39 protein-coding genes are annotated in these 48,729 nt (G+C 69.3%); 13 read left to right on the top strand and 26 right to left on the bottom strand.

The genetic code is table 11. The annotated features are described in order from the left end of the window. Nucleotides 1-94 precede the first annotated feature (94 nt). Nucleotides 95-844: a 3-deoxy-manno-octulosonate cytidylyltransferase gene (locus Q8S40_RS00360; protein WP_305668845.1), complete on the top strand. Its 750-nt coding sequence runs from the start codon at nt 95-97 to the stop codon at nt 842-844. 89 nt (nt 845-933) lie between these two features. Here the strand turns inward: Q8S40_RS00360 and htpG are convergent, their stop codons facing one another. The 3 genes from htpG to Q8S40_RS00345 all read right to left on the bottom strand — a co-directional run bounded on the left by htpG (nt 934) and on the right by Q8S40_RS00345 (nt 3,755). Then, entirely contained in the window at nt 934-2,766 is a 1,833-nt protein-coding gene (htpG, locus tag Q8S40_RS00355) for a molecular chaperone HtpG (RefSeq protein ID WP_305668844.1), read from the bottom strand. Between the two features lie 72 nt (nt 2,767-2,838). Then, nucleotides 2,839-3,192 (bottom strand): hypothetical protein, encoded by a 354-nt coding sequence (locus Q8S40_RS00350; RefSeq protein ID WP_305668843.1) that lies wholly within the window; start codon nt 3,190-3,192, stop codon nt 2,839-2,841. Beyond that, nucleotides 3,189-3,755, bottom strand: coding sequence for a histidine phosphatase family protein (locus Q8S40_RS00345; protein ID WP_305668842.1), 567 nt, complete (start codon nt 3,753-3,755; stop codon nt 3,189-3,191). Before Q8S40_RS00345 ends, Q8S40_RS00350 begins: the two co-directional genes overlap by 4 nt. A 132-nt stretch (nt 3,756-3,887) precedes the next feature. On the opposite strand from Q8S40_RS00345, the gene Q8S40_RS00340 reads away from it, so the two are divergent. Then, nucleotides 3,888-4,778 (top strand): TauD/TfdA family dioxygenase, encoded by an 891-nt coding sequence (locus tag Q8S40_RS00340; RefSeq protein WP_305668841.1) that lies wholly within the window; start codon nt 3,888-3,890, stop codon nt 4,776-4,778. 51 nt (nt 4,779-4,829) lie between these two features. Next, nucleotides 4,830-6,023 (top strand): LLM class flavin-dependent oxidoreductase, encoded by a 1,194-nt coding sequence (locus tag Q8S40_RS00335; protein WP_305668840.1) that lies wholly within the window; start codon nt 4,830-4,832, stop codon nt 6,021-6,023. Here the strand turns inward: Q8S40_RS00335 and Q8S40_RS00330 are convergent. From Q8S40_RS00330 to Q8S40_RS00310, 5 genes are all read right to left on the bottom strand, one after another. Next, nucleotides 6,020-7,225: a pyridoxal phosphate-dependent aminotransferase gene (locus Q8S40_RS00330; RefSeq protein WP_305668839.1), complete on the bottom strand. Its 1,206-nt coding sequence runs from the start codon at nt 7,223-7,225 to the stop codon at nt 6,020-6,022. The two genes, Q8S40_RS00335 and Q8S40_RS00330, sit on opposite strands and share 4 nt — an antisense overlap. Nucleotides 7,226-7,235: 10 nt before the next feature. Further along, nucleotides 7,236-8,222 (bottom strand): tripartite tricarboxylate transporter substrate binding protein, encoded by a 987-nt coding sequence (locus tag Q8S40_RS00325; RefSeq protein ID WP_305668838.1) that lies wholly within the window; start codon nt 8,220-8,222, stop codon nt 7,236-7,238. 13 nt (nt 8,223-8,235) lie between these two features. Beyond that, nucleotides 8,236-9,216, bottom strand: a complete 981-nt coding sequence (locus Q8S40_RS00320) for a tripartite tricarboxylate transporter substrate binding protein (protein ID WP_305668837.1) — start codon at nt 9,214-9,216, stop codon at nt 8,236-8,238. A 113-nt stretch (nt 9,217-9,329) separates the two neighbouring features. After that, nucleotides 9,330-11,432 carry a hydantoinase/oxoprolinase family protein gene (locus tag Q8S40_RS00315; protein WP_305668836.1) on the bottom strand — a complete coding sequence of 701 codons (2,103 nt, stop codon included), beginning with the start codon at nt 11,430-11,432 and terminating at the stop codon, nt 9,330-9,332. Continuing rightward, nucleotides 11,429-13,072 carry a hydantoinase B/oxoprolinase family protein gene (locus Q8S40_RS00310; protein WP_305668835.1) on the bottom strand — a complete coding sequence of 548 codons (1,644 nt, stop codon included), beginning with the start codon at nt 13,070-13,072 and terminating at the stop codon, nt 11,429-11,431. The genes Q8S40_RS00315 and Q8S40_RS00310 overlap by 4 nt, the downstream gene beginning before the upstream one ends. A 94-nt stretch (nt 13,073-13,166) precedes the next feature. Here Q8S40_RS00310 and Q8S40_RS00305 point away from each other — a divergent pair, with 94 nt between their 5' ends. The 4 genes from Q8S40_RS00305 to Q8S40_RS00290 all read left to right on the top strand — a co-directional run bounded on the left by Q8S40_RS00305 (nt 13,167) and on the right by Q8S40_RS00290 (nt 19,125). Next, complete coding sequence (locus Q8S40_RS00305; protein WP_304810204.1) at nt 13,167-14,069, top strand: LysR substrate-binding domain-containing protein; 903 nt, start codon at nt 13,167-13,169, stop codon at nt 14,067-14,069. Between the two features lie 80 nt (nt 14,070-14,149). Beyond that, the gene (locus Q8S40_RS00300) at nt 14,150-15,316 is read left to right on the top strand and encodes an efflux RND transporter periplasmic adaptor subunit (protein WP_305668834.1); all 1,167 of its coding nucleotides are present in this window, start codon (nt 14,150-14,152) and stop codon (nt 15,314-15,316) included. Between the two features lie 9 nt (nt 15,317-15,325). After that, a complete protein-coding gene (locus Q8S40_RS00295) occupies nt 15,326-18,475 on the top strand; it encodes an efflux RND transporter permease subunit (protein WP_305668833.1) in 3,150 nt (1,049 codons plus the stop codon). Between the two features lie 5 nt (nt 18,476-18,480). Continuing rightward, nucleotides 18,481-19,125 (top strand): TetR/AcrR family transcriptional regulator, encoded by a 645-nt coding sequence (locus Q8S40_RS00290; protein WP_305668832.1) that lies wholly within the window; start codon nt 18,481-18,483, stop codon nt 19,123-19,125. Nucleotides 19,126-19,137: 12 nt separating this feature from the next. On the opposite strand, the gene Q8S40_RS00285 is transcribed toward Q8S40_RS00290, so the two are convergent. From Q8S40_RS00285 to Q8S40_RS00275, 3 genes are all read right to left on the bottom strand, one after another. Then, nucleotides 19,138-20,535, bottom strand: a complete 1,398-nt coding sequence (locus tag Q8S40_RS00285; protein ID WP_305668831.1) for a M20 family metallopeptidase — start codon at nt 20,533-20,535, stop codon at nt 19,138-19,140. After that, a complete protein-coding gene (locus Q8S40_RS00280; RefSeq protein ID WP_305668830.1) occupies nt 20,532-22,271 on the bottom strand; it encodes a M28 family metallopeptidase in 1,740 nt (579 codons plus the stop codon). The genes Q8S40_RS00285 and Q8S40_RS00280 overlap by 4 nt, the downstream gene beginning before the upstream one ends. A gap of 83 nt (nt 22,272-22,354) precedes the next feature. Beyond that, nucleotides 22,355-23,329 carry a ketopantoate reductase family protein gene (locus Q8S40_RS00275; RefSeq protein WP_305668829.1) on the bottom strand — a complete coding sequence of 325 codons (975 nt, stop codon included), beginning with the start codon at nt 23,327-23,329 and terminating at the stop codon, nt 22,355-22,357. Nucleotides 23,330-23,437: 108 nt separating this feature from the next. Between Q8S40_RS00275 and Q8S40_RS00270 the strand changes: the two genes are divergently transcribed. After that, on the top strand, nt 23,438-25,678 hold the full coding sequence (locus tag Q8S40_RS00270) for a PAS domain-containing protein (protein ID WP_305668828.1): 2,241 nt from the start codon (nt 23,438-23,440) through the stop codon (nt 25,676-25,678). A gap of 37 nt (nt 25,679-25,715) precedes the next feature. Here the strand turns inward: Q8S40_RS00270 and Q8S40_RS00265 are convergent, their stop codons facing one another. From Q8S40_RS00265 to Q8S40_RS00230, 8 genes are all read right to left on the bottom strand, one after another. Further along, on the bottom strand, nt 25,716-27,371 hold the full coding sequence (locus Q8S40_RS00265; RefSeq protein WP_305668827.1) for a thiamine pyrophosphate-binding protein: 1,656 nt from the start codon (nt 27,369-27,371) through the stop codon (nt 25,716-25,718). A gap of 73 nt (nt 27,372-27,444) precedes the next feature. Then, entirely contained in the window at nt 27,445-28,485 is a 1,041-nt protein-coding gene (locus Q8S40_RS00260) for a D-isomer specific 2-hydroxyacid dehydrogenase family protein (RefSeq protein ID WP_305668826.1), read from the bottom strand. Further along, entirely contained in the window at nt 28,482-30,560 is a 2,079-nt protein-coding gene (locus Q8S40_RS00255) for an acetate--CoA ligase family protein (protein ID WP_305668825.1), read from the bottom strand. Before Q8S40_RS00255 ends, Q8S40_RS00260 begins: the two co-directional genes overlap by 4 nt. An 11-nt stretch (nt 30,561-30,571) precedes the next feature. Beyond that, nucleotides 30,572-31,633 (bottom strand): acyl-CoA dehydrogenase family protein, encoded by a 1,062-nt coding sequence (locus Q8S40_RS00250; protein ID WP_305668824.1) that lies wholly within the window; start codon nt 31,631-31,633, stop codon nt 30,572-30,574. A 4-nt stretch (nt 31,634-31,637) separates the two neighbouring features. Beyond that, entirely contained in the window at nt 31,638-32,810 is a 1,173-nt protein-coding gene (locus tag Q8S40_RS00245; protein ID WP_305668823.1) for an acyl-CoA dehydrogenase family protein, read from the bottom strand. Between the two features lies 1 nt (nt 32,811). After that, on the bottom strand, nt 32,812-33,582 hold the full coding sequence (locus Q8S40_RS00240) for an enoyl-CoA hydratase/isomerase family protein (RefSeq protein ID WP_305668822.1): 771 nt from the start codon (nt 33,580-33,582) through the stop codon (nt 32,812-32,814). A gap of 73 nt (nt 33,583-33,655) precedes the next feature. Then, the gene (locus tag Q8S40_RS00235; protein WP_305668821.1) at nt 33,656-34,318 is read right to left on the bottom strand and encodes a TetR/AcrR family transcriptional regulator; all 663 of its coding nucleotides are present in this window, start codon (nt 34,316-34,318) and stop codon (nt 33,656-33,658) included. A 34-nt stretch (nt 34,319-34,352) separates the two neighbouring features. Beyond that, a complete protein-coding gene (locus tag Q8S40_RS00230; protein WP_305668820.1) occupies nt 34,353-35,366 on the bottom strand; it encodes a tripartite tricarboxylate transporter substrate binding protein in 1,014 nt (337 codons plus the stop codon). Nucleotides 35,367-35,594: 228 nt separating this feature from the next. Here Q8S40_RS00230 and Q8S40_RS00225 point away from each other — a divergent pair, with 228 nt between their 5' ends. Further along, a complete protein-coding gene (locus tag Q8S40_RS00225) occupies nt 35,595-37,202 on the top strand; it encodes an ABC transporter substrate-binding protein (RefSeq protein WP_305668819.1) in 1,608 nt (535 codons plus the stop codon). A 91-nt stretch (nt 37,203-37,293) separates the two neighbouring features. Further along, nucleotides 37,294-38,568 carry an FAD-binding oxidoreductase gene (locus tag Q8S40_RS00220; RefSeq protein ID WP_305668818.1) on the top strand — a complete coding sequence of 425 codons (1,275 nt, stop codon included), beginning with the start codon at nt 37,294-37,296 and terminating at the stop codon, nt 38,566-38,568. A 4-nt stretch (nt 38,569-38,572) separates the two neighbouring features. Here the strand turns inward: Q8S40_RS00220 and Q8S40_RS00215 are convergent, their stop codons facing one another. From Q8S40_RS00215 to Q8S40_RS00205, 3 genes are read right to left on the bottom strand one after another with little or no spacing between them, the layout of a single operon-like run. Next, nucleotides 38,573-39,541 (bottom strand): tripartite tricarboxylate transporter substrate binding protein, encoded by a 969-nt coding sequence (locus Q8S40_RS00215; protein ID WP_305668817.1) that lies wholly within the window; start codon nt 39,539-39,541, stop codon nt 38,573-38,575. A gap of 35 nt (nt 39,542-39,576) precedes the next feature. Beyond that, nucleotides 39,577-40,548, bottom strand: a complete 972-nt coding sequence (locus tag Q8S40_RS00210; RefSeq protein ID WP_305668816.1) for a tripartite tricarboxylate transporter substrate binding protein — start codon at nt 40,546-40,548, stop codon at nt 39,577-39,579. A gap of 34 nt (nt 40,549-40,582) precedes the next feature. Further along, nucleotides 40,583-41,461 carry a TauD/TfdA family dioxygenase gene (locus tag Q8S40_RS00205; RefSeq protein ID WP_305668815.1) on the bottom strand — a complete coding sequence of 293 codons (879 nt, stop codon included), beginning with the start codon at nt 41,459-41,461 and terminating at the stop codon, nt 40,583-40,585. A 115-nt stretch (nt 41,462-41,576) separates the two neighbouring features. On the opposite strand from Q8S40_RS00205, the gene Q8S40_RS00200 reads away from it, so the two are divergent. Further along, nucleotides 41,577-42,344: an IclR family transcriptional regulator gene (locus Q8S40_RS00200; RefSeq protein ID WP_305668814.1), complete on the top strand. Its 768-nt coding sequence runs from the start codon at nt 41,577-41,579 to the stop codon at nt 42,342-42,344. A gap of 66 nt (nt 42,345-42,410) precedes the next feature. Then, entirely contained in the window at nt 42,411-43,253 is an 843-nt protein-coding gene (locus Q8S40_RS00195; protein WP_305668813.1) for a serine hydrolase, read from the top strand. Between the two features lie 18 nt (nt 43,254-43,271). Here Q8S40_RS00195 and Q8S40_RS00190 read toward each other — a convergent pair whose 3' ends face one another. Genes Q8S40_RS00190 through Q8S40_RS00175 form a run of 4 tightly spaced genes read right to left on the bottom strand, consistent with a single transcriptional unit; the run spans nt 43,272 to nt 47,753 of the window. Next, nucleotides 43,272-44,861, bottom strand: a complete 1,590-nt coding sequence (locus Q8S40_RS00190) for an ABC transporter substrate-binding protein (RefSeq protein WP_305668812.1) — start codon at nt 44,859-44,861, stop codon at nt 43,272-43,274. A gap of 32 nt (nt 44,862-44,893) precedes the next feature. After that, nucleotides 44,894-46,003, bottom strand: a complete 1,110-nt coding sequence (locus Q8S40_RS00185) for an Ldh family oxidoreductase (protein WP_305668811.1) — start codon at nt 46,001-46,003, stop codon at nt 44,894-44,896. After that, nucleotides 46,003-46,851, bottom strand: a complete 849-nt coding sequence (locus Q8S40_RS00180; RefSeq protein WP_305668810.1) for a fumarylacetoacetate hydrolase family protein — start codon at nt 46,849-46,851, stop codon at nt 46,003-46,005. The genes Q8S40_RS00185 and Q8S40_RS00180 overlap by 1 nt, the downstream gene beginning before the upstream one ends. After that, the gene (locus tag Q8S40_RS00175) at nt 46,848-47,753 is read right to left on the bottom strand and encodes a TauD/TfdA family dioxygenase (protein ID WP_305668809.1); all 906 of its coding nucleotides are present in this window, start codon (nt 47,751-47,753) and stop codon (nt 46,848-46,850) included. The genes Q8S40_RS00180 and Q8S40_RS00175 overlap by 4 nt, the downstream gene beginning before the upstream one ends. 153 nt (nt 47,754-47,906) lie before the next feature. Between Q8S40_RS00175 and Q8S40_RS00170 the strand changes: the two genes are divergently transcribed. Beyond that, a partial coding sequence (locus Q8S40_RS00170) for an IclR family transcriptional regulator (protein WP_305668808.1) occupies nt 47,907-48,729 on the top strand: 823 nt, incomplete at its 3' end.

Raw genomic sequence — 48,729 nt, 5'->3', positions numbered from 1 at the left:
CCTCCGACGGCCCCAACATGGTGCCGCTTTCGCAGTTCGAGGCGCTGGTCGGCCGGCTCATGCAGATCGACGCGCTGGTCAAGGGTTTCCGCGCTTGAACCCGATCATCGTCATCCCGGCGCGCATGGCGGCCACCCGCCTTCCGGGCAAGCCGATGGCCGACATCCTCGGCGAGCCGATGATCGTCCATGTCTGGCGCCGGGCGATCGAGGCCGAGATCGGCCCCGTGCTGGTCGCGACCGACAGCCCGGAGGTGGCGGCGGCGATCCGTGCCGCAGGCGGACGGGTGCAGATGACGCGCGACGACCACCCCTCCGGCACCGACCGGATCGCGGAGGCGCTGGCGACGGCCGACCCGGCGGGCCTGCATGACGTGGTGGTGAATGTGCAGGGCGATCTTCCCACCATCGCGCCCGCCGCCATCCGCGCGGCCCTCGGCCCGCTGGCCGACCAGGCGGTGGATGCCGCGACGCTGGTGGCGCTGATCCGCCGGGCGGAGGAACGCACGGCGTCTTCCGTGGTGAAGATGGTGGGCACCGAGGTCGCGCCCGGCCGCTTCCGCTGCCTGTACTTCACCCGCGCCACCGCGCCGACCGGGGACGGGCCGCTCTGGCACCATATCGGCCTCTATGCGTGGCGCCGGGGACCGATGCAGCGCATGGTGGCGCTGCCGCCCTCGCCGCTGGAACTGCGGGAGAAGCTGGAGCAATTGCGCGCGCTGGAAGCCGGCATGCGGATCGACGCGGTGGTGGTCGATGACGTGCCGCTCGGCGTCGACACGCCCGAGGATCTGCAACGCGCGCGAGACATCCTGGCGGGCGCGGCCGGATCAGCGCCAGCCTGACCACGCATAACGGAAACCCTCTCCCCCGAAGGGAGGAGAGGGTTGGGTGAAGGGCCGCCGCGGGTGGTTCCGGCGCCGCCGCGCCAGCCTCAGCCGCCGATCGCCAGCGCCTCCGCCACCCGCCGCGCGAAGGCCACCGGGTCCCGCGGCGTGTCGCCATCCTGCACCCGGGCCAGGTCCAGCAGGAGGCCGGCGCTGTCCGCCAGATCCGTCTCCGTCGCGGCCTTTTCCGCCAGGCGGCGGATCAGCGCGTGGCGGGGATTCACCTCCAGCACCGGCAATCCACCCGGGAAGCCGCGGCCGGCGCGGCGCATCAGGCGCTGCATCTGGAGGTCCGGCCCCATCGCACCGGCGGCCAGCACCACGGCTGAATCCACCAGCCGGTCCGTGCCGCGCACATCGGCCACATGGTCCTTCAGCGCGTCCTTCAGCAGCGGCAGCAGGCGCGCGAGGTCCGCGGCCTCGCCGTCCTGCGCGCCGCCCTCCACCGCGGACAGGTCAATGCTGCCCTGGGTGATGCTGCGGATCGGCTTGTCCTCGAAGGTCGCGAGCCGCTCCGGCCAGAAGGCGTCGATCTGGTCGGTCAGCAGCAGCACCTCCACGCCTTTGGCCCGGAAGCCCTCGAGCTGCGGGGATTTGGCCAGCGCCTCGGCATTGTCGCCGAGCAGCACATAGATGGCGTCCTGCCCCGGCTTCATCCGCGCCACATAGTCGGGCAGGGAGGTCCAGCCCTCTACGGCGGAGGACCGGAAACGCAGCAGGGGCGCCAGGTCCTTGCGGTGCTCGGCATCCTCCCAGACGCCTTCCTTCAGCACCGGGCCGAAATTCTCCCAGAAGCCGGCGTAGGATTCCGCATCCTTGGCCTTGGTCTTCAGCTCCGACAGCACCCGGCTGGTCACCGCGCGGCGGATGCGGGCGAGCACCGGGGTGGCCTGCAGCATCTCGCGGGAGACGTTGAGCGGCAGGTCCTCGGTATCCACCACGCCCTGCACGAAGCGCAGCCAGGGCGGCAGCAGCGCCGCCTCATCCGTGATGAACATGCGGCGGACATGCAGCCGCACGCGGCTTTCGCGCTCGCCTTCCACCGCCTGGAAGGGCTTCATGCCGGGGATGAACAGCAGCGCGGTGAAATCCAGAGCGCCTTCGGCCCGCCAGTGCAGGGTGGACCAGGGCTGGTCGAAGATATTGCCGAGGTGGCGGTAGAATTCGGTGGTCTGTTCCTCCGTCACCTCGGATTTGGATTTGCGCCACAGCGCGGTGCCTTCATTGGCCGGCTCATCCACACCGTCCTTCACAACGGTGATGGGGATGGTGATGTGGTCGGCCCATTTGCGGATGATGGTCTGCAGCCGGATCGGCTCGAGGAACTCCTCCGCATCCGGCTTCATGTGCAGCACGATGTCGGTGCCGGCTTCCTCCCGCGTCGCAGGTGCCAGGGTGTAGTCGCCCGCCCCGGCGCTGGCCCAGAGCCAGGCTTCCTCCCCCCCGGCGCGGCGGGAGGTGACTTCCACCCGCTCCGCAACCATGAAAGCCGAATAGAAGCCGACGCCGAATTGCCCGATCAGGCTCGGCTTGTCGGCCGCCGGCGCATCGGCCAGCGATTTGGCGAAGGCCAGCGTGCCGGAGCGCGCGATGGTGCCGAGATGCTGCACCAGGTCGGCCTTCGACATGCCGATGCCGGAATCGGAGATGGTCAGCGTGCGCGCCGCCTTGTCCGGCACGATCCGCAGCTTCGCACCCTCGGGCGCCATCAGCGCGGGGTCGGTCAGCGCCTCGAACCGCCGGCGATCCGTGGCGTCGGCGGCATTGGCCACCAGCTCGCGCAGGAAGATCTCGCGGTCGGAGTAAAGCGCGTGGACGACCAGATCCAGCAGGCGGCCGACCTCGGCGCCGAATTCATGCCGCTCCACGGTATCGCTCATCGGGGCAGGTCCTCAGTTGGTTTGCGCGGCGCGCGATATGCGAGGTGGCGCGGCGCTTTTCAACTGCGGGCTCTACAGGTTCCGCGCCCAGGCGAGGAAGACCAGGAAGCCCGCCACGCCAAGCACCGCATGGCCGGCCAGCAGCAGGGTGGCGCCCGGCCGGCGGCGCCGCGCGATGCGGCCGGCGGACCAGCCGGCGGCGAGTGATACCGTGAGCATGACAAGCGGCACCAGCCCCGGCGGGCCGCCTTCGCCGCGCGGGCTTGTGGCCAACAGCAGCGCAACCGTGGCGGTGGCACCCAGCGCCAGGACCAGATGCGCCGTCACCAGCCAGGGCCGGCGGGCACGTTGCAGGAACAACAGCCCCGCCGCCACGCCGGCCGCCAGCGTCAGCACCAGCAGCAGGATCGCCGGTGCGATGGTCATGGCCGGATGCGCCCCACCACCAGCAGCGCCCCGCCATCCCGGCGCAGCACCACGCCCTCGCCGGAGGCCGGGAAGATGCCGGTCAGGGCGGTGATGTTCACCTGGTGCGTCGCCACGAACATGGCGCCCGGCCCGTCCCAGCCCAGCAGCACGCGCCGCGCCGCCGCCGTCCGGGCCTCCGCGTCCTGGCGCGCGCCGAAGAACGAATCGAAGGCGGGTTCCGGCTGCACCTGGCCCGGGAAGGCCAGCTCCGCGGTTTCCAGCGCCCGGCACCAGGCGGAGGCATGCACGGCACCGACCGCAATGCCGCGCTCGCGGAAGGCGGCGCCGATCCGCCTCGCCTGGGCGCGGCCCTCATCGCTCAGATTGCGCTGGGTGCTGCAATCACCGAGCCGCATCCCCGGCGGATCACCGCCCCCCGGCGCGATGGCATGGCGGAACAGGGCCATGCCACCCCCGGCCAGGGCCTGCCAGGCGGATTCGGACTCCGGCGCAGGCTGGGCGCGTGCCGGCCCGGCGACCAGAAGCGCCAGGACGGCGCGGCGGGGGAGGGAGGATCGCATCGTTCCAGAAATCGTGCCGCCGGCGCGGATGTAAAGCCGTGAGTTGACGCACCTCTGCGCGGCTGTTCCCATCGGGCGGTGCCGCGGCCCCGGGCTACCGAACCGGGCCACGGAACTGGGAAGGAAACAACCATGAACCATGTCAGCCCCGCCAATCCAACGGGCGCCAAGGGCCCGCGCTACAAGCACAGCGCGGAGGCGGGCGCGCCCTATCGTGCCATCACGGTGGAGAAGCTGACGCCGGTGATCGGCGCCGAGATCGGCGGCGTCGATATCGGCAACCCGACCGAGGCGCAGATGCAGGAGATTCACCGGGCGCTGGCCGAGAACCTGGCGATCTTCTTCCGCGACCAGACCCTGACGGCTGAGCAGCATCTGTCCTTCGGCCGGCAATTCGGCGAGTTGCACATCCACCCCGCCGCGCCCACCGAGGGCCACCCGGCGCTGATGATCATCAAGGCCGATCGTGACAGCCCGCGCGCCAATGGCGAATTCTGGCATTCCGACGTGTCCTGCGACGAGGAACCGCCGATGGGCAGTATCCTCTACATCAAGCAGCAGCCGGCAGTGGGCGGCGATACGCTGTTCGCCAACATGTACGCGGCCTATGACGCGCTGTCGGACCGCATGAAGGCCTACCTCGAAGGCCTGACCGCCCTGCATGACGGGGAGGAGGTGTATCGCGGCACCTATGCCAATCTCGGCGTGCAGGACAAACCCGAATATCCGCGCGCGGTGCATCCGGTGATCCGCACCCATCCCGTCACGGGCCGCAAGGCGCTGTTCGTCAACAAGGGCTTCACCCGACGCATCCTGGACATCCCGGCGGATGAGAGCACCGGCATCCTGGCCTATCTGTTCGAGCACAGCGCCAACCCGCTGTTCCAGTGCCGCTTCCGCTGGCGCGCCAATTCCGTCGCCTTCTGGGATAATCGCTGCGCCCAGCACCGCGCCATGTGGGATTACTGGCCGGCGACGCGCTACGGCAACCGCGTGACCATCCAGGGCGACCGGCCGGTTTGACCTGCTGAGCGGTTCGGGTTGAAGCTTCTCCCGGTTGCGGGAGAAGCACAGATGGCGAAGCGTGGCATGCAGTTCGGGATCTTCCTGGCGCCCTTCCACCGGCTGGGCGACAATCCCACGCTGGCCATCTCCCGCGACATCGAGATGATCGAGCTGCTCGACCGGCTCGGCTATGACGAGGCCTGGATCGGCGAACATCACTCCGCGGGGTGGGAGACCATCGCCTCGCCGGAACTGATCATCGCCGCGGCGGCGGAGCGGACCAAGACCATCCGCCTCGGTTCCGGCGTCACCAGCCTGCCCTACCACCACCCCTTCCTGGTGGCGCAGCGTTTCGTGCAGCTGGACCACATGACGCGCGGGCGGGTGATGCTGGGCTGCGGGCCGGGCGCGCTGGTCTCGGACGCCTATATGCTCGGCATCGAGCCTTCCACGCAGCGTCGCCGCATGGATGAGTCGCTGGAGGCCATCATGGCGCTGCTGGCCTGCGACGGGCCGGTGACGCGCAAGACCGACTGGTTCGAGATGCATGAGGCGCGGCTGCATCTGAAGCCCTATTCCGACCCGCATTTCCCCATCGCGGTGGCCAGCACGCTGACGCCTGCGGGGCCGGCGGTGGCAGGCAAGCATGGCGTTGGTATTCTCTCGCTCGGCGCCGGAATGCCGGGCGGGCCTTCAGCGCTGCCCGGCCAGTGGAAGATCGCGGAGGAATCGGCCGCCGCGCATGGCAAGACCATCAGCCGCCGCGACTGGCGTATGGTGATGAATGTGCATGTGGCGGAGACCGACGAGCAGGCGCTGGCCGATGTGCGGGTCGGCGAACGGCTGGAGACGGTGACCTATTTCGAGGACGCGCTGGGCCGCCCGCCCGGCCGGTCGCAGGACCCGCTGACCGATGGCGTGCAGGCCGGCACCACCCTGGTCGGATCGCCGGAGACGGTGGCGCGCGGCATCGAGAACCTTGTCGAGAAAAGCGAGGGCGGCTTCTGTGGCTTCCTGTTCCGCGCGCATGACTGGGCCAATCGCGAACAGACCTGGCGCAGCTACGAGCTGTTCGCCCGCTGGGTGATGCCGCGCTTCCAGCAATCGCTGGAGACGGTGCGCGGATCGCATGAATGGGCGGTGGCCAACCGCAAGACCATCTTCAGCCCGAACGTTGAGGCACTGCGCAAGGCCTTCACCGATGCGGGCAAGGCGGTGCCGGAGGCCTTCGCGGCAAGGGCCTCCGGCGCGCGCGACGTTTAGCTGAGCCCTTCGCAGAAGCGGTGGATGCGCAGGCACGCATCCTCCAGCAGCGCATCGGCTGCTGCGAAGCTGATGCGGAAATGGCCGGGGAACATGAAGGCGGTGCCGTTCACCGTCGCAACACCCTGTTCCGTCAGCAGCGCGAAGACGAAGTCCCAGTCATTGGTGATCTTCGTGCCCGCCGCCGTGGTCATCCCGAGACAGGCCGTCATGTCCGGGAAGGCGTAGAAGGCACCCTCCGGCATGTGGCAGCGCAGATGCGGCGTGGCGTTGAGGGATGCGACCACGCGGTTGCGCCGCGCCTCGTACACCTGGCGCATCGCCTCCGTCGCATCCTGCGGGCCTTCCAGCGCGGCGACGGCCGCGGCCTGCGCGATGGAGCAGGTGTTGGAGGTGGATTGCCCCTGCAGCTTGTCCATCGCCTTGATCAGGTGCCGCGGCGCGCCGCCGAAGCCGATGCGCCAGCCGGTCATGGCGTAGGATTTGGAACAGCCATTCATCGTCAGCGTGCGGTCGCGCAGGCGGGGTTCCACCTGCGCGAAGGTGGCGAAGCGGCGGCCGTCGAAAACCAGTTTCTCGTAGATGTCGTCGGTCAGGATGTGCACCTGCGGATGCCGCAGCAGCACGTCGCACAGCGCACGCAGTTCGTCGGCGCTGTAGGTCGCCCCGGTCGGGTTGGAGGGCGTGTTGACGATCAGCCACTTCGTCTTCGGCGTGATGGCCGCTTCCAACTGCTCCGGCGTCAGCTTGAAGCCCTGGTTCGGGCCGCAGGGCAGCAGCACCGGCGTGCCATCGGCGAGCCCCACGATATCCGGATAGGACACCCAGCACGGGGTCGGGATGATGACCTCGTCGCCCGCATTGATCGTGGCGATCAGCGCGTCATAGATCACCTGCTTGCCGCCGGTGCCCACCAGGATCTCATCCGGCGCGTAGTCCAGCCCGTTGTCGCGCTTGAACTTTTGGGCGACCGCACGGCGCAGGGCCAAGGTGCCAGAGATATCGGTGTAGCGCGTCTGGTTGTTCCGGATGGCGGCGATGGCCGCGTCCTTGATGTGCTCCGGCGTGTCGAAATCCGGCTCGCCGGAGGAAATCGCCAGCACGTCCTTCCCCTCCGCCTTCAGCGCCTGGGCGCGCTGGCGCATGGCCGTGGTCTGGGAGGGGGAGATGCGGTTCAGACGATCCGCGATGACGTCACTCATGAATGCTTCCTCAGCGCGCCAGGTTCAGCCGGGCGCGCGATACGATGTCCTTGAACTTCGCGAATTCGCCGGCGATGAAGGCGCCGGTGGAATCCGGCGTGCTGTCGCTGACGGCGTCGATGCCGGCGGTGGCGAGGCGGGATTTCACATCCTCCATCGCCAGAACCTGGTTCGCCGCGGCGTTCAGCCGGGTGACGATGGCAGGCGCCATGCCCTTCGGGCCGAGCATCACGTTCCAGGTGCTGGCCGCAAAATCCGCCAGCCCGGCTTCCTGCATCGTCGGCACATCCGGGAACAGCGGATGCCGCGCCGGCGTGCCCATGCCGATGATGCGGAACATCCCGTCCCGCGCCGCGGCGGCCAGCGAGCCGAGCGGTTCCCAGCCATACTGCACCTCACCCTTGGTCAGCGCCTCCACGAGGGGCGCGCCGCCGCGATAGGGGATGTGTTCCGCGCGCAGGCCGCCGGCCGAGAGATTCATCAGCTCCCCTGCCAGATGCCCGACGCTGCCGGAGCCGGAACTGCCCCAGCTTCCCGCGCCGGGATTGGCACGCAGCCAGGCGATCAGCGCCTGCGGGTCGCGATGCGGCGAATTCGTCGGCACGGCGAGCGCGATCGGCGCACGGCCGAGAATTGCGATCGGCGTGAAATCGGCGACCGGATCATAGGGCGTGGTATCCGGCTGCAAGGCCGGCACCGTGCCGTGGGTGGAGGGTGTGCCGAGCAGGATGGCGTGGCCATCCGCCGGCGCACGGCGCACCAGGTCGCTGCCGATGGTGCCACCGGCGCCCGCGCGGTTTTCCACCACCACCCGCCCGTTCGCACCCAGCAGCGGTCCCATGCGGTCCGCCACCAGCCGCGCCAGCAGATCGGCCGATCCGCCGGGCGGGAAGGGGATGGTGAAGCTGACCACGCGGTCCGGCCAGGAACCTTGCGCGTGCAGGGTTGCAAAGGGCGCCGCGGTGAAGGCGGCCAAGGCAAGACGACGGGTCAGCATGGCGTTCACTCCCTCAGATGGTGATGTTCTGGCTGCGGATGATCTCGCCCCATTTTGCGAGTTCTTCCGTCCAGTAGGCGTCGAGTTCCGCGGCGCTGCTGCCGATGGTCTCCACCGCCATGGCGTTCAGCCTTTCCTTGGTCGCCGGATCGCGCAGCGCCTTCTGCAAGGATGCCGTCAGCCGCGCCACGATCGGCTGTGGCGTGCCGGCCGGCAGCAGCATGATGACATCGGTCGAGGAGGCGAAGCCGGGCACGCCGGATTCCGCCAGAGTTGGCAGGTCCGGCGCGAAGGTCGAACGCTCCGCCGTGCCGACGCCGAGCACCTTGAGCTGGTTGTTGGCACGGAACGGCAGGCAGGTGATGAGATCGACGAAGGACATCGCCACTTCGCCCGCCAGCAGGCCCTGCACGGAAGGACCGCCGCCGCGATAGGGCACATGCAGCAGCCGCGTGCCGGATTTCGCCTGGAACAGCTCCGTCGCCAGATGGCTGCTGGCGCCGATGCCGGCGGAGGAATAGGCAACGTCGCCTGGCCTGGACTTCGCATAGGCGATGAACTCGGCCAGCGTATTTGCCGGCACGGAGGGATGCAGGCACAGGCCCTGCGCGCTGCGCGCCACCAGGCTGATGCCGGTGAAGGCGGCGCGATTGTCGTAGGGCAGGTTCCGCATCAGATGCGGCGCGATCGCATAAGTGCTGTTGGTGCCGAGCAGGAATGTATATCCATCCGGCCGCGCGCGCGCGACGATGCCGTGGCCCACGGTGCCGGATGCGCCGCCGCGATTCTCCACCACCACGGGCTGGCCGAGATCGGCGGACATCGCCGCTGCGATGACGCGCCCCATCACATCGGTAGAGCCGCCGGCGGCCCAGGGAATCACCAGGGTGATCGGACGGCTGGGGTAGACGTCCTGCGCCCAGGCGGGACCGCTTCCAGGGGTCAACGCGGGCAGTGCCAGGCCTGCGGCCAGCAGGGAACGACGTGTCGCCATGGTCCATCTCCTTGTCGCCGTCGCGGCGCGACGGTGGGTGTTTGCCGTGATGCTTGCGCATCTCCCTGTTCATCGCGCTTCTTGGTGGCGCGATGTCGTGAAGTATGGGGCCGTCAGGGAAGTTCGACGACCAGATTCCGGAAGCTGTCCACCGAGACTTTCGCCTCCGGCCCGATAACGCAAGTGGACTCGCGTTCTTCCACCAGCGCCGGGCCCATGAAGCTTGCGCCGGGCGCAAGGGCGTAGCGATCATAGACCTGGCAGGGACGCCAGCCGATGCCCTCGAACAGCACCTCCCGCACGCCACGCGCGGCGCGGGCGGCATCAGTGAAGCTTTCGGTTGCCGTATTGGCAACTTCGGCCAATTGGATGTCGCGGCCCGGGGCGAGGCAGGCGACGCGCCAGGACAGCGCCTCGATCGGCAGGTCGGTCAGCGCACGGCCGAAGCGTTCGCGGTAGCTGGCGAAGAAGCTCTCGCGAATTGCCGGCAGATCGGCCGCGGACAGCTTCATCGAAGGCAGCTTCACGGGAATTTCGAAGCCCTGGCCGACGTGGCGCATATCGGCGGCGGGCAGGGCAGTGATCTGGTCCGGGTCCGCACCGGTCTCCAGCAGCAGCGCGCGGCCTTCCTCCTCCATCTGCGCGAGCAGGCCATTCACATGGTCCCAATCCAGCCGCTCCAGCCGCCCGACATGGCTGCGCACCAGATCGGTGGCCGGCGGTGCGACGAGGAAGCCGAGCGCCGAGGCGACGCCGGCACCGAGCGGCACCAGCATGCGCTTCATCTTCAACAGCCGCGCGAGGTCATAGGAATGCACCGGTCCCGCGCCACCAAAGGCAATCAGCGTATACCGTCGCGGATCACGTCCCTTCTCCGCCAGATGCATGCGTGTCGCAGCTGCCATCGTCTCATCGACGATGCGCCGGATGCCCAGCGCCGCCATGTCGCGCTCCACGCCCAGCTTCTTCGCGATGCCGGTCTCGATGGCGCGCTGCACGGCGTTGGGGTCGAGCGCCATCTCGCCGCCGAGAAAGTATTTTGGATCCAACCGGCCGAGCACGAGATCGCCATCGGTCACCGTGGGTTCCGTGCCGCCGCGCCCGTAGCAGATCGGCCCCGGCTTCGCGCCCGCGCTGCGCGGCCCGACCTTCATCAGGCCCGATGCTTCATCGACGCGGGAGATGGAGCCGCCGCCCGCGCCGATCTCGATCATGTCCACGACCGAGACCTTCAGCGGCAGGCCGGAGCCCTTCTGGAAACGCCGCACGCGCCCCGCTTCGAAGTCGAACTTCCGGTCCGGTGCGGCATTCTCCACCAGGCACATCTTGGCGGTGGTGCCGCCCATGTCGAAGGAGACGACATGCATCTCGCCAGTCAGCCGCGCCAGGAAGGATGCCGCCATGGCGCCCGCCGCCGGGCCGGATTCGATCAGGCGGATGGGGAATTCCTTGGCATCCCGCACCGCCGCGATGCCGCCACCCGAAAGCATCACATGCAGCCGTCCGACGAAGCCGAGCGCCGCGAGATCCGCTTCCAGCTTGTCCAGGTAGCGGCGCATCAGCGGCTGCACATAGGCATTGGCGCAGGCCGTGCTGGTACGCTCGAATTCCCGAATTTCCGGCGCGACGCGAGACGACAGCGACAGCGGCAGGTCGGGATACATCTCCGCCACGATGGCCCCGGCGCGCACCTCATGCCGGTCGGCGTGGTAGGCATGCAGGAAGGCGATGGCGAGCGCCTCGATCTTCTCCACCTCCACCAGGCGCTTCACCGCGTCGCGCACCGCCTGTTCGTCCAGCGGCAGCAGCGTGGCGCCATGTACGTCGATGCGTTCCGGGATTTCCAGGCGGCGATGCCGCGGCACCAGCGTCGGCGGTGCTTCCAGATACAAATCGTACAAATCGTAGCGAGTCTCGCGCCCGATCTCGATCACGTCGCGGAAGCCGGCCGTGGTCAGCAGGCCGACGGTTGCGCCGGTACGCTCGATGATGGTGTTGGTCACCAGCGTGGTGCCGTGGACGATGCTGTGCAGGTCGGCGGGCTTGAGGCCGGTTTCCTCCAGCAGCCGCAGCGTGCCGGCGATGATCGCCTCGCTCGGATCATCCGGGGTGGTCAGGCGCTTGCCGGTGGCGACCAGCTTGCGGGCCGGATCATGCAGCACGAAATCGGTGAAGGTGCCGCCGACGTCGACGCCAATGCGCGCGGTCCCGCTCATGCCTTCACCCCATAGTCACGCATCGCTGCCTCTTCGGTGATGTAGCCGTCGCGGATATCCGCGCGCACGGCTTCGGGGTCGCGCTGCTTCGGGTCGCCGAAGCCGCCGCCGCCGGGGTACAGCAGGGTCACGCGGCGCCCGGTCTCCACGCTGGTTCGGGATTTCGGATGCGGCTTCGTGCCGTCATCGATGGCGATCACCGCGGGCGCGCCGGGACCACCGCCGAGCAGCCCCTGCGCCGGATGGTCGCGACGATCCGACAGCAGGGAAAGCCGCACGGCGGCCGGTGTGCGAACCTCGATCTCCGCTTCCTGGCCCAACCCGCCGCGGAACCGCCCGGCGCCGCCGGAATCGGCGCGAAGCTGCTTCCGCCAGACCAGCAAGGGCGCGACGCTTTCATAGGCCTCGATGGAACCGGCGCCGACATTGGTCGGAAACGCCGTGGTGGGCAACCCGTCGCGATGCGGGCTGGCGCCCATGCCGCCACTGGCGAACAGCACCTGGGAGAAGCGGTCGCCATTCTGGTCCAGCCCGCTGAACAGCGCGCGCATGGTCGGCGCGCCGCCGCATTCGGCCAGCACCTTGTCCGGCAGCACATCCGCCAGCGCCTTGTAGATCACGCCGGCCAGCAGATGCCCGGTGAGCTGCCTGGCGCTGCAGGGCGCGGGGAAGCGCGGGTTGAGGATGGACCCCTCCGGCGCCGCGACGGTGATGGCCTGGTAGCTGCCCTCATTCCGCGGCGTGAAGGGATCCAGCGCGCATTTCACCGGATAGACCGAATAGGCATGCGTGTAGTTCAGCACGCAATTGATGCCGCGATCGATCTGCGGCGAGGTGCCGGCGAAATCGATATGCATGGTCTCGCCCGAGACCGTCACGGCGCAGGCGATATGCGTCACCTGCTCGTCGAAGCCATCCGCCTCCAGCGTCGCGCGATAGACCCCGTCCGGCACCTGCGCGATGGCGCGGCGCATCGCCTGGTCGGCGCGAATCTGCAAGGCTTCCGACAGGCCCTGGAGATTTTCGAGGCCGGTATCGTCAAGGAATTCCGCGAGGCGCCGCACCGCTACCTCATTCGCCACCACCTGCGCTTCCAGGTCGCCCATCACCGGGCCGGGGATGCGGACATTGGCGGAGAGCAGCTCCACGAGATCCTCATTCCGCTGCCCAGCGCGGAACAGGCGGGCGGGTGGGATGCGGATGCCTTCCTCGAACAGCTCCCGGCAATCCGCCGACCACAGCGCGCCGCCGACATCCGGCGAATGCGCGATGGACCCCGCGAAGCCCACGATCTTGCCCTTGTGGAAAATCGGTGAGACCGCCGTGAAATCCGGCAGGTGGCCCGTCGCCAGGAACGGATCATTGGTGATGACGCAATCGCCCGGCTGCCAGGTCTCGATCGGGAAGCGTTGCAGAAAATGCTTCGTCGTCTTCGGCAGGATGCAGGAGAAGGAGGCGATGCCGCCCGTATTCTCCGAGATGGAATCGCCCTTCGCATCCATCAGCACGGTCGCAAAATCGTTCGACTCGCGGACGATGGTGGAGAAGGCGGTCCGCAGCAGCCCCGTCGCCGCTTCATCGGCGATGGAGATCAGGCGGCTCCAGTAGACCTCCAGGGTGATCGGATCGAAGGACTCCAAGGGGCAAGCCTTTCCCGTTCATGTGATTGCAACGCTAGGCGCAGCGAAACAACCCGTCCAATATCAAACGCATCTGTATTGAGAGGTTTAGGATATGGAGCTGCGCCATCTGCGCTACTTCGTCGCGGTGGCGGAGGAGCTGCACTTCACCCGTGCCGCCCGCCGCCTCGGCATGGCGCAGCCGCCGTTGAGCCAGCAGATCCAGCAATTGGAGGCGGAGCTGGCAACGCCGCTGTTCGAACGCGGCACCCGCCGTGTGGCGCTGACCGAGGCCGGCCGCATGTTGCTGCCGGAAGCCCGCGCCACGCTGGAACAGGCCGGCCGCGCCGCGACCGTGGCGCGCCGCGCCGGGCGGGGGGAGATCGGGGAGCTGCGGATCGGCCTGTTCGCCTCCGCGCCGTTGCTGCCGGTGTTCACCGCGGCCGTGCTCAGCTTCCGCCGCCGCCTGCCGGATGTGCATTTGGCCCTGCAGGAAAGCCCGACCCTGCAACAGGTGGATGCGCTGCGCCGCGGCGCACTCGATGCCGGCTTCCTGCGCTGCCCCTCCGCCGCCGATATCCCGGCCGATGTCGCGGCGGTGGAACTGCTGCGCGAACGCCTGGTGGCGATGATGCGGGAGGATCACCCGCTGGCGCGCCACCCCGGCCCGCTGCCGATCGCGGCGCTGGCCGGGGAGAAGCTGATCTTCTTCTCCCGCGCCGTCGGCACCACGCTGCACGCCCAGTTCGGTGCGCTGTGCCGCAGCGCGGGCTTCACCCCGGACATCACCCAGACGGCGCGGGAGAATGCGACGCTGATCGGCCTGGTCGCCGCAGGGCTCGGCATCGCGGTGATGCCGGCGTCGCTCGCGCAGATCCGGGTGGCGGAGGTGACGCACCGGGAACTGGCCGAGCCTGGCGCCACCACCAGCATCTGGCTCGCCACCCCGCGCGCGGCGCCCACGGCCCTGGCGCGGGCCTTCCTGGATTGCGCCGGGGCAGCGATGCCAATGCCGTGATTTGTGCGATGCAGCATTGACTTCCATTGGAAACCGACCAGTATCCATTCAACGAAAACTCTCCGGTTTCCAGAGGTCCCATGCCCCATCCCTTCGGCCGGCGCCTGGCCGCGCTCGGCCTTGTTCTGTTGCTGGCCGCCTGCGAGGAGCAGCCGCGCGGCGCCGCGGCGCAGCCCGCGCCACCCCCCACCGCCGTCACCGTGGTGACGCTGCAGCGGCAGGAGATCCCGGTCACCACCCTGCTGCCCGGCCGTACCGCCGCCTTCCAGGAGGCCGAGGTGCGGCCCCAGGTCGGCGGCCTGGTGCGGGAGCGTCTGTTCACCGAGGGCCAGGCCGTCACCGCCGGCCAGCCCCTGTTCCAGATCGACCCCGCCACCTATGAGGCGGCGCTGTCGCGCGCCGAGGCGGCGCTTGCCCGGGCCGAGGCGACGCAGCGGGCGGCATCAGGTACCGCCAACCGCTACCGCACCCTGGTCCGCACCCAGGCGGTCAGCCAGCAGAACCTGGAGAATGCCGAGGCTGCGCTGCGTGAGGCGCAGGCCGATGTGCTCTCCGCCCGCGCCTCGCTGGAGACGGCGCGGATCGACCTCGGCCATACCCGCGTCACCTCCCCCATCGCGGGCCGCAGCGGGCGGTCCAGCGTGACGGTGGGCGCGTTGGTCACGGCGAACCAGACGGCCTCTCTGGTGACCGTGACGCAGCTCGACCCCATCAATGTGGACGTTACCCAGCCCAGCGCCGCGCTGCTGCAACAGCGCCGGGATGTGGAAAGCGGTGCGCTGCGCCGGGCCTCGGCGGAGATCGCGCCGGCACGGCTGATCCTGGAGGATGGCTCCCGCTACCCGCATCCGGGCCAGATCCAGTTCTCCGAGGTCATCGTCGATCAGGGCACCGGCTCCGTCACCCTGCGGGCGGTGTTCCCCAACCCGGACCAGATGCTGCTGCCCGGGATGTTCGTGCGGGCGGAGGTGGAGGAAGGCGTCACCGACCGGGCGCTGATGGTGCCGCAGCAGGCCGTGCTGCGCACCCCGCGCGGTGAGCCGATGGCCTATGTGGTGAATGCCGAGGGCGTGGTCGAACAGCGCATCCTGCAGGCCGGGCGTGCCATCGGCACGGACTGGATGGTGACCGGCGGCGTGCAGGCCGGCGACCGCGTGGTGGTGGAGGGCGTGCAGCGCATCCGCCCCGGCGCCCGCGTGAACGCAACCGAGCGCGGCGCCGCGCCCGCCACGCAGCCCCGCAGCTAGGCCCCCGACATGGCACGTTTTTTCATCGACCGCCCGGTCTTCGCCTGGGTGCTCGCCATCGGCATCATGCTGGCCGGCCTTCTGGCGCTGCGCACCCTGCCGGTGGCGCAGTATCCGGCGATCGCGCCGCCCGCCATTTCCGTCACCGTCAGCTATCCCGGTGCTTCCGCCGAGACGGTGCAAAGCACGGTGGTGCAGGTGATCGAGCAGCAGCTCAGCGGCATTGACGGGCTGCTGTACTTCTCCTCCAACACCACCAAGGATGGTGCGGCGACCATCCAGCTCACCTTCGCGCAGGGCACCAACCCGGACACGGCGCAGGTGCAGGTGCAGAACAAGGTGCAGCTGGCCGTGCCGCGACTGCCGCAGGCGGTGCAGCAGCAGGGCATCCGCGTTGCCAAAGCCAGCAACAGCTTCCTGCTGGTGGTCGGTTTCGTTGCCACCAATGGTGACATGAACAATGCCGACATCGCGGATTTCCTGGTCAGCTCGGTGCAGGACCCGATCAGCCGCACGCCGGGCGTTGGCAACTACCAGGTTTTTGGCTCGCAGTTCGCCATGCGGATCTGGCTGGATCCGGCGAAGCTGGTGAATTACGGCATGACGCCCGGCGATGTGCGAACCGCGATCCAGGCGCAGAATGTGCAGGTCTCCTCCGGCGAGATGGGCGCGCAGCCCTCCGTGCCCGGCCAGCAGCTGAACGCCACCATCATCGGCCCGTCCTATCTGCAGACGCCCGAGCAGTTCGGCGCCATCCTGCTGCGCGTGCAGACGGATGGCGCGCAGGTGCGGCTGCGCGATGTGGCGCGGGTCGAGGTCGGCGCGGACAACTACGCCTTCACCAGCCGCTACAACGGCCAGCCGGCCGCCGGCATCGGCATCCAGCTGGCCAGCGGCGCCAATGCGCTGGATACCGCCACCGCGGTCCGCGCCACCATCGAATCGCTGCGGCCGAACTTCCCGCCCGGGCTGCAGGCCGTCTATCCGCTGGACACCACGCCCTTTGTCCGCCTGTCCATCACCAGCGTGATGCACACGCTGATCGAGGCGGTGGTGCTGGTCTTCCTGGTGATGTTCCTGTTCCTGCAGAACCTGCGGGCGACGCTGATCCCGACGCTTGCGATCCCGGTCGTGCTGCTGGGTACCTTCGCCGTGCTGTCGGCAGCGGGCTTCACCATCAACACGCTGACCATGTTCGGCCTGGTGCTGGCCATCGGCCTGCTGGTCGATGACGCCATCGTGGTGGTGGAGAATGTGGAACGCGTGATGGCGGAGGAACATCTCTCGCCCATCGAGGCCACGCGCAAATCCATGGACCAGATCACCGGCGCGCTGATCGGCATCGGCCTGGTGCTGTCCGCGGTGTTCCTGCCAATGGCCTTCTTTCCCGGCTCCACCGGCGTGATCTACCGGCAGTTTTCGCTCACCATCGCAACCGCCATGGCGTTCTCCGTGCTGGTCGCGATCTTCTTCACGCCGGTGCTCTGCGCCACCATGCTGAAGCCGCACAAGCCAGGACAGGGCAAGCGCGGCATCTTCGGCTGGTTCAACCGGGGCGTGGACCGCACCACCGCGGCCTATGAGCGTGGCGTGCGCGGCAGTATGCGGCGGCCCTGGCGGATGATGGCGGTCTATGCGGCGCTGCTGGCCGGACTCGGCTTCGCCTTCCTGCGCCTGCCCGGCGGCTTCCTGCCGAACGAGGACCAGGGCACCGCCTTCGTGCAGGTCATCGCACCGCCCGGCGCCACCTCGGACCGCACGCAGCGCGCGTTGGACGAGCTGAACCGCTATCTGCTGGAGGATGAGAAGGATGTGGTCCAATCCTTCTTCGGCATCAACGGCTTCAGCTTCAGCGGCCGCGGCCAGAATGCCGGCCTCGGCTTCATCAGCCTGCGGCCCTGGGATGAGCGGCCGGGCGGGCAGAACAGCGTGCAGGCACTGACCGGGCGCATCATGCAGCGCTTCGCCGGCTACCAGGATGCCATCGTCGTTGCCTTCGCGCCGCCCGCCATCACGGAACTCGGCAATGCCACCGGCTTCACCTTCCAGCTTCTGGACCGTGCCGGTGCCGGGCATGAGGCGCTGATGGCGGCGCGCAACCAGCTGCTGGGCATGGCGGCGCAAAGCCCGGTGCTGGCCGGCGTGCGACCCAACGGCCTGAATGACGAGGCGCAGTTCCGCCTGGTGGTGGATTGGGAAAGGGCGAGCGCGCTTGGGCTTTCGGTGTCCGACATCAACACCACGCTGTCCACCGCCTGGGGCTCGACCTATGTGAACGACTTCCTGGATCGCGGCCGCATCAAGCGCGTCTACATGCAGGGCGAGGCCGAATCCCGCATGCTGCCGGGCGACCTGGACCGCTGGTTCGTCCGTAATGCCAGTGGCCAGATGGTGCCCTTCTCCGCCTTCGGCCGCACAGAATGGGTCTATGGCTCACCGCGGCTGGAACGCTTCAACGGCATCGCATCGCGTGAGATCCAGGGCACGCCGGCGCCCGGCCGCACCAGCGGCGAGGCGATGGCGGAGATGGAGCGGCTGGCGGCGCAACTGCCGCCCGGCTTCGGCCATGCCTGGAGCGGCATTTCCTATGAGGAACGCGGCTCCTCCGGCCAGGCGCCGGCGCTTTATGCCATTTCGCTGCTGGTGGTCTTCCTGTGTCTCGCGGCACTCTATGAAAGCTGGTCGATCCCGACCGCGGTGATGCTGGTGGTGCCGCTTGGCGTATTGGGCGCGGTGCTGGCCAGCCTGGGGCGCGGCATGTCGAACGATGTGTATTTCCAGGTCGGCCTGCTGACCACCATCGGCCTGTCCGCTAAGAACGCCATCCTGATCGTCGAATTCGCCAAGGAGGGCTTCGATCGCGGGCTCACCCTGGTGGAAGCGGCGGCGGAGGCGGCGCGGCTGCGGCTGCGGCCGATCATCATGACCTCGCTCGCCTTCACCCTCGGCGTCGTGCCGCTGGCGATCGCGACCGGCGCGGGGTCCGGCGCGCAGAACGCGATCGGCACTGGCGTCATCGGTGGCGTGGTGACGGGCACGGTGCTCGCCGTGCTGTTCGTGCCGCTGTTCTTCCTGCTGGTGCTGCGCCTGTTCCGTACGAAGCCGAAGGGACAGGCGGAAGCCGTCACGGCCACGCCGCTGCCGGCGCCGGCGGAGTAGGGGTGATGCCGCAGGACCAGGCCCCGGCCGAACGGCGCAAGCCCGGGCGTGACCCGATGCCGGAGGCGCAGCGGGCGCGGCTGCTCTGCGAGGCCGCCGCGCAGGTCTTCCTGCGCGATGGCTATGCCGCGGCGCGGATGGATGACGTGGCGCGGGGTGCGGGCATGTCCAAGCGCACGCTCTACCAGCTCTACCCCTCCAAGGCCGCGCTGTTCGAGGCGACGATCGCGGAGGCGGTGGCGCCGCTGCATTTGGATACGGAGCTGGAGCGGGACCCCGATCTGCGGCGGGCGCTGAACGGCATCCTGCTGGCGGCCGCGCAGCAGCTTCTGTCGCCCACGCAGAGCGCGATCTTTCGCCTGGTGATCGCGGAGGGGCAGCGCTCACCCGAACTTGCCGAAGCCTTCCACCGGGTGAAGCTCAGCCGCGGTCCGAGCGCCCTGCAACGGCGCCTGGCCGCGGAGATCGCGGCCGGGCGGCTGAAGCTGGCCGACCCGGAGGCGGCCGCCCATATGCTGTTCGGCATGGTCTGCGGCGCCCGGCACATGATGATGATGCTCGGCGTCTGCGAGGCACCCGATGCCGCGACATTGTCGGCCATGGCGCAGGACGCGGTGGAGGTCTTCCTGGCCGGTGCGCTGCGGGCGTGACGAGGGGCGCCTTCAGGCGCCCTTCGGCCATTCCTGCTCGCCGAGATCCCAGAACAGTCCGGCGGCAATCCCCAGCCCCTCGCGCATGATCGGCAGCAGCGCATGTTCGTTCGGCGCGTGCTGGGAACAGCCGCTGTAGGAGTGCGGGATGTACAGCGTGGGCAGGCCGAGCGTGACGGCGAAGGTGTCGTTGGGCAGCGACCCGCCGGCATTCGGCACGATCATCGGCGCCTTGCCGGTGCTGCGCTGGATCGAGGCGGCGACCATGCGCGGCCAGGGCCCGTCCGGGTCCATCCGCGTCGCCGCCCATTCGGCGCCCGCCTTCACCGGCTCCACCGTCACATCCTCGAAGCCGGCTGCGGCCAGATGCCGGCGCAGTGCCGGGATGAAGGTGGAAGGCTTGCGGTCCACCGTGTAGCGGATCTGGCAGCGCGCCACCGCCTCCGGCGGCACGGCGTTGACCGGCGCGGCCGGGTGGCCGCAGGTGAAGGCGAGGATTTCGAAGGTGTTCCAGCCGAACACCTTCTCCGCCGCGGTCAGCCCGCGCTCGCCCCACCAGTGGTTGATCTCCGGCCCATCCGCCCCGCCATCCACTTCGCAATGCGCCAGCGCGGCGCGCACGCTGTTGGGGATTCGCTCCGGCAGGATGTCGCGTGCCAGCACGTGGCCGTCGCGGTCGATGATGGCGGCGATGGCGTGTGCCAGCCGCACGCCGGGGTTGGCCAGCAGCCCGCCCCAATTGCCTGAGTGGTGGCCACCTTCGCGGTACTTCACCCGCAGATCCAGGCTGAGCGCGCCGCGCGTGCCGAGCACCAGCGCCGGCACATCCGGCACCAGCCGCGGCCCGTCGGAGGCGATGAGCACATCCGCCTTCAGCTCTTCCCGGTGTGCGCGGCAGAATTCGTCAATGCCGGGGGAGCCGACTTCCTCGCTGGTCTCCAGCAGGATGATGACATTGAAGCCGAGGCGCCCGCGGATTTTCAGCACCGCTTCCAGCGCCGCCAGGTTGCAGCAATGCTGGCCCTTGTTGTCGACGATGCCGCGGCCGTAGAGCCTTTCGCCGCGCTGTGTCAGCACCCAGGGCGAAAGCCCCTCATGCCATTCGGCATCCAGGCCCAGCACCGTGTCGCCGTGGCCGTAGGTCAGCAGGGTCGGGAGCTTTTCATCCTCGATCCGGCGGCCGATCAGGAAGGGGCCGCCCTTGCCGGTGGGGTTCGGGTGGATGCTGCAGGCGAAGCCGATGCGCGCCAGGTCCGGCGCCATCTCCTCCTCCAGGTAGCGCCACAGATGCGGGCCGGCATCCGGGTCCTGGCTCGCCGTGGGGCAGGCGACGCGGCGGGCCAGCAGCGCCAGCAAGCTGCCATTATCCAGCAGACCGGTGGCGGCGGCGATCGCGGCTTCGCGGGTCATGCCGCGACGGCCTGCTGCACGCGGCGCGTGGCGGCACGCAGCGCCGCGACGAAGCGATTCAGGCCGCGCATCAACTCGACCTGCGCGGGCTTCTGCAATGCCGCCTCAAGCCGCGGCAATTCGCCTGCCACGGCGAGGCCGGGCAGCGGTGGAACGGTATAGGCCGGGTCATGTGCGAAGCGTGCCTCCCGCGTGTAGTTGATGGGCACCAGGATGCGCGACAGCTCATGCACCGCCGCATTGCGCGCCGGAAGCGGTGCCGCGTGCAGCCTGCCCAGCGCGTCGCGCAGCCCCGCCACCGCGGCCCTGGCCGGCGAGAGATCCGCGGCCCCGCCGGAGGCCTTCTCATAGCCCGCGATCGTGGCATCGAATTCGTCGCAGGTCGCGATCCAGTCGAAGGGCAGCGCCTCCGCATTGGCGATCCGCAGCACGCCGAGAAGATAGATCTTCATATCCGTCATCAGCACGCCTTGGTCGGCGATCTCGAGCGTGTCGTTCTCGGTGTGCCAGGCGATGTTCGCGCCGCAGCCGGAGACGTCATAGTAGCCTTTCTCCTTCCGCAGCGCGTCGGGCATGGTGCTGGACAGCATGAAGAAGCTCGGCAGGCCGATATTGTTGAAGGAATAATCGCCGGCCTGTGGCGGCCGCATGGTCCTGATCTCGGCATCCGGCACCACGTCGCGGATGGCGCCGGTGGCCAGCGTTGCGCTTTCGCTGAAGGCGCGCGTCTGGTGGTAGGATGTGGCCCAGCGGCAGCCGGGGCTGTCGCAGTTGATCTGCGCCAGGCAGTTCTCGTCCAGCTCCTGCGCGAAGGCATCGGTGAACCAGGTGGACCCGGCATAGCGGCCGGTGGAATGGCCTGGCCACCAGGCGATCCTGACGCTGCGCTTCAGCGCATCCCGCTGCGCCCACAGCACGCGGGCGATCTCCAGCATCGTCGCATCGCCGGTGGCATTGTCGCCGACGCCGACTTCCCAGGAATCGTAATGCCCGTGCAGCAGCACGAATTTCTCCGGCTCCTCCGTGCCGGGGATGGTGACCACCGGGATCTTCTGCGGAAACCAGCCTTCCAGAAGCTCCGTCATGATGGTGGCCTCGCCGCCCGCCTCGGCCAGCGCCATCAGCTTCATGCCATCCGGGTTGTTCACCGCCACCACCGGAATCTTCGGCTTGCGCGGCAGGTCATGCAGGTCGGGGCTGCCCCAGATGGTGGTGCAGGTGCCCCAGTGGATGTCGATGCCGGGGTTCACCGCGATCAGACCGAGGCCGCCCCATTCCTCGATCAAGCTGGTCAGCGCCGGGTTGCCGAAGCCCTGCATGATGACGATCCTGCCGCCGACCAGGCGCTTCACCTCCTCCACCGAGGTGACGGAGCCGCCGAACAGCGTCGCGATGTCGCGGGTGTAGGATCGCAGCGCCTTCGGATTGGCGGTCAGCTTCACCAGCGGCGCGGTGCGCCCGCCGGGCACCGGCAGGGCGGAGGAGGGCGGCTTGGCGCGGTAGCGCACGCCACCGGCCGTCACCGCGGCATCCAGCGGCACGGACAGGCAGATCTCCGGCTCATGCACCTGCACCGGGATGCCGTGGCGGCGCAGCTTCGCCACGATGACATCCGCCGCCTTGTTCACATCCTCCGGCCGCCAGCGATGCATGCCGGCGAAGGTGGTCACCAGGTCCCAGGGCGCGTCGAGGGAGACGGCATCCAGGAACCGTTGTTCTTCGGCGGTGATCGGCATGGGCGGCATTTCCTCTCGGCGGCGCGCGGGATGGCAGCACCGGCCGTCACGCCGCGCAAGCCACCCATGCTGGAGCCCCGGCGTCACAGCCCCAGCGAGCGGGCCTTCACCCGGATCAGCGCTGCCAGCATCTCCAGCGTCGGCATCCGTGTGCCGGTCAGCGCAGCGAGTTGCAGCGGCACATTGTACAGCGCGTCGATCTCCATGGGCCGGCTGGCCTGGAGATCCTGCAACACGCTGGGGCGGTGGCCGAGCTGCATGTTGGTGGCGACGATCCGCTCCACATCGATCTCGGCCCGGCAGCCCAGTGCCGCGATCAGCTCCGCCACCTCCGCCATCACGCGGCGCGATACCTCGATCAGCGCCGGTTCCTCATGTGTCGATCGCACGGGGGTTTCCGTCAGCACGCAAAGCGGCCCGGCGCTGAGGTTGAAGGCCAGCTTCTCCCAGATCCGGTCGCGGATGCGCGTCTCCGCCAGCACCGGCAGGCCGGCCCGTTCCAGCGCCTGCTGCAACAGGACCACGCCGGATGAGAGGGTGCCATCCGGCGCGCCCAGAATGGTGGGTCGGCTGCGCGGATCGGTCAGCCGCACCACGCCGGGCTGCGGCACCGAACTCGCCGGCCAGGCGATGCCGCCGACCAGCCGGCGCGGGCCGATGGCGGACCACAGCACATCGCCAGGATCGAGCGTCGGCAGGCGGCGCCCGTCCCAGGCGCCGCCATGGCCGTGGAAATACCACCAGGGCACGCCGTTGGTCAGGAAGGTGACCGGCGTATCCGGCGCCAGCAGCGGGCCGATCAGCCCGGCGACACTGGGCAGGGACGGCGCCTTCACCGTGACGAAGACGCCATCCTGCACCCCCAGATCGGCCGGGTCTTCACTGGCGCGGACCGGCACCGTGAAGGTCTCGTCGCGCGTTTCCACCGTAAGCCCCTGGGCGCGGATGGCGGCGAGATGGGCGCCGCGGGCGACGATGGATACCTCGATGCCGGCGCGCGCCATGTAGGCCGCGATGAAACCGCCGATCGCGCCGGCGCCGAAGATACAGATGCGCATGTCACGTACCCTTCTGGATGGAATGCGCCCGGGCGAGGGGTTGAAACTCAGACGGTCGCAAACAATCAAAAGATTGACACAGACAACGGTCGGCGTGAAATACCGCCCATGGCGCCCAGCCGGATCAGAGACGTCTCGCTATCCGCAGAGCTGGAAGCCTTCGCTCATGCGCGCCTCGCCTCCGGCCAGTTTGGCAGCGCAAGCGATCTGGTCAGTGCCGCGCTGCGCCCCGCACCGCCCGCAGCCGGAGCCTCCGAAGCCGTGCCGCACCAGGATCTGCTGCGTGACATGGCGGAGGAGTCCCCCGCCATGCTCTGGGTCGCCGACCGGCACGGACGCGCCGTCCTGCTGAATCGCGCGCTGCGCGATTTCTGCGGTGTGCCCGGCGGAGATGCCGGTGCCCTCGATTGGAACCGGCTACTGCACCCCGAGGATGCGGCCGCCGTCGCCGCAACCTTCGCGGCGGGCCTGCGTGACGGGGTGCCCTTCGTGGCGGAGGGCCGCTACCGGCACGCCGCCGGCGGCTACCGCACGCTGCGGACGGAGGCGCGGCCGCGCTTCGGCGCAGATGACCGCCTCCTCGGCCTGTTCTGCGTCGCCGCCGACGTGACCGAGATGCGGCAGGCCGAGGCGCGGCGGCGGCTGGCGAAGGAGGCCGGCGGGATCGGTACCTTCGAATGGGACCTGCGGAGCGGGCGCGTCGAATGGTCGCCCGAGATGTTCCGTCTGCATGACATGGACCCGGCCACGCCGCCCGAGGTGCTGATGCAAGCCTGGCTGGCCCGCATCCATCCGGAGGACCGTGACCGGGTGGCCCAGGACCTGCGCGACCTGCGGGCCGGGAATCGCCCGCTGCAGGGGGAATTCCGCATCCTGCTGGCGGATGGCGAGACGCGCTGGATCATGGCACGCGGCGTTCTGGTGCGGGATGAGGCGGGGCAGGCGCCGCGCATCTCCGGTGTCGGCATGGACATTTCAGGCCTGCGCCGGGCCGAGGCGAAGGCGCGCGAAAGCGAGGCGCAGCAGCGCGCGATGTTCGATGCCGCGCCCTTCGGGGTCATCGTCATCGATCCCGGGACCCATGCCGTGCTGGATGTGAACCAGCGCGCCTGCGAGGACCTTGGCTACAGCCGTGACGAGTTCCTTCGCCTGGTCATCGGCGATATCGATACGGCGGCCGATGCGGAAACCATCCGCGCCCGCGGCCGCCAGGGCCGCCTGCATTGCGGCGCGCAGGAATTCGAGGCCCAGCACCGTACCCGCAACGGCAGCCTGCGGGACGTGCTGGTGCGGGTTGTGGGGCTCGAGATCGGTGGGCGCAATGTGAGCTACGGCGCGCATCTCGACATCACCGACCGCAAGCGGGACGCGGCCGCGCTGCGCGCCAGCGAAGCGCGGCTGCGGCTGGCGCTGGAGGCAGCCGGCTTCGGCACCTGGGAGTATGATATCCGTCGCGACCGAGGGGCGCGCAAAGGCGTGTTTGCCAACGATTTCCCGGGCGTCCCGGCGACGGGTTTCAGCCTGGAAACCTGGCTGTCGCCGGTCCACCCGGAAGACCGCCCCTTGGTGGAGGCCCGCCTGCGGGAGGTGCTGGAAGGTCGCGCGGCAGGCTATGTGGCCGAATTCCGCGTGCCCCGGCTGGAAGGCGGCTGGCGCTGGATGGCCTCCCGCGGCGCGGTGGTGGAGACGGATGAACAAGGGCAACCGCTGACCCTGGCCGGCATCTCGCGCGACATCACGGAAAGCCGGCAGGTGGCGGAACGCCAGGCGCTGCTGGCGCGGGAGGTGGACCACCGGGCGAAGAACGTGCTGGCGGTGGTGCAGGCGGCATTGCGGCTGACCCGGGCGGCGGATCTGCCTTCCTACATCCGCGCCATCGAGGGGCGGGTGGCGGCGCTCGCCCGCACGCAGACCCTGCTGGCGGAGAATCAGTGGGACGGCGCCAGGCTGGACGCGCTGCTGCGGGGCGAGATCGCCGCCTTCGCCGATGACGGGCGCGTGGCGCTGGAAGGCCCGGCCGTGGCGCTGAGGCCGGCGCTGGCCCAGGCGCTGGCCATGGCGATCCATGAACTGGCGACCAATGCCGTGAAGCACGGCGCGCTTTCCACCCTGGCCGGCCGGGTGCGCGTGGCCTGGCAGGTGGCGGGCGGCCCGCCCGGCCGGCTGCACCTGTCATGGTGCGAGGTGGATGGTCCGCCGCTGCCCGGCCCACCGGCGCGACGCGGCTTCGGGTCCCGCGTGCTGGAAGCGACGCTGTGCCGGCAGCTCGGCGGCACGGTGGATGTGGACTGGCAGCCCGGCGGCCTGGTCTGCCGGATCGAGGTGCCGCTGGCACAACGCGGCGGTTGAACGCGGCGCCGGACGCCCAAAGCTACGCGGCCCAAGGTTAGGGCGCCCAAGGCTCCGGCGCCCGGCAGTCGATGTCGGTGACCACATCCACCACCACCGTCTCCTCCGCCGCCATCGCCTCGGCCAGCGCCGCGGCGAGGTCGCCCGGACGTTCCACGCGGATGCCGCGCAGCCCGAACTGCCCGGCAAGCGCCGCGAAATCGGTGGGGCCGAAGCGCAGCACCTGCTCCGCCGCCACCGGGCGGTTGCCGGCCTGCTTCAGGTAGTTGGGCCAGCCCTGGCCGAAGCCGGAATTGTTGTTCACCACCAGCACCACCGCGATGCCGCGGCGCTTCGCCGTCTCCAGCTCCGTCAGGTGATAATACAGCGCGCCATCGCCGGACCAGCACACCACCTTGCGCGCCGGCGCCGCGCATTTCGCGCCCAATGCGGCCGGAAAGGCCCAGCCGAGCGAGCCCGCCGCGCGCAGGTAGGTCTGGCCCGGGGCGAGGTCGATCAGCGTGCCGGTCCAGATGCCGGAATAGCCGGTATCCGCCACCAAAATGCCATCCGCCGGCAGCGCCCGCGTGATCTCGGCGGCGAGGCGCGCCGGGTCGATCGCCATGGCATCACTGGCCAGGCGCGGCGCCATGGCGGCACGCCATTCCGCCATCAGCGCCTGCGCCTGGCCGAGCAGCGCGCCATCCCGCGCCGGTTCGCCGAGTTCGGCCACCAGCGCCGCCAGCGTCGCAAGCGGGTCGCCGAGCAGCGCCACCTCGGTCGCGTAGCTGCGCTCGAATTCCAGCGGGTCGGCGTCGATCTGGATGATGCGCGTGCCGGGTGCAGGAATGCGCCAGGCATGGCTCAACTGGTCGCCGGTGTCGCAGCCGATGAACAGCACCAGCTCCGCCGCATGCACGATCCGATTGGCCGGCGGTGCCGAATAGCTGCCGACCACGCCGATGGCGTGCGGGTCCCGCGTATCGATCAGCCCGCGTGCGCCGAGCGAGGTGGCAACCGGCGCGCGCAGCAGCCGCGCCAGCGCCAGGACCTCCGCCCCGCAACCGGAAAGCGCCGCGCCGTCACCGGCCACGATCACCACGCTGTCGGTGGACCGCAGCGCCGCCACCGCCGCGCGCAGCGATGCGGCATCCGCCACCGGCCGGTGCCTTGGTGCAGTCCACGCGCCGAGTGCGGCGGGCTCGGCCTCGGTCTCGCTGATCTCGACGAATTCGCCCATCAGCCCCTTGAGGTCCAGATGCACGGGGCGCGGCGGCGCGCTGACGGCCGCCGCCCAGGCCTGGCGGAACCGCCGCGGCAGCTCGCCCGCAATCTCCACCTGCGCCGCATGGCGCGTGACCGGCGCAAACAGCGGCGCATGCGGCACTTCCTGATAGGCGTTGCGGTGCTGGTGATCGAGCGGCTTGTGACCGGTGAGCGCCAGCACCGGGCTGCGCCCGAGCCAGGCATCCTGCAGCCCGGCCGCGAGGTTCGCCGCACCCACCGATTGCGCCGCCACCACGCCGGGCCGCCCGGCAATGCGGCCATAGGCATCCGCCATATAGGCGGCGGCCTTTTCGGTATGCGCCAGCACCGGCTGCACGCCCACCCGCTCCATCTCCAGCAGCGTGCGCCGCAGCACCGCATCGACGAAAAAGAAATGCGTCTGGCCGGAGGCCTTGAGGCTGCGGGCCAACCATTCGGCGCCATTCATCGCGGCGTTCCCTTGATGCGTTTCCTGCCTGCCAGGGGTAAAGCCGGCGCCTGCGCCTGTCGATCCCCCGGGGCTACGCCGGGGCGCGCTGTGCCCACCGTTGCCTGTAGGCCGGTAGCACCTCCGGGTTCACCAGCCGTGGCAACGCCTCGCCCCGCGCGGCGGCGATGAAGCCCTCCGCGGCGAAGCGGCCGACGCGGGCGCGGCTTTCCTGCGTGACGCCCGCGGTGTGCGGCGTTGCGACCACGCAAGGATGCGTGAGCAATGGATGGTCCGCGGGCGGCGGTTCCTGTTCCCACACATCCAGCCCGGCACCGGCAATATGGCCCGATCGCAGCGCGGCCAGCAGCGCCGCCTCATCATGGATATGGCCACGCGCCGTGGTGACGAAGATGGCGCCCGGCCGCATGGTGGCAAAGGACTCCGCGCCGAACAGCCCGCGTGTCGCCGCCTCCAGCGGGCAATGGACGGAGACGATGTCGGCCGCCGCCAGCAATTCCGGCAACTCCACCTTGGTCGCGCCCCGCGCATCGCAGTCGGTGGCGGAGAGGTAGGGATCGCAGGCCAGCACGCGGCAGCCGAAGGCCAGGCGCAGGACCTCCGCGACGCGCCGCCCGACATGGCCGAGGCCGACCAGCCCCACCGTCCGGCCCGCCAGTTCCCGCCCCATGAAGGCGCCACGATCCGCGGCGCCGCCCGCGCGCATGGCGTGCGCGGCCTCCGGCATGCGCTTCAGCAGCGTCAGCATCATGCCCACCGCGTGTTCCGCCACGCCTTCCGCATTGCCGCCGGCCTGGTTGAGCACGGCGATGCCGGCCGCGGTGCAGGCGGGCACGTCGATGGTGTCGTAGCCCGCGCCATAGCTGGAGACGGCGCGCAGGCGGGGCAGGGCGGCCAGCAGCGCCGGCGTGACGTGCCAGGCCAATGGCAATTCATCCCGCGCCGCCTGGACATAGTAGCCCTGGCACTCGGCCAGCCCGGCCAGGATGCGGTCCGCCCCATCCGCCAGGGTCAGGCGGACCACCTCAAGCTCCGGCGCGGTGGCCATGGCGTCGAGGAAGCTATGATGCATCGGCCGGTCGAGATAGCCGACACGGAAGCGGGGCGTGCTCATCCGCGCAGCGCCACGAGCGCATCCAGCGCCACGCCGCCCTGCTGCTGCACCAGGAAGGGATTGATCTCGATGCTCTCGACCTCCGGCTGCGCTGCGGCGAAGGCCGCGACGGCACAGAGTGCGGCCACCAGCGCCGCCTTGTCCAGAACCGGCCCGCCGCGCCAGCCCGCCAGAAGCCGCACGCCCTGCACGGAGTCCACCAGCGCCGCGGCGCGCGCCTGCGTCAGCGGGGCGGAGGCGAAGGCGACGTCGCGGAACAATTCCACCGAGACGCCGCCAAGGCCGAACATCACCATCGGCCCGAAGATCGGGTCGCGCTGCACGCCGATGATGGTCTCGACCCCGCCGCGCACCATCGGCGCCACCAGCACGCCATCCAGCCTGGCATCCGGCCGGGCGGTGCGGGCGCGGTGCATCAGTGTGGCGAAGCCCTGCCGCACCGCATCCGCATCGGCCAGGTCCAGCAGCACGCCGCCGATCTCGGTCTTGTGCGCAATGTCATCCGACAGGATCTTCATCACGACGGGATAGCCGACGGCATCCGCGGCGCGCATCGCATCCTCGGCGGATGCGCAGACATGTTCGGGCAGCACCGGCACACCGATCTCGGCCAGCAGCGCCTTGGCCGCTGCCTCGTTCCCCGCGGCCAGGCGGCGCGGCGCGGCGGCGACCACCACCTCCGGCACCGCCAGGGCAGCGTCCTGCAATGCCCGCAGCCGCGCCGCGCCGGTCACCGCCTTCACCGCCCGCGTCGGGTCCTCGAACACCGCGACGCCGAGCGCCTCCAGCTTCGTGCGAACCTCCTCCACCGAGGTCATCACCGCCACCACCACACGATCCGGCGCGGCCTGGCGCAGCGCGGCCAGGGTCTGCTCCAGCGGCGGGAAGCGCGGGATGTTGCGGCCGAGATGCGCCAGGTAGAACAGGAAGCTGCCGAGTTCCGCGCCGCACAGCATCTCCTGGCTGATCGCCTCGAAGACATGCATGCGGCCATTGAGCTGCGCAGTCGTGTCGATCGGGTTGCGGCCGCCGGCCATGGGCTGGATCGCTCGGATGCGCGCCAGCACGTCATCGGCCATCGGCGGCACGGACAGTCCGGCCTCGATGCAGGCATCCGCCATCAGCACGCCGATGCCGCCGGAGACGGTGAGCACGCCGACCGCATCATTCGGCGGCAACGGCGCGATGGCACAGAGATAGGCGATGTCGATCATCTCCTCAATCGACTGCGTGCGATAGGCGCCACATTCGCGGAACACCGCGCCGAAGATGCGGTCCTCCCCGGCCAGCGATCCGGTATGCGTGGCAGCCGCCGCGGCGCCGACCTCCGTGGTGCCGACCTTCATGATGATCACAGGCTTGCGCGCGGCTGCCGCCTTCAGCAGCGCGCGCCGCAGCGCCGCGCCATCCTTGCAGCCTTCGAGCGAGGCGCAGATTACCCGGGTGCCAGCATCATCCGCCAGATAGTCGATGGCCGCAGCCACATCGATATCCGCCTCATTGCCCGTGGCGATGGCGCGGCTGATGCCGATGCCACGCAGATGCGCCGCGGCGTAGATATGGCTGCCATAGGCGCCGCTTTGCGTGGCGATGCCGATCACGCCCGGCCCCGGCTGTGCGGTGGCGAGCAGGGAGGAGAAGGTGCCGAAGAACCCGTCCGGCGGGCTGATGCTGCCCAACGCATTCGGCCCCGTGATCCGCATGCCATGCTTGCGCGCCAGCGCCGCCACGCGGTCCTGCATCGCCGCGCCCTCTGCGCCTTCCTCGGCGAAGCCGGAAGACAGCACCTGCACATGCAGGATGCCCTTCGCCGCGCAATCCTCCAGCGCCGGTTCCACCAGTGACGCCGGCAGCAGCATCAAGGCGCAATCCGGCACCTCCGGAAGGTCCCGCACGCTCGGCCAGGCGGGCAGGCCCTGGACCTGCTTCGCGGTGACGTTGATCGGGTAGATGCGCCCGCGATAGCCCAGCTCCCGCAGATGCAGCAGCGTGCGGCCGCCGAGCTTGTCGGGATCATTCGAGGCGCCGATCACCGCGACCGAGCCAGGTCGGAACATCTTCTCCAGCGGGTGCATCCCAGGCTCCGTCACGCGGCCCGTGCCAGCAGGCGGCCTGCCTGGAAGCTGCGGTCGCCGAATTCGAATTCCGCCATCATCACGCGGCGCGCCAGACGGATGGCCGCAACACCCTCCGTCAGCCCCATGCCGCCATGCATCTGGATGGTCTCATGCGCCACCAGGCGCCCGGCCTCACCCAGCCGCAGCTTGGCCAGAGCGATGTCTCGCCAGGGCAGCGCATCCGCCGAGGCCGCGCCGCGCAGCGCATGCGCCACAAGGCCGCGCAGATTCTCATACTCGACATACATCTCCGCCACGCGATGCCGCAGCGCCTGGTAGGAGGCGAGCGGCGCGTTGAACTGCACGCGGTCCGCGAGGAAGGCGATGGTCTGCTCGATGATCGCCCCCATGGCGGAGACACCCTCCACGCAGGTGATCAGCGCGCCGAGGTCCCGCGCACGCTCAATCTGCGGCGCAAGGCCACGCGCCAGCAGATGCGGTTCTACACCGGCAAAATGCCAGTCAGCCGCAAGCCGCCCATCGATCCGCAGCGACAGCGTCCGGGTGATGCCCGGCGCGGTGGCGGGCAGCAGCAGCACATCGCCCTCGGCGGTGGCGAGCAGCAGATGCGTTGGATCCGGTGGCGTCTCCACCGCGACCACGCCACCCTCAAGCGTTGTGCCGCAGCGCAGCGGCGGCGTGCCGGGGTCGCAAGCCGCATCCGGCAGGATCACGCAGATCCGCGCCGTACCATCTGCGAGTTGCGCCAGCGTATCGCGCGCACCGGCGGCGGCCAGCAGGGCAGGGGCCACCACGCCGCACATGGCAAGCGGCAATGCCAGGCCGCCGCGCCCGGCACCGCAGGCCAGCGCCGCGACATCGGCGAGATCGCCGCCGGCACCACCTGCCTCCTCCGTGACGAGGGTCGCCATCCAGCCGAGCTCCACGATCGCGTCCCACTGCCGGCGCAGGGCCGCAAGATGTTCGCCAGGCTCGGACAGGGCGGAAAGCTCTGCATCGGCCTCGAGCGCGAGGCGCTGCGCCATCTCAAAGGCATCGCCGCCGATCAACGGGGTTGCGGTGAAGGGCATGGCGTCAGGATCCGAAAAGCTGCTTGGCGATCACGTTCTTCTGCACTTCGCTGCTGCCGCCATAGATCGTGCGCACGCGCATATACATGTAGTTCTGCACCCATTCGAGGCCGGGCGCTTCCGCATTCGGGCCGCTGCCATCGATGCGACGGAAGCGCGGCGCCAGGCGCGCGCCCACCGCATCCATCGCCACCTCCGCCACATGCTGGTGGGAAACGCTGGTGCTGAGCTTCATCACGGAGGGCAGCAGGCCAAGCGGCCGCCCCTCCATCACCGCTGCCACCGCTTCCTTCCCCAGGGCCAGCGCGCCGTGCAATTCCGCCTCCGCCAGCAACAGCCGTAGCTCCAGCGCCTCCCGCTTCGCGCGGTGCGCCTCGCCGGCCAGTTCCTGCGCGATGAGGTCGCGCGTGCGTGACAGGTTCTTCAGCGCCGGCGCGACATTGGCGCCGCCCAGGCGTTCCCGCTCCAGCAGAAATTTTCCGTAGGTCCAGCCCTGGCCTTCCTCACCGATGCGGTTGGCCACCGGCACGCGCACATTGTCGAGAAACACCTCATTCACATGGTGCCAGCCATCGATGGTACGGATCGGGCGGATGGTGATGCCGGGTGCGTTGAGCGGGATCAGCAGCAGGGTGATGCCCTGCTGCTTCTTCGCCTCTCTGGAGGTGCGGACCAGCGTGTACATCCAATCCGATTCATGCGCGTGCGAGGTCCAGGTCTTCTGGCCGTCCACCACATACGAATCGCCCTCACGCCGCGCCGCGGTGCGGAGTGCGGCGAGGTCGGAGCCGGCGCCGGGTTCGGAATAGCCCTGGCACCACCAATCATCGCCGCTGAGGATGCCGGGCAGGAAGCGCGCCTGCTGTTCCGCCGTGCCGAATTCGATGATGACGGGGCCGATATGGCGCAGCCCGTGATGGTATTGCGGCGGACAGTCACATTCCGCCATCACTTCATCGAAGATGTGCCGCTGCTGATGGTCCCAGCCGGTGCCGCCGAACGCCTTCGGCCAGGATGGCGCGCCCCAGCCATGCGCGTGCAGGATCTGTTGCCAGGGCTGCCACACCTTGCGTGACAGCTTGCGATAACTGGCGACGACGGCGCGGATTTCCGGCGGGCAGCGGGTCTGCGCGAATTCCGTGACGTCGCGCTGGAAGGCCTCATAATCCACCGCCATCTCAGCGGCCCTTGAAGACCGGCTTGCGCTTTTCAAGCTGGGCGGTGCGGGCCTCCTTGGCATCCTCCGTCTTGGAGAGTTCGTAGGTGAAGTTCTGCTCGAAGCGATAGGCGTCCTTCGCCGGCATCAACTCCACCATGTTGCAGCTCGTCTTGGCATACCGGATGCCGAGCGGACTTTTCTGCGCGATGCGGGTTGCCATCGCCATCGCGGCGGGCATCAGCTCATCGGCAGGCCAGACCGAGTCAATCACGCCGAGGCGGTGCAGCTCGCTCGCCGGCAGCCGGTCACCCGTGAACATCAGGCGGCGCGCGAAGGATTTGCCGAGCAGCTCGTTCAGCATCGCCGCGCCGCCGGCCAGGCCGACATCGATCTCGGGCATGCCGAAGACGGCGGTGTCGGAGGCCAGCATGATGTCGCAGGCGGCCATCAACCCGAAGCCGGCGCCGAGTGCCGCGCCATTCACGGCGGCGATCACCGGCTTTGAACATTCCTTGATGGCATTGCCGGTCTCGCGCGTGATGCGGTTGTGGTGCCAGAAGGCACCGGCCTTGCCCGGATCCGGACGCTGCTTCAAATCCGCACCGGCGCAGAAGATCCGGCCCTGGCCGGTCAGGACCACCACGCGGATGTCGTCGCGGTCCGTCACCTCGTCGAAGATCTCGATGATGCGGTTCCGCATCTCGGCATTCACGGCATTGACCGGTGGCCGGTTCAGTGTCGCCACCGCCACATGGTCCGAAACTTCCAGCTTCACGACATCGGATGACATGGCGTGACTTCCTCCCGACGGACCAACCGAACGGTCGGGAGGTTATGCGCCGCTCCGCCGTCGCGCAAGTGGCTCAGCCCTTCGCCTTCGCCTTGCGGCCCACAGCCTTCTTCGGCGGCGCGGCGCGCAATCCGGCCAGCAGCATGTCGCAGAACTGCCCCGCGATCTCCGGCGCCTTCAGCGGTCCCGCGGGATTGTACCAGCGCGGCATCCAGTTGATCGTGCCGAGCACGAGCCGCCCGGCGATCTTCACATCGGTGGCGTGCAATTCCCCCGAGTCGATGCCGGCCTGCAGGATGTCGCGCAGAAGCTGCTCATAGCGGTCGCGCCAGGCGATGCGTTCCTTGCGCGCGCGCGCCTCCGGATCGCTCCAGAAGGCGGTGGAACCGGCGATCCAGGCCCAGCGGAAGGCCTCGAAGAAGGTCGCCGTCTCCACAATGAAGCGGCGCAGCCGGTCCACCGCCGGCAGCGTCGCATCGTCATGCCGTGCCACATGCAGGTAGATCGACTTCGTCGCGCCCATGGCGAGCGGCCTCAGGATGGAATCCTTGTCCGGGAAGTAGTGGTACAGCGTGGCCTTGGAGATGCCGCACTCCGCCGCGATGTCGCGCATCGAGACACCATCGAAGCCACGCTGCGCGAATTGCCGGCAGGCAACCTCGTAGATCTGGATGATGCGGCCGCTCGGCACTTCCCCATTGCCGTCGAGCCCCAGCAGGCCGGCCAGGTCGTCCACCGGCGGCGGTGGCGCGACCTGGCGCTTGCGCGGCCTAGCTCGGGCGGATGCCGACCCGGCGGATGACGTCGCCCCACTTCGCGACTTCGGTTCGGAGTAGTCCACCCAATTCCTCCGGCGTACTCGAGACGGGCGGAGATGCGCCGGCTGCCCGCATTCTCTCACGCAGCGCCGGCTCCGCAAGCACCTTCACCAGTGCCTGGTTCAACCGGTGGATCATGGGCTGCGGCGTGCCGGCGCGGACGCACAGGTAGTTCATCACCGTCACCTCGAACCCCGGCACCGTCTCCGCCACGGTCGGGATGTCCGGGAGATCCTCCGCGCGGCGGGCACTGGTCACCGCGACCGGGCGCAGCAGGCCCTCCTGGATCATGGGGATCATCGGTCCATAGGTGTCGATGGAGATATCGACCCGTCCCGCCGCCACATCCTGCAATGCCAGCCCGGTGCCGCGATAGGGCACATGCGTCATGCGGATACCCGCCTGCATGCACAACAGCTCCCCCGAAAGGTGGCTGCCCGCGCCGATGCCGGCACTGGCGAAAGTCAGCTCACCCGGCCGCGCCTTGGCGAGTGCGATCACCTCGGCGACGGTGCGCGCGGGGACATCCTTGTTCACCACCATCAGATAGGCGCCCTGCGTCAGCAGGCTGACCGGCGCGAAATCCCGGTCCGGATCATAGGGCAGGTTGGCCATCAGGAAGCGGTTCGTGATCAGCGGGCCCGGCGTGCCGTAGAGCAGCGTGTAGCCATCCGCCGGTGCCTGCGCCACGGCGGCGGTGCCGATGGTGCCGCCCGCACCGCCACGATTCTCCACGATGACAGTCTGGCCCAGCTCCGCACCCAGCGGTTCCGCCACGAAGCGTGCGGTCAGGTCCGCGCCACCGCCCGGCACGAAGGGCACGATCATCCGCAGCGGCCGGGTCGGGTAGGATTGGGCAAGACTGCCGCGCGGCAGCAAGGCCGCGGTGGCGAGTGATGCTGCGGCTGCGAAGGTGGCGCGGCGACCGAGCCCACCCCTGCCGTGGTTGCTGTCCTGCCCGTTCATCCTGGTGTTCCTTCCCGATTCCGGCGGCGCTCCTTGACCGGCGCCGTATCCCGCACCAACCGAGCGGTCGGTAGTCTGTCGCATAGCGCCTCCGGGCCGCCCGTTGCAAGGCGAATGGCATGGCAACTGCTGGCTTGCGGCAGCAGCGGCGCGCGCATAGTCTCGGGCGACCAACCGATCGGTCGGCATTGAGAAGCGCCGGAATGGCGCCTTGGGAGGATACTGCACATGCGCCACCGGGCCCATCGCAGCAAACGGTTTGGCGCCTTGCGCCATGTGATCGCAGCTCTCACGGCGCTGCCGCTCGGCGCCGGGCTGGCAGCCGCGCAGACCCTCACCATGGGAGTCGGTTCCCCGGTTTCCTCCATCGATCCGCATTACCATCTGCTGCGCAGCAACAGCGAAGTGTCGCAGATGCTGTTCGATACGCTGCTGACCACGGACGCCCAGGCACAGCTTCGGCCCGGCCTGGCCGAGAGCTGGCGGGCGCTCGGTGAGGAAGGGTGGGAGTTCAAGCTGCGGGAGGGCATCCGCTTCCATGACGGCACGCCCTTCACCACGGATGATGTGGCCTTCACGCTGGAACGCATCCCCACCATCACCGGCCCCGGCGCATCCTTCACCACCCATGTCCGTCCGGTCAGCCGCGTGGAGGTGGTGGATGCCCGCACCGTCCGGCTCTACACGCGCGCCCCTTCGCCGCTGCTGCCGGTCTATCTCAGCCAGGTGCCGATGCTGGGGCGCAAGCTGCACGCGAATGCGAATACGGCGGATTTCAACAGCGGCCGCGTCGCCATCGGCACCGGCCCCTTCCGCTTCGGCACCTACACGCCCGGCGACCGGCTGGAGGTGACACGGAATGAGGGCTATTGGGGCGAAAAGCCCGAATGGTCGCGCGTGAACTACCGCATCATCTCGAATGACGGCGCGCGCACCGCGGCCCTGCTCGCCGGCGACGTGGATTTCATCGACCAGATCCCGACCGCCGATCTCGATCGGCTGCGCGGCGACAACCGGTTTCGCGTGGCGGAGACGACCAGCCTGCGCGTCATGTACATCACGCTCGATGCGGAGCGCGCCCCGCCCGTGCCGCAACTTGCCGCGGCGGATGGCAGCGCGCTGGATCGCAACCCGCTCGCGGATATCCGGGTGCGGCAGGCGCTGTCGCTGGCGATAGACCGGCGGATGATCGTGGACCGCGTGATGCAGAGGGCAGCGCTCGCCACCGGCCAGTTCATGCCGCCTGGCGCCTTCAGCCATATCGAGAACCATCCCGTGCCCGCCGCGGATGCCGAGGCGGCGCGACGCCTGCTGGCGGAGGCCGGCTATCCGCAGGGCTTCCAGATGACGCTCGCTGGCTCCAACGACCGCTACATGAACGATTCCCGCGTGGTGCAAGCCGTCGGGCAGATGTGGGCGCGCATCGGCATTCGCACCACGGTGGAGGCGCAACCCTACGCCACCTTCATCGGTCGCGCCACGCGGCGGGAATTCCCTGCTGCGCTGCTGACCTGGGGCAACTCCACCGGCGATGCCTCCGTCCTGCTCAACTCCGTGCTGCGGACCCGTGACCGGGACCGCGGCCACGGCGCCGCCAACCGCACGCATTACAGCAACCCGGAGGTGGACCGCCTGACCGGGGAGGCGGAGCGCGAGATGGATGACGCGAAGCGTGACCGCCTGCTGCAGCAGGCCAGCCTGGCCGCGATCAACGATGTCGCGCTGGTGCCGCTGTACCTGCAGAACGCACAATGGGCGATGCGGCGGGAGCTGACCTACACCGCACGCGCGGATGAACGGAACGAGCCCTCCGCGGTGCGCCGCACGGCCCGCTGAGCCCCGGCTTGCGGCCCGGCAGCCGGCATTGCAGGCTGCCCGGATTGCGCCGGGGGAGAGTGCCGATGTGTCGTTCCGAATGCCTTCAGGCGTGAGCGCCACGCAGGCGGCACCGCCCGGCCGGGTGCTCGTGATCGGTGCCGGGATTGTTGGCCTCGCGCTTGCCTGGCGGCTGCGGCGCGGCGGTGCCACCGTCACGGTGGTGGATGCGGAACCGCCGGGTGAGGGCGGCGCCAGCTTCGGCAATGCCGGCGCGATCAGCGCGAGTTCCGTGGCACCCCTGGCGATGCCGGGCCTGCTGCGGCAGGTGCCGCGTATGCTGCTGGACCCCGCCGCACCGCTGCATGTGCCCGCCGGCTACTGGCTGCGCGCCGCGCCCTGGCTCGCCCGCTTCGTGGCCGCCGCCCGCCCGGCCACCGTGGCCCGCGCAACCGCCGCGCTGGATGCGCTGCTGCATCTGGCGGCGGAACAGCATCAGGCCCTGGCGCGGGAAATCGGCGCGCCGGAGCTGCTGCGCCCGAATGGCCAGCTCTATCTGTACCGGAATGCGACGCAGCTCGCGAAGGACGAGCCGGCCTGGGCGATCCGCACTGCGCATGGCGCGCGGCTGGAGCGCCTGGATCGCGCCGGCATCCTGGCGCTGGAGCCTTCCATCGGCGCAGCCTACCAGCTCGGCATCTTCCTGCCGGACCAGGCGCATTGCGCCTCGCCCCTGCGTTATGTCCGCGCGCTGGCGCAGGCCTTCACGCAGGCAGGCGGAACCATCCTGCGCGACCGTATTGCTGCGCTGACGGTGGCGGATGGTCGCATCACCGGTGCAACTGGCGCGGGCGCGCTGCATCAGGCGGATACGGTGGTGCTGGCCGCTGGCGCCTGGTCCGCGCGGCTGGCGGCACCGCTCGGCTATCGGATCCCGCTGGAGACCCAGCGCGGCTACCATGTGGACCTCATGCAGTCCGGCATCAGCCTGACCCGGCCGGTGATTCCGGCGGACCGCAAGGTGTTCATCACGCCGATGGAGGATGTGCTGCGCGTCGCCGGCACGGTGGAGTTCGGCGGCCTGGACCGCGCGCCGGATGCCGCGCGCGCCGCGCTGCTGTATGACGACCTGGCTGCGGTGTTCCCGGATGCGCAGGTGGCGAAGGCGGATGGTTTCTGGATGGGCCACCGGCCCTGCCTGCCGGATTCCGTGCCGGTGATCGGCCCGGCGCAGCGCGTGCGGGGGTTGTGGTTTGCCTTCGGCCATGGGCATCTCGGCCTCACCGGCTCCGCGCCCACGGCCGAGATGCTGGCCCCCGCCATTCTGGGCCAGCCGACCAATCGCGACCTTGCGCCCTACGCCGCGGAACGCTTCGCCGGAGCGTGAGGCCTCAATCGGCGCGGATACCGGCCTCGGCGATCAGCTTTTCCCATTTCGCCGTCTCATCCGCGACGAATTGGCGTGCCTGTGCGATATTGCGTTCCGCCGCCGGCGGCACCTCGACGCCCAGCTCCACCAGGCGCGCCTGCAGGGCCGGTTCGCCCAGCGCGGCGGTGATCGCGGTTGAGATGGCGGCCAGCGTTGCCTCCGGCGTGCCGGAGGGCGCCAGCACGGCATTCCAGGTGGTGGCCGCGAAGCCGGGAACGGTCTCGGCCACGGTCGGCAGGTCCGGCAGGGCGGAGGAGCGGCGTGGCCCCGTGGTGGCTATGCCGCGCAGATTGCCGCCCCGCACCTGCGCCGCGCCCGTCGCCACGCTGTCCATCACCAGCGCGATGCGCCCGGCGAGCAGATCCACCACGGCAGGCGCCGTGCCGCGATAGGGCACATGCTGGGCCTGCACGCCCGTCATGCTCTTCAGCAACTCCACGCCGAGGTGGGACGATCCGCCGGCGCCGCTGCTGCCATAGTCGCGCGGCCCGGACCGCAGATACTCCAGCAGCCCCGGCACGTCCTGGACCGGGCTGGAGGGCGGCACCATGATGACCTGCGGCACGATGCCCACCAACGCCACCGGCGCGAAATCCGCAACGGGGTCGAAGCTGAGCCGCGCGCCGTGCAGCGCGCGATGCACCGCATGCACCACCGTGGTGAACAGCAGCGTGCTGCCGTCCTTCGGTGCGCGCGCCACCGCCTCCGTGCCGATCACCGCGCCGCCGCCGGCCCGGTTTTCCACCAGCACGCGCTGCGGCAGGCTGGCCGAGAGCCGTTCGGCCAGCAGCCGCGCGACGACATCGGTGGGGCCGCCGGCGGCGTAGGGCACCACCAGCCGGACCGGCCGGTCGGGCCAGGATTGCGCGAGGGCCGGTGTGGCGAGCAGCGGCAGGGCGAGGCCCCCCAGCAAGGTGCGGCGATTGAGCATGCTGTCCTCTCCCTCCTGGCCCTTGATCGCGGCCCTTAGGCGGTGATCTTGGCCGCTTCGATCACCCGGCGCCAGCGGTCCAGGTCGCGTTCCAGGAAGGCGCCGAATTCCGCCGGGGTGGAGCTGGTGACGATGGCGCCGAGCGACTTCAGGCGCTGATTGGTCTCCGGCTTTTCCAGCGAGGCGCGGATCGCCGTGTTGAGCCGGGCCACCACGGGCTCCGGCGTGCCGGCGGGGGCGGCGATGCCGAGGCCCTGGCTGTAATCCTCGAAGCCCGGGAAGCCGATTTCGCGCATCGTCGGCACGTCCGGATAATCCGGGCTGCGTTCGGCGGTGGAAACGCCGAGCGGACGCAGCGTTCCGCGCGCGATGTGGTCCGCCAGGCCGATCATCGGGTAGAACATGAAGGCGACGCGGCCGGCCATCACCTCGGTCAGCGCCGGCGCGTTGCCGCGGAACGGCACATGCGTCATCTCCGTGTTGGACTGCACCGCCAGCAGCGCCGCCGCCAGATGCGCGGAGCCGCCAATGCCGGCGGAGCCATAGGTCAGCTCGCCCGGCTTTGCCTTCGCCGCCGCCACCAGCTCGGCCAGGGTGCGGTAGGGTGTGGAGGCGCCCGTCACCGCGATCAGCGGCAGCACGGCCAGCAGGCCGACCGGTGCGAAATCGCGCAACGGATGGTAGCGCGCATTCGGATTGAGGATGGCGTTCACGCTGTGCGAAAGCGTGGTCACCATCAGCGTGTAGCCATCCGGCTGTTCCCGCGCCACGGCTTCCGTCGCCACCAGCGCATTCGCACCGGTGCGGTTCTCGACGATCACGGATTGCCCGAGGCTGTCCGACATGTCCTGCGCCACGACGCGCGCGATGACATCCGTCGGTCCGCCCGCGGAGAAGCCGACGACAAGCCGGATGGTCCTGCTGGGAAAATTCTGGGCGCGCGCGAGGCTGGGCAGCGCGAGCGCGCCCAGCAGCCCGGCACCGGCCTGGCGCCTGGTGATGTTCATTTTGTTTTCCTCCCTTGTGCCGCGCTGCCCGCCGTCAGGCGGCCAGCTTCGCGTAATCCAGTGTAGCCATCACCTGCACGCGCAGGATGTAGCGTGGCTCATCCGCCCGGTAATCCGCGACGGCGTTGTGGGTGGTGGCGATGTTGTCCCACATCAGCACGTCGCCCGGCGTCCAGCTGTGGGAATACAGGTATTTGTCCTGCGACTGGTGCTTGAACAGGAAGTCCAGCATCGCGTCGCTCTCGGCCGGGTCGAAACCCTCGATGTGCATCGCGTAGCCGGGGTTGCAGTACAGCACGCGGCGGCCGGTGATCGGGTGGGTGCGGAAGATCGGCTGGCTCACCGGCGGCTTGCGGCGGCGCTGTTCTTCCGTCAGCGCCGGGCGGGTCGATCCTGGGCGCTGGCGCATCATCTCCCAGAACTTGTTGAAGTCATGGATGGCGGTGCGGCCTTCCAGGCGCTGCTTCACCTCGGCCGGCAGGTCCTCATAGGCCGCATGCATGTCGAGGAACTGCGTGTCGCCCAGCGGCCTGCCGTTCCGCACCGGCACCTGCTTGGCGTGCAGGATGTTGGCCAGGGCGATCTCGTTGGAATAGCTCATATCCGTATGCCAGCCCTGGCCGGCATCATTGAGCCCGACCGCCTTCCCGTCCTGCACCACATTGGACAGGATCATCACCTCCGGATGGTCCGGCGGGTGAAACATGTTGGCGACGTTGTGCTCCAGCGTGCCGAAGCGGCTGCCGAGCGTGCTGAGCTGCGGGGCTTCCAGCGACTGGTCCGGGGCGCAGAGCACGCCATGGGTGCCGAGTGCGCGGAGCAGCGTGCGAAAATCCGCATCCGTCAGCGGCCGGGCGAGATCCACGCCGCGCACCGTCGCGCCGACACCGCCCGGATTTGCGATGATCTGCATCGGGTCTCCTCCCTCATCTTGGGGGCGAGGCTCCCCGAGCCGCAGCCGCGGGTCAACCGACGTTGCAGTGGGCTGCGGTGATTCCACATATATGAAGTCTTGATGGCCGGAGGCGATGATGGATGCGGTGGTGAAATCCGCGGGCCGGGTGCTGGAGATCTTCGAATTCTTCGCCCACCGCCACGGCCCGGCCACGGTGACGGAGGTCGCCGCGGCGCTCGGCTTCCCGGTCAGCTCCACATCGGTTCTGCTGAAGTCGCTGCTTTCGATGGGCTATCTCGAATACGCGCCGCGCGCCCGGGACTACCAGCCCACCATCCGCTTCGCCGTGCTCGGCACCTGGATCTTCGATCGCTTCTTCGCGGAGGAGGGAGGCATCCCGGGGCTGATGGATGCGCTGCAGGCGGAGACCGGGGAGACGATCGTGCTGGCGATGCAGCATGGCGAATACGTGGACTACATCCGCATCCTGCAGTCCATCCGCCCCGTGCGCTTCCACATCAAGCCCGGCTCGCGGCGGCCGATCTTCCTGCCTGCGGCGGGCAAGGTGCTGCTGGCGCAACAGAGCGATGCCGAAGTTGCGCGGCTGCTGAGGCGGGTCAATGCCGGGCGCGGCGCGGTGCCCGTGGCCGTGGCGCCGCTGCTGGCGGAGCTGGCACAGATCCGCACGCAGGGCCATGCGCGCAGCGAAGGTGCGGTGGTGCCGGATACCATGATGCTGAGCATGGCGCTGCCGGTGACGGAGGGGCACCGGCCACTGGCGGTCGCCGTCAGCGGACCGCTCGCGCGCATGCGGCGCGGCCGGAGCGCCATCCTGCGATTGATGCGCGAGAAGATCGCCGGCCTGCGTCCGCTGGCCGCGGAACTTCCGCAACTTCGCTGACCGGGACTTGCATGACTGGTATCACGCGGCCGCGCCCGCTACGCTGCCGGTGGAGAGGAGACCAACATGCAAGAGCTCGCCACAAGGCTGAAGACGATCGGCGATTCCTATCCCTTCACCACGCGCTGGCACGTCAAGGATGCACGCAGCGGTGCGGAGGCGCATCATGAAGGCGATGTGCCGATGCCCTCTGCCAGCGTGCGGAAGACCTCCATTCTTATGGCCGCGCTGGCCGCCGTGCATGCGGGCAGGTTGCGGCTGGATGACAAGGTCGAGATCGAGGCGCGGCTGCAGAAGGACGTCGCCTCCGGCACCTATCGCTACATGACGCCGGGCTGCGTCATTCCGTTCCGCGACGTGCTGGTGAATATGATGATCACCAGCGACAATGTCTGCACCCAGGCGGTGCTGGAACGGCTGGGGCCGGATACGATGACCGGCTATTGCCAGGGCATCGGCATGACGGGCACCAACCATCGCGGCCTGATCCCGCCGCTCGGCATGGGCTGGGACCATCCGCCAGAGGCGGTGGCCACCACCACGCAATCCGACCAGGTTCTGCTGCTGGATTTGATCCTGCGCGGCACGGAAGATGCGGCGGCCGCGAAGCGGCTTGGCAGCACGCCGGATCTCTGCCGCCTGGCGATGGACATATTGAGCTGGCAGATCCTGCGGAACCTGATTCCGTCGCTGCTGCCCTATGGCACCAAGGTCGCGCACAAGACCGGGCGTGGCCGACGCGGGCGGATGGATGCGGGCATTGTCTTCGATGGCGACAAGCCGCTGTTCATCCTGGCCGCGGCGACGGATTGGGTACCGGAGACGATGCCGGATGGTCTTCCCGGCTTCGCCGCCTCCTTCGCCAGCATCGGCCGCATCGCGCGCGGCTGCTGGGACGGGCTGCGCTAGCGCAGCCCGCCCGCAACCTCAGTTGGCCGGCCGCACATCCTGCGGCCGCGTCCGCTCATCCGTCCGCGGCGTATGGGTGAAGCCCTGGCGCATTGCCCAGACATTGCGTTGCACATGGGTTGGAATGATCGCTTGATCGTCGATCGCCAGGCGCATCGCCTCCTGCAACAGGGCCTCCCGCTTCCCGTCATCCAGTTCACGCATGCCGCGCATCAACAGGGCATCGAATTCCGGGTTGGCGTAGCGGCCGCGATTGACGGCGCCCATGCCGCGCTCCCGATCGAAGCTTGCCAGCACGGACCGCATCCCGGCCGAAGGCTCGCCGGTCGAACTGCCCCAGGAGACCAGGAATGACGAAAACTCCTGGCGCGAGGCGCGGGTGACGAAGCTGGAGAAGGGTTGCACATCGACCGAGGTGCGCACCCCGATGCGCGACCACATCTGCGCCACCGCCTGCACGATGCGGGCATCGTTCGGGTAGCGGTCATTCGGGCCGTGCAGGGTGATGCGGAAACCCTCGGGGTAGCCGGCTTCCGCCAGCAGGCGGCGTGCCGCGGCGGGGTCGGCCGGCGGCGCCGGTGCCAGTTCCGGCACATGGCCAAAGCCGCCCGCCGGCATGAACTGGTTGATCGCCGCCGCATTGCCTTCCATCACCCGGTCGACGATCGCCGCGCGGTCCACCGCGAGCGCCAGTGCCCGGCGCACCCGCACATCCTTCAGCGGGTTGCGCGGCAGCGGCTGGCCGGCATTATCCGTGATGAAGGGCGAAGGCCCATCCCGCATGTGGTCGAAATGCAGATACACCAGACGCAGGCTGTCGATTTCCGAAATCCGGATGTTCTGGTCCCGCCGCATCCGCGCCAGGTCGGCGGTCGGCACCTGGTCGATGAAGTCCACATCGCCCGCGAGCAGGGATGAGGTGCGCGCCGCGGCATTGGTCACCAGGCGGTATTCCACCCGCTGCCACGGCTCCGCCCCGCCCCAATAGCCGTCGTTGCGCTCCAGTTCGATCCGGTCGACAGACCGGCCGCCGATGATGCGGAAGGGGCCGGTGCCGATGGCGAGGCGCCCGGAATTGAAATCCTCCGTGCTGGCGCCTTCATGGATCTTGCGCGACAGCATCGGCACCTGGGACAGGTTCGCCGCCAGCACCGGGTCCGGCCCGCGGGTCCGCAGCCGCACCGTCAGCGGGTCCACCACCTCCACGCCGATGATCGAATGGGTGTAGGTGCGGAAGGAACCGGGGCTGTTCACCACCTTCGGGATGCGGTCGAGGGTGAAGGCCACGTCATCCGCGGTGAAAGGCGTGCCGTCATGGAAGGTCACGCCGGCGCGCAACTTCAGCTCCCACACATCCTCACCCACCGGCCGCCAGCTTTCCGCCAGCGCCGCGACGGGCCGCGAATTCGGGTCCATCTCCATCAGGTTGGAGAAGATGGTGGACGCAAAGGCATTATTGGGGGAGATGTTGTGATAATGCGGGTCCAGCGATGTGACCTGCGCGCCCACCGCCATGCGCAGCGTCTGCGCGCCGGCGGCCTGCACGACCGCACCGGCGCCGAGCATGCAGCCCGCCAGCAGCAGCGTCTTGAGGGTCCTGGTTTTCATCGTTTTTCTCCCTGTTTTCGTTCTTGTCGCGATCAGCCCAGCAGGTAGGCGGCCCCCCCGCGTTCGCAGATGGCGCGGATGTGGCGGTCCAGTGCCGGCGGCACCGGAATGCCATCGCGCAGCCGCCGTGTCCGGGCCGCTTCCTCGGGGTCGCCGGCCACCTGCACCGGGCGTGCCGGGTCGGCGGGCGGCGTGGCGCGCAACACGTCGATGGCCTCATCCAGGTCGTGCTCGAACTCACCCTCCTCGCGGAAGGCTGCGGGGTTCAGCGCCATGAAGAAATGGCCGAGCCCATCCGGGTCCTTCTCCGACTGCGTGCGGTTGCGGATCGGGGAGAAGCTGGCACCAACCAGCGTGCCGCCGAGGATGTGCACCATCATTGCCAGGCCATAGCCCTTGTGGCTCGCCATCTCCGGCGTGCCGCCGAGCGGCGTCAGCCCGCCTTCCGGCCGCTTCAGCACGTAATCATGCGCCAGATGCGGCTCCGTCACGCTGGCGCCGTCGCCATCCATCACCCAGCCCGCCGGCACCGGGCGATCGTTCAATGCGTAGACCTTCACCTTGCCGGCCGCGACCGTGGTGGTCGCCATGTCCAGCACGAAGGGCGGGTTGCGCGCGGCGGGTGCGGCGAAGGCCATCGGGTTGGTGCCGAGCACCGGTACCGCGCCGCCCGTCGGCACCATGGCGATGCCGCGCGTGGCGCTGGTGACCATGCCGACCGCGCCGCGCTTCGCCGCGATGCGCGCATAGACACCGGCCGCGCCGAAATGGTGCGAGTTGCGCACGCCCACCACCGCCACGCCGGTCTGCATGGCCTTGTCCACCGCCAGATTCATGGCGAAGACGGAGACAGGGTGGCCCAGCCCGGCGCCCGCATCCACCAGCGCCGTCGCCGGCCCCTGCCGCACGATGCGCGGCCGCGCCTGGAGGTTCAGCTTGCCTTCCAGATGCCGCGCCTCATAGGTCATCAGCATCGAGATGCCGTGTGAATCGACGCCGAGCAGGTCGGTCTCGACCATCATCTCCGCGGTCGTCGCCGCCAGATCCGCCGCCATGCCCCAGCTGTGCAGGATGGCGAGAATCTGCGCGTGCACACGCTCCGCCGGCACCATCAGCATGGCATCGGCCGTGGCAGTGCTCATCAGCCTTCTTCCTCGATGACGTGGTTCCGCAAGGTGCCGAGCCCGGTGATCTCGACCTCGAACACATCCCCCGCGCGCATCCACAGCGGCGGCGTGCGGCGGGAGCCGACGCCTTCCGGCGTGCCGGTGGCGATGATGTCGCCCGCCTCCAGCCTGGTGATGGCGGAGACATAGGCGAGCAGGGTCGGGATATCGTAGATCAGGTCCCCGGTGGAGCCGTGCTGCACCTGCTTTCCATTCAGGCGCGATGTCAGCGTCAGCTTCGTCACGTCGCCCACCTCATCGGCTGTCACCAGATAGGGGCCGCAGGCGCCAGTGCGGTAGAAATTCTTGCCGGAGGTGGTGGTGTGCTGCTGCCAGTCACGCACGCTGCCATCGGTGAAGCAGGCATAGCCGGCGATGTGGTCGAAGGCGCGGTCCTTCGCGATGTGCCGGCCCGGCTTGCCGATGACCAGCGCGAGTTCACCCTCGTAGTCGAATTGCTCGGACGCCTTGGGCCGCCACAGCGCGGCGCCATGGCCGACCACGGAATCGTTCCAGCGGCTGAAGACACGCGGGAAGGGCGGCGGTGCCCGGCCGGATTCCTCCGCGACATGGGACCGGTAGTTCAGCCCGATGCCGATGATCTTCCGTGCATCCGGCACCACCGGCAGGAAGGTCACGTCCTCCAGCCTGTGATCGACGTCCTTTTCGGCCCGCGCGGCCTCCAGCGCCGGCGTGCCGCCTTCCAGCAGCGCCCGCAGCGTCGGGTAGCGCGAAGCAAGGCGGCGGCCGAGATCGACCACGCCGCCTTCCACCGCGGCGCCGAAGCTGGCGCCGGCGGCGGTCTCGAAGCTCAGCAGCTTCATCGTGCGCTGGCCATGGCGTGCACGGGCAGGAAGCCGGGCTGGAAGACGCGGTCCGCCATCACCTGGCAGCGCTTCATCATGCGCGGCTCATCGGCGCGGTAATCCGGCAGCGCATTGTGCAGCGTGCCGATATTGTCCCAGATCAGCAGGTCACGCTCCGCCCAGACATGGGTGTAGATGAAGCGCGGCTCCAGCTGATGCGCGAACAGCTGTTCCAGCACCTGGTCGCTCTCGGCCTCATTCAGCTCGTTGATCCGAATCGCGTAGCCGGGGTTGCAATACAGCACCTTCCGGCCGGTGATCGGATGCGTCAGGAACACCGGGTGGACGGATGGCGGGCGGCTGGCACGCTGCGCCGCGGTCAGCGGGCCACGGCCGCTGCCCTTGGCCAGCATGCCTTCCCAGAATTTGTTGAAGTCATGCGTCGCCGTCATGCCCTCCAGCCGCCGCTTCAGCGCCGGGTCCAGCGCGTCATAGGCCGCGTGCATGTTGGCGAACAGCGTGTTGCCCAGCGGCTTGCCGTCCCGCTTCGGCACCTTGTGCGCGTTCAGCACGTTCACGAAGCCCATCGTGTCGCGATAGGACATGTCGGTGTGCCAGTCCTGCCCGGCATCGGCGATGCCGATCGGCTTCCCATCCTCGACGATGTTGGAGAGGATACCGACCTCCGGCACCTCCGGATCCTGGAACTTGCCGGTGACGGAGGCCTGGATGCTGCCGAAGCGCGCCGAGAAATCGCGCAGCGCGGCCGGCGCCAGAAGCTGGTCCGGGAAGCGCAGCACGCCATGTTCGCCGAGCGCGCGCAGGATGGCGGCGAAATCCGGTTCGGACATGGGGCGGGACAGGTCGATGCCGGTGATGGTCGCGCCAAGCACATCGCCGGTGGGACGGATGTCGGGCATGGTTTCCTCCTGACCAGTTTTTCGGGTCACGGCGCCCCTGCGGCCTTCTTCCCCGCAGGAGCAACGCCGTTTCCCGTATTTTGGGAAAGTTAGGCATGCGACCCCGTCGCTCGCAACCCCTATTCGGGGTATTCTGCCCGCATGCCCCCCGAAATGCCGCCCGTCGCATCCCCCGAACCGGCCACCGCGCCGCCCTCCGCCAGCGCCCTGGCCGAGGCTCCGGCCGCGCCCCCGGGCAGCCTGGTGCGGATGCTGGAGGTGCTGGACCAGTTCGCGCCGGACCAGCCGGTGATCCGGGTGGATGATCTGCAGGCGCGGCTCGGCTACACGAAATCCACCGCCTATCGGTATGTGAAGGCGCTGTGTGATGCGGGGCTGCTCGCCCAGGCCTCCCAGGGCCGCTACTCGCTCGGCCCCCGCATCGTCGAGCTGGAACGCCTGATGCGGATCGCCGACCCGCTGCTCCAGGCCGGTGAGGCGGTGCTGCCCGATCTGGCGGCGGAAATGCCCAACAGCATGGTCCTGCTGTGCAGCCTGTACCGCGACAAGGTGCTCTGCGTGCACCGGGAGGGGCCGGAGGCGATCGAGGCCGGGGGCGGCCGCATCAGCATCCTGCGCGCCCGCGGCCTGCCACTGCCGCTGTTCCAGGGCGCCGCATCGCTGGCCATCCTGGCCAGCCTGCCCGCGCCGCGCATCCGCGCCCTGTTCATGCAGCGCCAGGCGGAGATGGTGGCGGCGGGGCTGGGGGAGGATTGGCCGGCTGTGCGCCAGCGCCTGGCGGGCATCCGGCGGGATGGCCAGGTCACCACCGTCGGCCGCTTCAACCGCCATCTGGCGGCGGTCGCCGTGCCGGTCCGGTCCCGCGATGGGTCGCAGATTGCCGGCAGCCTCACCCGTATCATGCCGGCGGAGAGCTTTCCGGCGCTGGATGCCGCCCGGCTGGTCCAGCGGCTTCAGGCCGGCGCCAACGAGGTCT

Source organism: Falsiroseomonas sp. (assembly GCF_030695085.1).
Taxonomy (GTDB): domain Bacteria; phylum Pseudomonadota; class Alphaproteobacteria; order Acetobacterales; family Acetobacteraceae; genus Falsiroseomonas.
The sequence above is the reverse complement of the archived record's forward strand: the minus strand, read 5'-3'. Positions and strand labels throughout refer to the sequence as shown.

Excerpts from the sequence above, each read along its gene's own strand:
- Q8S40_RS00280 (WP_305668830.1), bottom strand. The coding sequence starts at position 22,271 with ATGCCGATCACCGCCGAAGAACAACGGTTCCTGGATGCCGTCTCCCTC.
- Q8S40_RS00255 (WP_305668825.1), bottom strand. The coding sequence starts at position 30,560 with ATGCACCCGCTGGAGAAGATGTTCCGACCTGGCTCGGTCGCGGTGATC.
- Q8S40_RS00205 (WP_305668815.1), bottom strand. The coding sequence starts at position 41,461 with ATGCAGATCATCGCAAATCCGGGCGGTGTCGGCGCGACGGTGCGCGGC.
- Q8S40_RS00200 (WP_305668814.1), top strand. The coding sequence starts at position 41,577 with ATGATGGATGCGGTGGTGAAATCCGCGGGCCGGGTGCTGGAGATCTTC.
- Q8S40_RS00340 (WP_305668841.1), top strand. The coding sequence starts at position 3,888 with ATGAACCATGTCAGCCCCGCCAATCCAACGGGCGCCAAGGGCCCGCGC.
- Q8S40_RS00295 (WP_305668833.1), top strand. The coding sequence starts at position 15,326 with ATGGCACGTTTTTTCATCGACCGCCCGGTCTTCGCCTGGGTGCTCGCC.
- Q8S40_RS00195 (WP_305668813.1), top strand. The coding sequence starts at position 42,411 with ATGCAAGAGCTCGCCACAAGGCTGAAGACGATCGGCGATTCCTATCCC.
- Q8S40_RS00230 (WP_305668820.1), bottom strand. The coding sequence starts at position 35,366 with ATGAACGGGCAGGACAGCAACCACGGCAGGGGTGGGCTCGGTCGCCGC.
- Q8S40_RS00215 (WP_305668817.1), bottom strand. The coding sequence starts at position 39,541 with ATGCTCAATCGCCGCACCTTGCTGGGGGGCCTCGCCCTGCCGCTGCTC.
- Q8S40_RS00275 (WP_305668829.1), bottom strand. The coding sequence starts at position 23,329 with ATGCGCATCTGTATCTTCGGCGCCGGCGCGATCGGCGGTTTCATCGCG.
- Q8S40_RS00350 (WP_305668843.1), bottom strand. The coding sequence starts at position 3,192 with ATGACCATCGCACCGGCGATCCTGCTGCTGGTGCTGACGCTGGCGGCC.
- Q8S40_RS00325 (WP_305668838.1), bottom strand. The coding sequence starts at position 8,222 with ATGCTGACCCGTCGTCTTGCCTTGGCCGCCTTCACCGCGGCGCCCTTT.
- Q8S40_RS00240 (WP_305668822.1), bottom strand. The coding sequence starts at position 33,582 with ATGTCATCCGATGTCGTGAAGCTGGAAGTTTCGGACCATGTGGCGGTG.
- Q8S40_RS00290 (WP_305668832.1), top strand. The coding sequence starts at position 18,481 with ATGCCGCAGGACCAGGCCCCGGCCGAACGGCGCAAGCCCGGGCGTGAC.
- Q8S40_RS00305 (WP_304810204.1), top strand. The coding sequence starts at position 13,167 with ATGGAGCTGCGCCATCTGCGCTACTTCGTCGCGGTGGCGGAGGAGCTG.
- Q8S40_RS00210 (WP_305668816.1), bottom strand. The coding sequence starts at position 40,548 with ATGAACATCACCAGGCGCCAGGCCGGTGCCGGGCTGCTGGGCGCGCTC.
- htpG (WP_305668844.1), bottom strand. The coding sequence starts at position 2,766 with ATGAGCGATACCGTGGAGCGGCATGAATTCGGCGCCGAGGTCGGCCGC.
- Q8S40_RS00175 (WP_305668809.1), bottom strand. The coding sequence starts at position 47,753 with ATGCCCGACATCCGTCCCACCGGCGATGTGCTTGGCGCGACCATCACC.
- Q8S40_RS00330 (WP_305668839.1), bottom strand. The coding sequence starts at position 7,225 with ATGAGTGACGTCATCGCGGATCGTCTGAACCGCATCTCCCCCTCCCAG.
- Q8S40_RS00270 (WP_305668828.1), top strand. The coding sequence starts at position 23,438 with ATGGCGCCCAGCCGGATCAGAGACGTCTCGCTATCCGCAGAGCTGGAA.
- Q8S40_RS00265 (WP_305668827.1), bottom strand. The coding sequence starts at position 27,371 with ATGAATGGCGCCGAATGGTTGGCCCGCAGCCTCAAGGCCTCCGGCCAG.
- Q8S40_RS00335 (WP_305668840.1), top strand. The coding sequence starts at position 4,830 with ATGGCGAAGCGTGGCATGCAGTTCGGGATCTTCCTGGCGCCCTTCCAC.
- Q8S40_RS00225 (WP_305668819.1), top strand. The coding sequence starts at position 35,595 with ATGCGCCACCGGGCCCATCGCAGCAAACGGTTTGGCGCCTTGCGCCAT.
- Q8S40_RS00345 (WP_305668842.1), bottom strand. The coding sequence starts at position 3,755 with ATGCGATCCTCCCTCCCCCGCCGCGCCGTCCTGGCGCTTCTGGTCGCC.
- Q8S40_RS00190 (WP_305668812.1), bottom strand. The coding sequence starts at position 44,861 with ATGAAAACCAGGACCCTCAAGACGCTGCTGCTGGCGGGCTGCATGCTC.
- Q8S40_RS00260 (WP_305668826.1), bottom strand. The coding sequence starts at position 28,485 with ATGAGCACGCCCCGCTTCCGTGTCGGCTATCTCGACCGGCCGATGCAT.
- Q8S40_RS00245 (WP_305668823.1), bottom strand. The coding sequence starts at position 32,810 with ATGGCGGTGGATTATGAGGCCTTCCAGCGCGACGTCACGGAATTCGCG.
- Q8S40_RS00315 (WP_305668836.1), bottom strand. The coding sequence starts at position 11,432 with ATGAGCGGGACCGCGCGCATTGGCGTCGACGTCGGCGGCACCTTCACC.
- Q8S40_RS00285 (WP_305668831.1), bottom strand. The coding sequence starts at position 20,535 with ATGACCCGCGAAGCCGCGATCGCCGCCGCCACCGGTCTGCTGGATAAT.
- Q8S40_RS00250 (WP_305668824.1), bottom strand. The coding sequence starts at position 31,633 with ATGCCCTTCACCGCAACCCCGTTGATCGGCGGCGATGCCTTTGAGATG.
- Q8S40_RS00180 (WP_305668810.1), bottom strand. The coding sequence starts at position 46,851 with ATGAAGCTGCTGAGCTTCGAGACCGCCGCCGGCGCCAGCTTCGGCGCC.
- Q8S40_RS00300 (WP_305668834.1), top strand. The coding sequence starts at position 14,150 with ATGCCCCATCCCTTCGGCCGGCGCCTGGCCGCGCTCGGCCTTGTTCTG.
- Q8S40_RS00185 (WP_305668811.1), bottom strand. The coding sequence starts at position 46,003 with ATGAGCACTGCCACGGCCGATGCCATGCTGATGGTGCCGGCGGAGCGT.
- Q8S40_RS00320 (WP_305668837.1), bottom strand. The coding sequence starts at position 9,216 with ATGGCGACACGTCGTTCCCTGCTGGCCGCAGGCCTGGCACTGCCCGCG.